The sequence below is a fragment of the Pseudomonas promysalinigenes genome (genome assembly GCF_014269025.2).
GTDB lineage: Bacteria > Pseudomonadota > Gammaproteobacteria > Pseudomonadales > Pseudomonadaceae > Aquipseudomonas > Aquipseudomonas promysalinigenes.
In genome coordinates this window covers 3,825,776-3,883,130 of sequence record NZ_CP077094.1, presented here as the reverse complement: position 1 = coordinate 3,883,130, position 57,355 = coordinate 3,825,776, and the positions used below count along the sequence as shown (strand labels likewise).

The window sequence follows — 57,355 nt, the reverse complement described above, 5'->3', positions numbered from 1 at the left end:
GGCGGCGCCGTGGCCATAGTAATGGCTCAGGGCATCGAGCAGCGCTTGGGGCTTCTGAGTAGTGGCGGCGCTGTCCAGGTAGGTCTGGTGCTGGCGCTGCAGGGCGGCAATGGCGGGGAAATCGGCGCGCCAGGGGGAGGGCTGGAACATGTTCGCGGGGCCTGCAATGAAAATCGGGTCTGGCGCATCGACGCCAGACCCGATCTTAACACTTAAGCCCTGTGAGGTCCGCAGTTGCGGGCAGCCCGCGCTTGCAGTGGGCGAGTGGCGTTAGTTGTGCGCGTGCAGCGCCTCGTTCAGCTCGATCGCCGACTTGTGGGTTTTGCATTCCACGGCGCCGTTGAGCGAGTTGCGGCGGAACAGCAGGTCGGTCTGGCCGGCCAGGTCGCGAGCCTTGACGACTTTTACCAGCTCGTTGTTCTCATCGAGCAGGTTCACCTTGGTGCCTGCGGTGATGTACAGGCCGGCCTCGACGGTGTTGCGGTCACCCAGGGGGATGCCGATACCGGCGTTGGCGCCGATCAGGCAACCTTCGCCGACCTTGATGACAATGTTGCCGCCGCCGGACAAAGTACCCATGGTCGAGCAGCCGCCGCCCAGGTCGGAGCCCTTGCCGACGAACACGCCTGCAGAAACCCGGCCCTCGATCATGCCCGGGCCTTCGGTGCCAGCGTTAAAGTTGACGAAGCCTTCGTGCATGATGGTGGTGCCTTCGCCGATGTAAGCGCCCAGGCGCACACGGGCGGTGTCGGCGATGCGCACGCCGGCCGGAACCACGTAGTCGGTCATTTTCGGGAACTTGTCGACCGAGAACACTTCCAGCAGCTCGCCCTTGAGGCGGGCTTCAAGTTGCAGTTCTGCCAGCTCGTTCAGGTCGACCGCACCTTGGTTGGTCCAGGCGACATTGGGGAGCAGTGGGAAGATACCGGCCAGGCTCAGGCCATGGGGTTTGACCAGGCGGTGCGACAGCAGGTGCAACTTGAGGTAGGCCTCTGGGGTCGAGGTCAGTGCGGCGTCTTCGGCCAGCAGCGTGGCGACCAGTGGCTTGTGGCTTTCGGCCAGACGGGTCAGCAGTGCCGCTTGAGCCGCGTCGACGCCCTTGAGCGCTTCGGCCAGTTGTGCCGCCTGGGCGTTGCTGAAGGCGATCGCCTGGTTGCCACCGGTGTAGCCAAGGATTGGCGCGACTGCGGCCACAAGCTCGGCGCTGGGGTTGAGCATGGGTTGTGCGTAGAACACTTCCAGCCAGGTGCCCTGGCGGTTCTGGGAGCCGACACCGAAGGCCAGGCTGAACAGGGTATTGGACATGTGATTACCTCGTGCGAAATAGGGTGGGGGCTCAGGCCAGAGCGGCGGCGTAGAGGTCAGGCTTGAAGCCGACCAAGGTGCGCTCGCCAAGAGCTAGCACCGGGCGCTTGATCATCGACGGCTGGGCCAGCATCAACTCGACGGCCTTGGCCTGGTCGAGGTCGGCCTTGCTGGCGTCGTCGAGCTTGCGGAAGGTTGTACCGGCACGGTTGAGGATGGCTTCCCAACCGTGTTCGTCACACCAACGGTTCAGGCTGTCGCGGTCGATGCCTTGGCTTTTGTAGTCGTGGAATTCGTAGGCGATGGCATTTTCGTCGAGCCAGGTCCGCGCTTTTTTCATGGTGTCACAGGCTTTGATGCCGTAGAGCGTGTAGGTCATTGTGTGCATTGAGGCCACAGTCTGCCCCAATTTCTCCATTTCCGAATGTCAGTCGCGGGATTATGCGGGAACGATCCAGTGAGCGCCACGGGGTGTGTAGGTCTTGAGTTTTTAGACTCATATGAATCATCGTGTTACAAATCCAGCGGCTGCTTGCGACCATCGTGCAAGGGCTTGGACAGACCTGGCCCCGCTAACATGTGTTGCAGTGACGGTCATTGCCCCGCTGTCGTTTCTGGTTGAAAAGGAAGCTTTGAAGGATGCAGTCCGCTTATACCGTCCTCATCCTGCTGACACTGGTCAGCGTGTCGAAACTGGTCGGGCGCTTGATCCCGCTACCGCTGCCTTTGTTGCAGATTGCCGCCGGTGCGCTGCTGGCCTGGCCCACGCTCGGGTTACACGTGGCACTGGACCCTGAGTTGTTCCTTTTTCTGTTTCTGCCGCCGCTGTTGTTCGCCGACGGTTGGCGCATCCCTAAACGCGAGTTGTGGCGCATCCGCGGGCCGGTCGTTGCGCTGGCCGTTGGCTTGGTGCTGTTCACGGTGGTAGGCGCTGGTTACTTCATCCACTGGCTGCTGCCGAGCATCCCGCTACCGGCTGCATTTGCACTGGCAGCGGTGTTGTCGCCTACCGACGCCGTGGCGGTATCGGCCATCAGCCAGGACCGCCTGCCGACGCCGCTGATGCACATGCTTCAAGGTGAAGCGTTGCTCAACGATGCTTCGGGCCTGGTCACCTTCAAGTTCGCCTTGGCGGCGGCCATTACCGGGGCCTTTTCGCTGGCCGATGCCAGCTTCAGCTTCGTTGTGGTCGCCCTTGGCGGCCTGGCGGTGGGTGTCGCGCTGAGCTGGTTGCTCGGCCGGCTGCGTGCCTGGATGATCGCCCGCGGTTGGGATGACCCCGCCACCCACGTGGTATTCATGCTGCTGTTGCCCTTCGCCGCCTATGTTCTGGCCGAGCGGCTGGGTGTGTCGGGCATTCTCTCGGCAGTGGCTGCCGGCATGATGCAAAGCTGGCTCGACCTGTTGCCACGTCAGACCAGTACACGCCTGCTCAATCGCAGCGTCTGGTCGCTGCTGGAGTTCGCTTTCAACGGCCTGATCTTCCTTCTGCTGGGCTTGCAGCTGCCGGATATCATCAAGGCTGTGGTCAGCCACGAGTCTACGCTCTGGCCGGCGCTGGCCTGGCGCTGCTTGGAGGTGCTGGCGATCTTTGCCACGCTGGTCCTGCTGCGGTTTGTCTGGGTCCAAAGCATCTGGCGGTCGATCGGCGTGTTGCGTCGTTGGCGGGGCAAGCCTGCGCTGGTGCTGGTGCCTACAGCGCGGTCCTGCTGGCTGTTGACCCTGGGAGGGGTGCGTGGGGCGGTGACCTTGGCCGGTGTGATGTCGATACCGCTACTGATGGGGGCGGGTCAGGCGTTTCCCGAGCGTGACCTGCTGATCTTCATTGCTGCCGGGGTGATTCTTCTTTCGCTTATCAGTGCTGTGATCGCTCTGCCGCTGCTGTTGCGCGGGGTGGCCAAGAGCCCCGACGAGCGCTTGCATCAGGAGGTTCAGGAAGCCTGGCGGTTGACCGCAGAGGCGGCGATCCATGCGCTGGAAGCCGAGGAGCTGATAGACGCCAGTGCGCCGCAGGACGCCGCGCAGGCAACCCTGGCCGCCGAACTCAAGGCGCGGCTGATGGCTGAATACCGGGATACGCTGGACAAGTACAACGATACCGCCGAAGCCCGGGCGCTGGCCGAGCAGATGGATTTGCTCGAACGGCGCTTGCGCCTTCGCGCTCTCAGGGCGCAACGCCTGGCGTTATACAGCCTGCACCGCCAGCATCGGGTTGGCGATGAGGTTGTGCGGCAGGTGCTGGGCGAGCTGGACTTGAGTGAGGCCAACCTCGGGCAGGTCAGGTAAACCGTAGGGGGCGTCAAGCGCCCCCTGATCGTTTCAGCGGGCCTGAAGGAACGCGCGAATCCGCTCGGCAGCCTCGATGCACTCGGCCAATGGCGCAACCAGCGCCATGCGCACCCGTCCGGCACCTGGGTTGACACCGTCAACCTCACGGGACAGGTACGACCCTGGAACGACGGTCACATGCTCGGCTTCGAACAGGTCGCGGGTGAACTGCGCATCGCAACCTGGGACTTTCGCCCAAAGGTAGAAGCTGCCATCCGGGCGCTGCACGTCCAGCACCGGTTGCAGGATGTCGAGCACGGCATCGTACTTGGCGCGGTACTGATCACGGTTGTCGCGCACATGCGCTTCATCCTGCCAGGCAGCGATGCTGGCCAACTGGGTTTGCACCGGCATGGCGCAGCCGTGGTAGGTGCGGTACAGCAGGAACGGTTTGATGATCGACGCGTCACCGGCGACGAAGCCCGAGCGCAGGCCCGGCAGGTTGGAGCGCTTGGACAGGCTGTGGAACACCACGCAGCGGGCGAAGTCGCTACGGCCAAGCTCGGCACAGGCGCTCAGCAGGCCCGGTGGTGGAGCGTCTTCGTCGAAATACAGCTCGCTGTAGCACTCGTCGGCAGCAATCACGAAATCGTGCTCGTCAGCCAAGGCAATCAGCTTTTTCAGGGTCGCCATCGGCACCAACGCCCCAGTGGGGTTGCCTGGCGAGCACAGGAAGAGGATCTGGCAGCGCCGCCAGACGTCGGCTGGTACCGCGTCGAAGTCGGGGTTGAAGCCGTTGTCTTCCAGGCACGGCAGGTAGTGTGGGGTCGCGCCGGCCAGCAACGCTGCGCCTTCGTAGATCTGGTAGAACGGATTGGGGCTGACCACCAGGCCGTCATCGGCGCGGTTGACCACGGCTTGGGTGAAGGCGAACAGCGCCTCACGGGTGCCGTTGACCGGCAGGATGTGGCGCTCGGCATCCAGCCAGCCCGATGGCACGCCGAAGCGGCGCTCACACCATTGGCCAATGGCCTGGCGCAGCCCCAGCAAGCCCAGCGTGCTCGGGTACACGGCCAGCTTGTCGAGGTTGTCGGCCATGGCCTTGGCGACGAATGCCGGCGATTCGTGTTTCGGCTCACCGATCGACAGGGCAATGGCGCGTTTGTCTGCCGCAGGCTTCACGGTGCCCAGCAGGGCGCGCAGTTTCTCGAACGGGTAGGGCTGGAGCTGGGTCAAGGCATGGTTCATCGGCGCAAGGTCTCGTCAATCATCTAATCGTTAAAAAGTCACACGGCTCGGGCTGGCTTCACTGGCTTGGCCGGCCTGCAGTTGCTGCACGATCGCTTCTTGCAGGCGGCTGCACAGCTGCGGGTCGGATAGCGGCTGGTTGTCGGCATCGGTAATGAAGAACACGTCCTCCACCCGCTCGCCGAGGGTGGCGATCTTGGCATTCTGCAGCGACAGGTCGAACTCCAGGAAAATCCGCCCCAGCCGCGCCAGCAGGCCAGGGCGGTCGGGGGCGGTGATCTCGAGTATGGTCACCGGGCGCTGGGCATCGTTGAGAATGGTTACCTGCGGCGGGAAATTGAAATGCTTGAGCTGGCGTGGCACCCGGCGCTGGATGATGGTTGGGTAATCCTCGGGGTTGCGCAGCGCTTCGGTCAGGCCGTCGCGGATCTGCTTGACCCGCTGCGGATTGTCGCCGATCGAGCCACCATCGTTGTCGAGCACGATGTAGGTATCGAGGGTGAACTGGCTGCTGGAGGTGATGATCCGCGCATCGTGGATGTTCAGGTTCAGCTGTGACATGGCGGCCACGGTCACGGCAAAGAAATCGTGCTGGTCGGGCGCGTAGATGAAGATCTGCGTGCCGCCTTCGAATTCGCGTTGCGTGGTTTCTTTGATGAGTACCAGCGGGCCACCGTCGGCCGGTTGCTGGAGGATGGCATCGCTGTGCCAGGCCACATCCGCGGCGGTGTGCTTGAGGAAATAGTCGTCGCCCAATTGCGACCATAGTTGCTCGACGTCGTCCGGGTCAGTGCCCTCGCGCACCAGAATATCGAGCGCCGCCGACTGGGTCTGTCGGATCTGTTCCTCGCGGTCCAGCGGATTTTCCAGGCCGCGGCGCAGGGCACGCTTGGTTTCGGTGTAGAGCTGGCGCAGCAGGCTGGCGCGCCAGGAGTTCCACAGGCTAGGGTTGGTGGCGTTGATATCGGCCACGGTCAGCACGTAGAGATAGTCAAGACGCGTCTCGTCACCGACGTGCAGGGCAAAGTCATTGATCACCTGCGGGTCGGAAAGGTCCTTGCGCTGAGCGGTGGTCGACATCACCAGGTGGTTCTGCACCAACCAGACGATCAGCCGGCTGTCCCAGGCAGGAAGTTGGTGGCGTTCGCAGAACTTCTGCGCATCCACCGCACCGATTTCGGAATGGTCGCCCTGGCGGCCCTTGCCGATGTCGTGATAAAGGCCTGCCAGGTAGATCAGCTCGGGCTTGGGCAAACGCCCCATGAGTTTGCTGGCCAGCGGGAATTTCTCGGACACCGGCGTGTACTGCAACTTGCGCAGGTGCTTGATGAGGTTGAGGGTATGCGCATCGACCGTATAAATGTGGAACAGGTCGTGCTGCATCTGCCCAACGATCAGCCCGAATTCCGGCAGATAGCGGCCGAGGATGCCGTATCGGTTCATCCGCCTCAGGTTGCGGTGGATGCCGATTTCGCACTTGAACAGCTCGATGAACAGGCTGGTGTTGCGGATATCGTTGCGGAAGGTTTCGTCGATCAGGTGCCGGTGCTCGCGCAGCAGGCGCACGGTGTCGGCACGCACCCCTTTGATCTCCGGGTGCTGGGCCATCAGCACGAAGATCTCCAGCATGGCGAATGGAGTACGCTTGAACACGTTTGGCTTGGTCGCTTCGATATACCCGTCGTGCAAGCGAAAGCGTGCGTTCAGTGGTTGGGTGGTGCCGCTGTCGTCATCGGCGAGGATGACTTCCTCGAAATGCTGGATGATCAAGTCGCACAACTGGCTGATGCTCATCACCACCCGGTAGTACTGCTGCATGAACTGCTCGATGGCGCGCTTGGGGTTGTCGTCGCTGTAACCGAGCAGCGCGGCGATGCTGCGCTGGTGGTCGAACAACAGGCGGTCCTCGGCGCGCCCGGCAAGCATGTGCAGGGCGTAACGCACCCTCCACAGGAAGTCCTGAGACGAGGCCAGCAGTTCGTTCTCGCTCTCCAACAAAAAACCTTCGCCGGCGAGGGCGTGCAGGTTCAACGTGCCGTACTGGCGGCGGGCGACCCAGAGCACTGTCTGGATATCGCGCAAGCCACCCGGTGAGCCTTTGACGTTCGGTTCGAGGTTGTACTCGGTGTCGTTGTACTTGTGGTGGCGAGCCTTGAGTTCGGCGCGCTTGGCCAGGAAGAACTCCTTGCTCGGCCACATGTAGGCGGTGCTGGTGACATCCAGCATGCGTTGGCGCAGGCCCTCGGGGCCGGCAATGGTGCGGCTTTCCATCAGGTTGGTGATCACTGTCAGGTCGGCACGGGCCTGCTCGGCGCATTCGTCGACGGTGCGCACGCTCTGGCCGACTTCAAGGCCGATGTCCCAGAGCAGCGTGAGGAAGCGTTCGATGGCCTCGCGGTACTGCTCATGTTCGGCGGCGCCAAGCAGGATCAGCAGGTCGATGTCCGAGTGCGGGTGCAGCTCGCCGCGACCATAGCCGCCAACCGCTACCAGGGCGATGCCGCTGGTGTCGCCCCAGTCGAACTGGTTCCAGGCTTGTTGCAGGATATTGTCGACCAGCCAGGCGCGAGCCTCGATCAGGGGGCGGATTTCGCACCCTGCGCGAAAACGCCGATCGAGCACCTCGCCGGCCTGGCGGATGGCTTTCTTGAAGGCGGCGATGGGGCTCGCCTTGAGTGCCAGTTCCGCCTGGAACTGGCCGCGGTCGAACAGTTCGGGATCCACCTGGGGCATTGCGTCGCGTTCCTGTCTAAAGGTTGCCTTGAGTGCAATCAGGCCGAGGTGCGGGGGATGGTGTCGTCCTTGCGCAAGGTGAAGATCTCGTAACCGGTCGCGGTCACCACCAGGGTGTGTTCCCACTGGGCCGAGAGCTTGCGATCCTTGGTAATGGCGGTCCAGCCGTCGCCCAGCACTTTGGTGTCAGCCTTGCCCTGGTTGATCATCGGCTCGATGGTGAAGGTCATGCCTTCCTTGAGCTCCATGCCGGTGCCGGCGCGGCCGTAGTGGAGGATCTGCGGCTCTTCATGGAACACCTTGCCGATGCCGTGGCCACAGAATTCACGAACGACCGAGAAGCCATTCTTCTCGGCATGCTTCTGGATCACTTCGCCGATATCGCCCAGGCGGCAACCGGGCTTGACCAGTTCGATGGCCTTGTACATGCATTCCTGGGTGACCTTGGACAGGCGCTCGGCCCAGACTGGCACGTTGCCGACATGGAACATGCGGCTGGTATCGCCGTGATAGCCATCCTTGATCACGGTGACGTCGATGTTAAGCGTGTCACCGTCCTTGAGTGGCTTGTCGTTGGGGATCCCGTGGCAGACCACGTGGTTGATCGAGGTGCAGATCGATTTCGGGTAGCCCTTGTAGTTCAGGGGCGCCGGAATGGCCTGTTGGACGTTGACGATGTAGTCGTGGCACAGGCGGTCGAGCTCTTCGGTGGTGACGCCGGGCTTGACGTGTTCTTCGATCATTTCCAGCACCTCGGCGGCCAGGCGGCCGGCGATGCGCATCTTCTCGATGTCTTCAGCAGTCTTGATGGTGACGGTCATTACAGGCTCTCTACGGCGCCGCAGGCGGCGCGAAAAAACGGGAAAGGCCGGATTCTAGCAGAGCAGGGCGGCATTCTGCCGGATAAACGCGGGAACGCTGCGGTCTACAGGAGGCATTCTGGCCTGTTTGCCAGGGTGCTGCAAAAACGGCTGACGGACGCAACCTGATCTGGGTTTCGTTCGCTGGCAGTCTGTGGTATAAAGTGCGCCGCTTTCGGGGCCGACCCCGTCAGCTCAAACCCACACACGTGTCGACACGATGGCCTGGGTGCCCCGGATTCAAGGATTCGTGGGTTGGTCATTGGGATACGTGGAGGCCCAACCCGACTTATCAAGGAACTATCATGTCCCAAGTCAACATGCGCGATATGCTGAAGGCCGGTGTGCACTTCGGTCACCAGACCCGTTACTGGAACCCGAAAATGGGCAAGTACATTTTCGGTGCGCGCAACAAGATCCACATCATCAACCTGGAAAAAACCCTGCCGATGTTCAACGACGCTCTGTCGTTCGTAGAGCGCCTGGCCCAGGGCAAGAACAAGATCCTGTTCGTCGGCACCAAGCGTTCCGCTGGCAAGATCGTCGCCGAGCAAGCAGCTCGCGCAGGTTCGCCATACGTTGACCACCGTTGGTTGGGCGGCATGCTGACCAACTACAAGACCATCCGTGCTTCGATCAAGCGTCTGCGCGACCTGGAAACCCAGGCCGAAGATGGCACCTTCGCCAAGCTGACCAAGAAAGAAGCTCTGATGCGTTCGCGCGACCTGGAAAAACTGGATCGCAGCCTGGGCGGTATCAAGGACATGGGCGGCCTGCCTGATGCCCTGTTCGTGATCGACGTTGACCACGAGCGCATTGCTATCACCGAAGCCAACAAGCTGGGCATCCCGGTCATCGGCGTTGTCGATACCAACAGCAGCCCAGAAGGTGTTGACTTCGTTATCCCAGGTAACGATGACGCCATTCGCGCTATCGAGCTGTACATGACTTCGATGGCTGACGCCGTCATCCGCGGCCGCAACAACGTTGCCGGTGGCACTGAAGTCTACGCTGAAGAAGCGGCTGCACCTGCTGCTGAGTAATAGGCGCTAGCGTCTACTTGGCACGCAAAAAGGGGGCTTTGCCCCCTTTTTGCCACCTTGAAATCCTGCTGTCAGCTTCGGCCCTGCATGATGGGCGAGCTGATATAAAAGGCAGCGATTTGCAGAATTTAACGCCCGTGACGAGCGGGTGGAATGGTTGAAAAACTTTCCAAGAGGATTTTGAAATGGCAGCAATTACTGCGGCGCTGGTCAAAGAACTGCGCGAGCGTACCGGCGAAGGCATGATGGATTGCAAGAAGGCCCTGGAAAAGGCCGGCGGCGACATCGAGAAAGCCATTGACGACATGCGTGCTTCGGGCGCCATCAAGGCCGCCAAAAAGGCTGGCAACGTGGCTGCTGAAGGCGCCATCGCCGTCAAGACCGACGGCAAAGCCGCCGTTCTGCTGGAAGTGAACTCGCAGACCGACTTCCTGGCCCTGCAAGACGACTTCAAGAACTTCGTGGCCGAAAGCCTGGAAGAAGCCTTCGCTCAGAAACTGACCGACGCTGCCCCGCTGATCGCCTCCCGCGAAGCTGCTCGTGAAGCCCTGGTCGCCAAGTGCGGCGAAAACGTCAACATCCGCCGCCTGGTGCGTGTTGAAGGCGACGTTGTCGGTGCCTACCTGCACGGCAACAAGATCGGTGCTGCCGTTGTTCTGAAAGGCGGCGACATCGAGCTGGCCAAGAACATCGCCATGCACGTTGCAGCTTCGAACCCAGAGTTCCTGGATTCGTCGGAAATTTCCGCCGAGGCCATCGAGCGCGAGAAGAACGTCTTCCTGCAGCTGAACGCTGACAAGATCGCTGGCAAGCCAGAAAACATCGTTGAGAACATGATCAACGGTCGTATCACCAAGTTCAAAGCCGAAGCTTCGCTCAAAGAGCAGGCCTTCGTCATGAACCCAGAAGTCAAAGTCGGCGAGCTGGCCAAGAAAGCTGGCGCTGAAATCGTTTCCTTCACCTACTTCAAAGTTGGCGAAGGCATCGAGAAGCCAGTCGACGACTTCGCTGCTGAAGTTGCCGCTCAGGTAGCTGCTGCCAAGCAGTAAGACAGCCCCGTCTGTCGCCCCAAAGAGGCTGCCCGCTCACGCGCGCAGCCTCTTTGTCAAACGGAGAAGGGGTTTATCGAGCCTCGTCTTCGCTGGCGCCACATCGGTGCCACGCTACAGTTAGCAGGCTGCAAACAGCCCGCACGAATTTTCTAAAAGTACGCCGCAGGAGAGACTCGCAATGGCTCAGCAGGTGAGTGGTCGCCAACCTCGCTATAAACGCATTTTGCTCAAACTTAGCGGCGAGGCCCTGATGGGCTCGGAAGACTTCGGGATCGACCCGAAGGTGCTGGACCGCATGGCCCTGGAAGTTGGCCAGTTGGTAGGGATCGGCGTTCAGGTCGGCCTGGTGATCGGTGGTGGCAACCTGTTCCGCGGCGCAGCGCTCAGCGCAGCCGGCATGGACCGTGTCACAGGCGATCACATGGGCATGCTCGCCACCGTGATGAACGCATTGGCCATGCGCGATGCGCTGGAGCGTTCGAACATCCCGGCCCTGGTCATGTCGGCTATTTCCATGGTCGGTGTGACCGATCATTACGACCGTCGCAAAGCTATTCGCCACCTCAACTCCGGGGATGTGGTAATTTTCTCTGCTGGTACCGGCAACCCGTTCTTCACCACCGACTCTGCAGCCTGCCTGCGCGCCATCGAAATCGATGCCGACGTGGTGTTGAAGGCGACCAAGGTCGATGGCGTGTACACTGCCGATCCATTCAAGGATCCGCATGCCGAGAAGTTCGATCACCTGACCTACGACGAGGTCCTGGATCGCAAGCTTGGCGTGATGGACCTGACCGCAATCTGCCTGTGCCGTGACCACAAGATGCCATTGCGGGTATTCAACATGAACAAGCCTGGCGCCCTGCTGAACATCGTAGTCGGTGGCGCCGAAGGTACTCTGATCGAGGAAGGCCAAGCATGATCAACGACATCAAGAAAGACGCGCAGGAGCGCATGGGCAAGTCCATCGAAGCCCTGACTCGTAACCTGGCGGCGATCCGCACCGGTCGCGCCCACCCAAGCATCCTGGATAGCGTCAGGGTCACTGCCTGGGGTAGCGAGATGCCGCTGAACCAAGTGGCCGCGATTACCGTCGAAGACGCCCGCACCCTGAAGATTGTCGCCCACGACAAGAACCTCAGCGCTGCCATCGAAAAGGCCATCCTGACTTCCGACCTGGGCCTGAATCCGTCCAGCGCCGGTACCACCATCCGTGTGCCGATGCCGGCTCTGACCGAAGAAACCCGCAAGGGCTACACCAAGCAGGCCAGTGGCGTTGCCGAAGATGCCAAAGTGGCTGTGCGCAACGTGCGCCGCGATGCGCTTGCCGACCTGAAAAAGCTGACCAAGGACAAGGCCATCAGCGAAGACGAAGAACGTCGCGCCGCAGATGAAATCCAGAAGCTGACCGACAAATTCGTCGCCGAAGTCGATGCTGCTTTCAAAGCCAAGGAAAAGGACCTGATGGCCGTCTAAGGCCGAGGTTTTTTAATGGAAAAGTCCAAGTTGGCGGCACCACTTTCGGTGCCGCGTCACGTCGCGATCATCATGGATGGCAACAACCGCTGGGCGAAGAAGCGCCTGTTGCCCGGCGTCGCCGGGCACAAGGCTGGCGTCGACGCGGTGCGCGCAGTCATCGAAGTGTGCGCCGAGTCTGGGGTCGAAGTGCTGACCCTGTTCGCATTCTCCAGTGAAAACTGGCAACGTCCGGCCGACGAGGTCGGTGCGTTGATGGAGCTGTTTTTCACGGCTTTGCGCCGGGAGGCACGGCGCCTCAACGAGAACAACATCAGCCTGCGCATCATCGGCGATCGCTCACGCTTTCACCCCGAGTTGCAGGCCGCCATGCGCGAAGCCGAAGCGCTGACTGCTGGCAACAACCGCTTCATCCTGCAGATCGCCGCGAACTACGGTGGCCAGTGGGATATCGCGCAAGCTGCCCAGCGCCTGGCGCGTGAGGTTCAGGCAGGCCATTTGCGGCCTGACGACATCACCCCGGGGTTGCTGCAGACTTGCCTGGCCACCGGCGAGCTGCCTTTACCTGACCTGTGCATCCGTACCGGTGGTGAGCACCGCATCAGCAACTTCCTGCTATGGCAGCTGGCGTATGCCGAGCTGTATTTCTCCGACCTGTACTGGCCGGATTTCAAACACGAGGCCATGCGCAAAGCACTGGCCGAATTCGCATCGCGCCAGCGCCGCTTCGGTAAGACCAGCGAGCAGGTCGAGGCTGGAGCTCGTGCTTAATGCTTAAACAACGCATCATTACAGCGCTGATCCTGCTGCCGGTCGCGCTGGGCGGTTTCTTTCTGCTCAACGGCGGGGATTTCGCCCTGTTCATCGGCTTCGTGGTGACCCTGGGTGCCTGGGAATGGGCGCGTCTGGCCGGACTTGTGGCTCAGCCTCTGCGTATCGCCTATGCCGCGGTGGTCGCTGGCGCGCTGATGCTGCTGCACCTGATGCCGGACCTGGCCCCGTGGGTGCTCGGGGCTTCGGTCATCTGGTGGGGGTTGGCCACCTGGCTGGTACTGACCTACCCACGCAGCAGCGAACTATGGGCCAGCGCCGCTTGCAAGCTGTTGATCGGCCTGTTGATCCTGCTGCCTGCCTGGCAAGGCCTGATGCTGCTCAAGCACTGGCAGCTAGGTAATTGGCTGATTTTGTCGGTGATGGTGCTGGTCTGGTCTGCCGACATCGGCGCCTACTTCTCCGGTCGCGCCTTTGGCAAACGCAAGCTCGCCCCACAGGTAAGCCCCGGCAAGAGCTGGGAAGGGGTATACGGTGGCCTGGCGGTCAGCCTGGCGATCACCCTTGTGGTCGGTATCAACCGTGGCTGGGGCTTCGGCCAATTGCTGCTGGGGTTGATGGGCGCGGCCCTGGTGGTCATGTCTTCGGTGATCGGTGATTTGACCGAGAGCATGTTCAAGCGCCGCGCCGGTATCAAGGACAGCAGCAACCTGCTGCCTGGACACGGCGGTGTGCTCGATCGCATCGATAGCCTGACCGCAGCCATCCCGGTCTTTGCCGTGCTGCTGTGGGCCGCTGAATGGGGTGTTATGTGAGCACCGTGCAGCGGATTACCGTGCTGGGCGCTACAGGCTCGATTGGCCTGAGCACCCTGGATGTGATTGCGCGCCACCCTGAGCGCTACCAGGTCTATGCGTTGAGCGGCTACACCCGTATCGATGACCTGCTGGCTCTGTGCGTTCAGCATCGCCCGGCTTATGCCGTGGTACCCAACCCTGAGGCTGCGGTGCGCCTGCGCCTGGGGCTGGCCGATGCTGGCTGCGCTACCCAAGTGCTGGAAGGGGAGGCCGGGCTGTGCGAGGTTGCAGCCGCACCGCAGGTGGATGCAGTAATGGCGGCCATCGTCGGTGCCGCCGGCCTGCGCCCGACCTTGGCTGCGGTCGAGGCGGGCAAGAAGGTGCTGCTGGCCAACAAAGAGGCGCTGGTGATGTCCGGCGCTTTGTTCATGGAGGCGGTGCGCCGCAGTGGTGCGGTACTGTTGCCGATCGACAGTGAACACAACGCCATTTTCCAGTGCCTGCCGGGCGATTACGCCCGTGGCCTGAGCCAGATCGGTGTGCGCCGCATCTTGCTGACCGCCTCGGGTGGTCCGTTTCGCGAAACACCGCTGCCGGCCTTGGTCGACGTCACCCCTGAGCAAGCTTGCGCCCACCCCAACTGGTCAATGGGCCGGAAGATTTCGGTGGACTCGGCCAGCATGATGAACAAAGGCCTGGAACTGATCGAAGCCTGCTGGCTATTCGATGCAGCGCCGGCCAAGGTCGAAGTAGTGGTGCATCCGCAAAGCGTGATCCACTCGCTGGTCGACTACGTCGATGGTTCGGTGCTGGCTCAGTTGGGCAACCCGGATATGCGCACGCCCATCGCCAACGCGCTGGCTTGGCCTGAGCGTATCGAGTCGGGTGTTGCCCCGCTGGATTTATTCGCCATCGCCCGCCTGGACTTCCAGGCGCCTGACGAGCTGCGCTTCCCGTGCCTGCGCCTGGCGCGACAGGCAGCTGAAGCTGGTAACAGTGCACCTGCGGTGCTCAACGCGGCCAATGAGGTCGCGGTCGAGGCATTTCTTCAGCGGCGTATCCGCTTCCCGGAGATCGCGAGTATGATCGAGCAGGTGCTTGAGCAAGAACCTGTCGTGCCTTTGCTGTCGCTGGAGGCTGTATTTGCCGCCGACCAACGTGCGCGCGAATTGGCGCGCGAGTGGCTGAGGCGACATGGCCGTTGAGGCCGGTGGCGCTGCCAGGGTTTTGCTGAACGTCATTCGGAGATAGATATGACTGCGCTCTACATGATTGTCGGCACCCTGGTGGCCCTGGGTGTATTGGTCACATTCCACGAGTTTGGCCACTTCTGGGTAGCCCGGCGCTGCGGTGTCAAAGTACTGCGGTTCTCCGTGGGCTTCGGTACACCACTGCTGCGCTGGCATGATCGCCAGGGCACCGAGTTCGTGGTGGCCGCCATCCCGCTGGGTGGCTACGTGAAGATGCTCGATGAGCGAGAAGGCGATGTACCGACGGCACTGGCCGACCAGGCGTTCAATCGCAAGTCGGTGCGCCAGCGCATTGCGATCGTGGCCGCAGGCCCGATTGCCAACTTCCTGTTGGCCATCGTGTTCTTCTGGCTGCTGGCCATGCTCGGCACGCAGCAGATCCGTCCGGTGATCGGTGGCGTCGAGCCGGGAAGCTTGGCCGCTTCTGCTGGCCTGGCCGCCGGTCAGGAAATTGTCTCGGTCGATGGCAAGGCGACCAGCGGTTGGTCAGCCATCAATCTGCAGCTGGTCAGGCGCCTGGGCGAGAGCGGCACTTTGCAGCTCGGTGTGCGTGACGAAGGCAGCAGTGCCGAGCGCCAACTGCCAATCAAACTGGATCATTGGCTCAAAGGTGCCGACGAGCCTGACCCTATCCAGTCCTTGGGCCTGCGCCCGTGGCGGCCTATGGTGTCTCCGGTGCTTGCCGAGATCGACCCGAAGGGCCCAGCGGCATCTGCTGGCCTGAAGGTCGGCGACAAACTTCTTGCCCTCGACGGGGCGGCGTTGAACGATTGGCAGCAAGTGGTGGACAGCGTCCGCGCCCGGCCGGATGCCGCTGTGGTGTTGCGCGTCGAGCGCGATGGCGCGGCCCTGGATGTGCCGGTCACCCTGGCTCACAAAGGGGAAGGCAAGGCTGTCGGTGGCTACCTGGGGGCAGGCGTGAAGGGCGGCGAATGGCCGGCCAACATGCTACGAGAAGTCAGCTATGGGCCGCTGGATGCCGTTGGCGAAGGCCTATCGCGTACCTGGAACATGAGTGTGCTGACCCTCGAGTCGCTCAAGAAAATGCTGTTCGGGGAGCTCTCGGTAAAAAACTTGAGTGGACCGATAACCATTGCTAAAGTGGCGGGCGCTTCAGCCCAGTCCGGCGTGGGGGATTTCCTGAATTTCCTGGCCTACCTGAGCATAAGCCTGGGGGTTCTTAACCTGCTGCCCATTCCAGTACTGGATGGGGGGCATTTGCTGTTTTACCTGGTCGAGTGGGCGCGCGGTCGTCCGCTGTCGGAACGGGTGCAAGGTTGGGGGATTCAGATCGGTATCAGTTTGGTCGTAGGGGTGATGTTGCTCGCCCTGATCAACGATCTGGGTCGACTATAAAAGCTTCGCACAATTGCGAGCCTGCCGTTTCCATACGGCGGTTGTTTATTGCCAGTTGGAATAAAAGGACTTCATGAAACGTCTGCTGCTAACTGCGGTCATGTCCGCACTGATGATCGCTGAAGTTCACGCCGAGTCCTTCACCATCTCCGATATTCGTGTCAACGGCCTGCAGCGGGTATCCGCTGGCAGCGTGTTCGGCGCTTTGCCGCTGAACGTTGGCGACCAGGCCGACGACAAGCGTCTGGTGGACTCCACCCGCTCGCTGTTCAAGACTGGCTTCTTCCAGGACATTCAGCTCAACCGCGACGGTAATGTACTGATCATCAACGTGGTCGAGCGCCCGTCGGTGTCGAGCATCGAGATCGAAGGCAACAAGGCGATCAGCACCGACGACCTGATGAAGGGCCTGAAGCAGTCGGGCCTGGCTGAGGGCGAGATCTTCCAGCGTGCCACCCTCGAAGGCGTGCGCAACGAGCTGCAGCGCCAGTACGTTGCCCAGGGCCGCTACTCGGCCGAGGTGGACGCCGAAGTGGTCCCCCAGCCGCGCAACCGCGTAGCCCTGAAGATCAAGATCAACGAAGGCACCGTCGCTGCCATCCAGCACATCAACATTGTTGGCAACACGGTGTTCAGCGACGAAGAGCTGCAGCAGCTGTTCGAGCTGAAGACTACCAACTGGTTGTCGTTCTTCAAGAACGACGACAAGTACGCCCGCGAAAAACTGTCCGGTGACCTGGAGCGCCTGCGTTCCTACTACCTGGACCGCGGCTACATCAACATGGACATCGCCTCTACCCAGGTGTCGATCACCCCGGACAAGAAGCACGTCTACATCACCGTCAACGTCAACGAAGGCGAAAAGTACACCGTTCGCGACGTGAAGCTGTCGGGTGACCTCAAGGTGCCGGAAGACCAGGTCAAGTCGTTGCTGCTGGTGCAGCCTGGCCAGGTGTTCTCGCGCAAGGTGATGACCACCACCTCCGAGCTGATCACCCGTCGCCTGGGCAACGAAGGCTATACCTTCGCCAACGTCAACGGCGTGCCGCAGCCCAACGATCAGGACCATACCGTCGACATCATGTTCGTGGTGGACCCTGGCAAGCGCGCGTACGTCAACCGTATCAACTACCGCGGCAACACCAAGACCGAAGACGAAGTGCTGCGCCGCGAGATGCGCCAGATGGAAGGTGGCTGGGCGTCGACCTACCTGATCGACCAGTCCAAGACTCGTCTGGAGCGCCTGGGCTTCTTCAAGGAAGTCAACGTCGAAACCCCGGCCGTGCCAGGCACCGACGACCAGGTCGACGTCAACTACAGTGTCGAAGAGCAAGCTTCCGGCTCGATCACCGCCAGTGTCGGTTTCGCCCAGAGCGCTGGCCTGATCCTGGGTGGCTCGATCAGCCAGACCAACTTCCTCGGCACCGGTAACAAGGTATCCATCGGCCTGACCCGTTCGGAATACCAGACCCGCTACAACTTCGGCTTCGTTGACCCCTACTTCACTGCCGACGGCGTGAGCCTGGGCTACAACGCCTTCTACCGCAGCACCGACTACAGCGACCTCGACGTCGACGTGGCCAGCTATGCCGTGGATAGCCTGGGTGCCGGTGTGAGCCTCGGCTACCCGATCAGCGAAACCTCGCGCCTGACCTATGGCCTGAGCGTTCAGCAGGACAAGATCAAGACTGGTAAGTACACCGTCGACGAGATCTTCGACTTCCTCGAGAAGGAAGGTAAAAGCTTCACCAACTTCAAGGCCTCGATCGGCTGGTCCGAGTCGACCCTGAACAAAGGTGTCCTGGCAACCCGCGGTCACTCCCAGAGCCTGACCCTGGAGAGCACCATTCCGGGTAGTGATCTGTCGTTCTACAAGCTCGACTACCGCGGCCAGTTGTTCAAGCCGATTACCAGCGACTACACCCTGCGCCTGCACACGGAACTGGGCTATGGTGATGGTTTCGGTGGCACCTCGGGCTTGCCGTTCTACGAGAACTACTATGCTGGTGGCTTCAACTCTGTGCGTGGCTTCAAAGATAGCAGCCTGGGACCACGTAGCACACCGAGTACCGGCAAGAATGGAACAGAGTTTGACCCGGACCAAGACCCACTGCCGTTCGGTGGCAACGTGCTGGTCCAGGGTGGTGTGGAGCTGCTGTTCCCGCTTCCGTTCGTCAAGGATCAGCGCTCGCTGCGGACCTCGGTGTTTTGGGACGTGGGTAACGTGTTCGACACCAACTGCGGCAGCAAGCCTGATTGCGAGAAGGTCGGTTTCTCGGGCATGGCCAGCTCCGTCGGTTTGGGTGTGACCTGGATCACTGCACTGGGCCCGTTGAGCTTCAGCCTGGCGATGCCGGTCAAGAAGCCGGACGATGCTGACACCCAGGTGTTCCAATTCTCTCTGGGCCAGACCTTCTAAGGTCGGCCCTTGCTTAACGACAACGGTTTTTCCAGGAGTGCATCGTGCGTAAATTGGCTCAACTGGCCGTAGTGGCCGCGGCGCTGGTCGCCACCCCGGCTTTCGCCGAAATGAAAGTCGCTGTGCTGAACTATCAGATGGCCCTGCTCGAATCCGATGCCGCCAAGAAGTACGCGGTCGACGCCGAGAAAAAGTTCGGCCCGCAGCTGACCAAACTGAAAAGCCTGGAAAGCAGCGCCAAGGGCATTCAGGACCGTCTGATCAAGGGCGGCGACAAGATGCAACAGCAAGAGCGCGAGCGCCTGGAGCTGGAATTCAAGCAAAAAGCCCGTGACTTCCAGTTCCAGTCCAAGGAGCTGAACGAGGCCAAGGCCGTTGCTGACCGCGACATGCTCAAGCAGCTCAAGCCGAAGCTGGACGGTGCTGTCGAGGAAGTGATCAAGAAGGGCGGCTACGACCTGGTTCTCGAGCGCGGTGCGGTCATCGATGTCAAACCTCAGTACGACATCACCCGCCAAGTTATCGAGCGTATGAACCAAGCGCGTTGATATGACCGTGACCATGACGCTCGGCCAGCTGGCCGAGGCCCTCGGGGCCACACTGAAAGGCCCTGAGGCGCTGCAGATCACTGGGCTGGCCACCTTGCAGGAGGCTGGCCCGGGTCAGTTGAGCTTTCTGGCCAACCCGCAGTACCGCAAGTACCTGGACGACTGCCAGGCTGCGGCCGTCCTGCTCAAGGCGGCTGATGCCGAAGGTTTTGCCGGCCATGCGCTGATCGTGGCCGACCCGTACCTGGCCTATGCGCGTGTTTCTCATCTGTTCGACCCCAAACCCAAGGCTGTGGCGGGTATTCATCCCAGCGCCGTGGTGGCTGAGGACGCGCAGGTGGACGCCAGTGCAAGTGTCGGGCCGTTCGCGGTCATCGAAAGCGGTGCGCGCATCGGTGCTGGTGTCTGCATCGGCGCTCACTGCTTCATTGGCGCACGCTGTGTGATCGGTGAGGGTGGCTGGCTGGCACCGCGGGTCACGCTGTATCACGACGTGACCATCGGCAAGCGTGTAGTCATTCAGTCGGGTGCCGTTATCGGCGGCGAAGGCTTCGGGTTTGCCAACGAGAAAGGTATCTGGCGCAAGATTGCCCAGATCGGCGGCGTCACCATCGGTGACGACGTGGAAATTGGCGTCAACACCGCCGTTGACCGTGGTGCACTGTCGGATACCCGGATCGGCGATGGGGTCAAGCTCGACAACCAGATCCAGATCGCTCACAACGTGCAGATCGGTGATCACACGGCCATGGCTGCCTGCGTGGGTATCTCGGGCAGTGCGCGCATCGGCAAGCATTGCATGCTGGCAGGTGGTGTAGGGCTGGTGGGCCACATCGATATCTGCGACAACGTATTCATTTCCGGAATGACCATGGTGACCCGTTCGATCACCGAACCAGGTTCCTATTCATCCGGTACCGCCATGCAGCCATTGGCTGACTGGCGCAAGAGCGCGGCGCGTATTCGTCAGCTCGATGACATGGCCAAGCGCCTCCAGCAGGTGGAAAAACGTGTCGATACCGTGACCTCAGGTGGCCAGCCGGCATCAGAAGGCTGATACCATTTCCTGAGCAAGAGTGAACAGTCGCTAGCTGGCTCCTCTTTGGATTGCAAAAGGAGCGTGTGGTCAGCACCTGCGCTCCCTATTCTTATTACAGGCTTCCCCCCGAAATGATGGACATCAACGAGATTCGCGAATACCTGCCTCACCGCTACCCGTTCCTGCTGGTAGATCGCGTGACGGATCTGGACTTCGAGGCCCAGAGCATTCGTGCCTACAAGAATGTCAGCATCAACGAGCCGTTCTTCAACGGCCATTTCCCAGCGCACCCGATCATGCCGGGTGTTCTGATCATCGAAGCCATGGCCCAGGCGGCCGGCATCCTGGGCTTCAAGATGCTCGATGCCAAGCCCGCCGACGGCACCCTGTACTACTTCGTTGGGTCCGACAAGCTGCGTTTCCGCCAGCCTGTGCTGCCAGGCGACCAGCTGGTACTGGAAGCCAAGTTCCTCAGCCGCAAAAGCATGATCTGGAAGTTCGAGTGCCGTGCTCTGGTTGACGGCAAGGCAGTATGCTCGGCCGAGATCACCTGTGCGGAACGCTCCCTATGACTTCGATTGATCCACGGGCGATCATCGACCCGTCGGCCAGGCTGGCCGACGGCGTCGAGGTTGGCCCGTGGTCTATCGTTGGCCCCGATGTCGAAATCGGTGAAGGCACGGTCATCGGCCCGCACGTGGTGCTCAAAGGCCCGACCCGGATTGGCAAGCACAACCGCATCTACCAGTTTTCCTCGATTGGCGAAGACACCCCTGACCTCAAGTACAAGGGTGAGCCGACGCGGCTGGTCATCGGCGACCACAACGTGATCCGCGAAGGTGTGACCATTCACCGTGGTACGGTCCAGGACCGTTCGGAAACCACCCTGGGTGATCACAACCTGATCATGGCCTATGCCCACATAGGCCATGACAGTGTCATTGGCAACCACTGCATCCTGGTCAACAACACCGCGTTGGCCGGGCATGTGCATGTTGGTGACTGGGCGATCCTCTCCGGCTTCACCCTGGTGCATCAGTACTGCCACATCGGCGCCCATGCGTTCTCTGGCATGGGCACGGCGATCGGCAAGGATGTGCCGGCTTTCGTCACAGTGTTCGGCAGCCCTGCCGAAGCCCGCAGCATGAACTTCGAAGGCATGCGCCGGCGTGGCTTCAGCGATGAGGTCATCCACGCCTTGCGCCGCTCCTATAAGATCGTCTACCGCCAAGGCCTGACTGTCGAAGAGGCGGTCAAGGAGCTGGAAGAGCTCGCGGCCAAGCACGATCAGGTCGAACTGTTCCGCCAGTCGATCGTGAACTCTGCCCGCGGCATCACCCGCTGAAATGGGGCAGCTTTGCGTAGCCCTGGTCGCAGGTGAGGCCAGCGGCGATATTCTCGGGTCCGGGCTGATGCGCGCCCTCAAGGCGCGCCATCCCGATATCCGTTTCATCGGCGTGGGCGGCCCGCTGATGGAGGCCGAAGGCCTGCAGTCGTACTTCCCGATGGAGCGCCTGGCAGTCATGGGCCTGGTCGAGGTACTGGGGCGTCTGCGCGAGCTGCTAAAGCGCCGCAAAGCGCTGATCCAGACCCTGATCGGCGAGCGGCCCGATGTGTTCATCGGTATCGACGCGCCAGACTTCACCCTCAACATCGAACTGAAACTGCGCCAGGCTGGAATCAAGACAGTGCACTATGTCAGCCCGTCAGTCTGGGCGTGGCGGCAAAAACGTGTGCTGAAGATCCGCGAGGGTTGCGACCTGATGCTCACGCTGTTGCCGTTCGAGGCACGTTTCTACGAAGAACAGGGCGTACCGGTGCGCTTCGTGGGCCACCCCTTGGCCGATACCATCCCGTTGACGGCAGACCGGCACGCTGCTCGCAGCGCGCTGGGGCTGGCCGACGGGCCAGTGGTGGCGTTGATGCCGGGAAGCCGGGGCGGTGAGGTGGGGCGCCTGGGCGCGCTGTTCCTCGATGCCGCTCAGCGCCTGCGTGAGCTGGTGCCTGGGGTGCAGTTCGTGCTGCCCTGCGCAAACTTTGCGCGGCGTGCTCAGGTGGAGCAGATGCTGGCAGGTCGCGACCTGCCGTTGACCTTGCTCGATGGTCAGTCGCACCAGGCGTTGGCTGCCTGCGACGCGGTGCTGATTGCCTCTGGTACCGCCACACTCGAGGCGCTTTTGTACAAACGCCCGATGGTCGTTGCCTATCGCCTGGCACCCTTGACCTACTGGATACTCAAGCGCCTGGTGAAAAGCCCTTACGTCTCGTTGCCCAATCTGCTGGCCCAGCGTGAGCTGGTGCCGGAGCTGCTGCAGGATGCCGCGACCAGTGAAGCCTTGGCGCAGACCTTGGCGCCGCTGATCGCCGGGGGTGCCCAGCAGACCGAACGCTTCGATGAGATTCACCGCACCCTGCGCCGCGACGCCTCCAACCAGGCGGCCGACGCAGTGCTGGCCTTGCTCAAGGACCGCTGATATGCAGATTGGATTGGACTTCAACCTGGTCGAAGACCTGGTGGCCGGCGTTGACGAGGTCGGGCGCGGCCCGCTGTGTGGTGCAGTGGTCACGGCGGCGGTCATTCTCGATCCGGCTCGGCCGATCCTGGGCTTGAACGATTCGAAGAAACTCACCGAAGCCAGGCGTGAGGCATTGTTCGACGAAATCTGTGAAAAAGCGTTGAGCTTTTGCATCGCCCGCGCTGAAGTCGATGAAATCGACCGGCTCAACATCTTGCATGCCACCATGCTGGCCATGCAGCGTGCGGTTGAAGGGCTGCACATCACACCGAAACTGGCCTTGATCGACGGCAATCGTTGCCCGCAACTGGCCGTTCCGGCTGCACCGGTGGTCAAGGGCGACAGCCAGGTGCCGGCCATCGCCGCCGCATCGATTCTGGCCAAGGTGACCCGTGATCGGGAGATGAGCGCATTCGAGCTGATCTACCCTGGCTACGGCATCGGCGGGCACAAAGGCTACCCTACTGCAGTGCACCTGGAGGCCTTGGCGCGGCTGGGCCCCACTCCCATCCATCGGCGCTCATTCGGCCCGGTGCGCGCCGCGTGGGAAGCCCGAGAAAGCTTCACTCACGCACTGATCTGATCCAATGGGGCCGCTATGCGGCCCCAAATGCTTCGAGCATTTACGCTACAATCGCGCCCTTGTCGTTCAGCACTGCTACAGGACTTTCCATGTCGGTTCCCTTCGTTCACCTGCGCGTCCATTCCGAATTCTCGCTGGTAGACGGCCTGGTGCGGATCAAGCCGCTGGCCAAGGCGCTGGCGGGGATGAACATGCCTGCGGTGGCGATCACCGACCAGAGCAACATGTGCTCGCTGGTGAAGTTCTACAAAACCGCCATGGGCGCCGGGATCAAACCGATCTGTGGCGCCGACCTTTGGCTGGCCGGCGCCGATCCGGAAGCACCGCTGTCGCGCATCTGCTTCCTGGCCATGAACCCCAAAGGCTACCGCAACCTCACCGAGCTGATTTCCCGTGGCTGGACCGACGGTCAACGCAACGGGCTGGTGATTGTCCAACGCGAGTGGATTGCCCCTGCCAGTGATGGGCTGATTGCCCTGTCTGCGGGCAAGGAAGGCGACATCGGCATGGCGCTGGCGAGCGGCCGTCAGGCTGAAGCCCAGGCCCTGCTGCGCGACTGGATGGGCATGTTCCCAGACCGCTTCTACGTCGAGGTGCAGCGCACCAATCGTGCGGGTGACGAAGACTACGTACACGCCGCCGTGGCCCTGGCCGACCAGCTCGGCGCGCCGTTGGTGGCCACCAACGACGTACGTTTCATCAAGCAATCGGACTTCGATGCTCACGAAACCCGGGTTTGCATCGGCGAAGGCTGGACCCTCGACGACCCGCGCCGGCCGCGCAACTACAGCGACCAGCAGTACCTGAAGTCGGCCGAAGAAATGGCCGAGCTGTTCAGCGACCTGCCCGATGCAATCGCCAACACTGTGGAAATCGCCAAGCGCTGCAACATCCAGGTGCAGCTCGGCAAGTACTTCCTGCCCGACTTCCCGACGCCCAATGGCATGGGTATCGACGATTATCTGCGCCATGTCTCGCACGAAGGCCTGGAGGAGCGCCTGGCGGTGCTCTGGCCGAAAGAGACCACGCCCAACTACGAAGAAAAACGCCAGGTCTACCTGGACCGGCTGAAGTTCGAACTGGACATCATCATCCAGATGGGTTTCCCCGGTTACTTCCTCATCGTTATGGACTTCATCAAGTGGGCCAAGAACAACGATGTGCCGGTAGGCCCGGGCCGGGGTTCGGGTGCCGGTTCCCTGGTGGCCTACGTGCTGAAGATCACCGACCTCGATCCGCTGGCCTACGACCTGCTGTTCGAGCGCTTCCTCAACCCTGAACGTATTTCCATGCCCGACTTCGACGTCGACTTCTGCATGGATGGCCGCGACCGGGTGATCGATTACGTGGCCGAAGCTTATGGCCGTAATGCCGTGAGCCAGATCATCACCTTCGGCACCATGGCCGCCAAGGCGGTGGTGCGCGATGTGGCGCGGGTGCAGGGCAAGTCCTACGGCCTGGCCGACCGGCTGTCGAAGATGATCCCGTTCGAAGTGGGCATGACCCTGGAGAAGGCCTACGAGCAGGAAGAGATCCTGCGCGACTTCCTCAAGGGCGACGAAGATGCCCGCGAAATCTGGGACATGGCGCTCAAGCTCGAAGGGGTGACCCGAGGCACCGGCAAGCATGCCGGTGGCGTGGTCATCGCGCCAACCAAGCTCACCGATTTTTCGCCGATTGCCTGTGACGAGGAGGGCGGCGGCCTGGTCACCCAGTTCGACAAGGATGACGTCGAGGCTGCGGGCCTGGTGAAGTTCGACTTCCTTGGCCTGCGCACCTTGACCATCATCAAGTGGGCGATGGAAATCATCAACCGCGAGCAGGCCAAGCAGAACCTGCCTGACGTCAACATCGATTTCATCCCACTGGATGACCGCAAGACCTACGAGTTGCTGCAGAAAGCCGAAACCACGGCGGTGTTCCAGCTCGAATCCCGCGGCATGAAAGAGCTGATCAAGAAGCTCAAGCCCGACTGCCTGGAAGACCTGATCGCACTGGTGGCGTTGTTCCGCCCCGGCCCGCTGCAATCGGGCATGGTGGACGACTTCATCAACCGTAAGCACGGCCGTGCCGAACTGGCCTACCCGCACTCCGACTACCAGTACGAAGGCCTCAAGCCGGTGCTGGCGCCCACCTACGGCATCATTCTGTACCAGGAACAGGTGATGCAGATTGCCCAGGTGATGGCAGGCTACACCCTGGGCGGTGCAGACATGCTGCGCCGGGCAATGGGTAAGAAAAAGCCTGAAGAAATGGCCAAGCAGCGGGGCGGCTTCATCGAAGGTTGCGTTGCCAACAACATCGATGCTGATCTGGCCGGTAACATCTTCGACCTGGTGGAAAAGTTCGCAGGTTACGGCTTCAACAAATCCCACTCGGCCGCCTATGGGTTGGTTTCTTATCAGACTGCATGGCTGAAAACCCACTATCCTGCGCCTTTCATGGCAGCGGTACTCTCAGCGGACATGCACAACACCGACAAGGTGGTGGTGCTGGTCGAGGAAGTGCGCAGCATGAAGCTGCGCCTCGATGCGCCGGATGTGAACTTCTCCGACTTCAAGTTCACCGTCAACAACGATGGCCGCATCGTCTATGGCCTGGGTGCGATCAAAGGCGTCGGTGAGGGCCCGGTGGAGGCCATCGTAGAAGCGCGTGCCCAAGGCGGGCCGTTCAAGGACCTGTTCGACTTCTGCGAGCGCATCGACCTCAAGCGGGTCAACAAGCGCACCCTCGATGCCTTGATCCGCAGTGGTGCCCTGGACCGGTTGGGTCCGCATTTCCATGATGAGATCAAGGCGTATCACGCCAGTATCGACATCAACCGCGCCACCTTGCTGGCGGCGCTGGGCGAGGCCATCAAGGCCGCCGAACAGGCTGCGCATACCGCCGACAGTGGCCATGTCGACCTGTTCGGCGGCATGTTCGACGCCGCAGACGTGGACGTCTATGCCAACCACCGCAAGGTGCGTGAGCTGACCCTCAAGGAGCGCCTTAAAGGCGAGAAGGACACCTTGGGCTTGTACCTCACCGGCCATCCGATCGACGAATACGAAACCGAGATCCGCCGTTTCGCCCGCCAGCGCATCATCGATCTCAAGCCCTCGCGCGAGACTCAGACCATCGCCGGGATGATCATTGCCATGCGGGTGATGAAGAACAAGAAAGGCGACAAGATGGGCTTCGTCACCCTCGATGACCGCTCCGGGCGCATCGAGGCTTCGCTGTTCGCCGACGCCTACGTGGCGGCCCAGTCTTTGCTGCAGACCGATGCCATGGTGGTGGTCGAAGGCGAGGTCAGCAACGACGACTTCTCAGGCGGCCTGCGCCTGCGCGTCAAGCAGGTGATGACCATGGAGGATGCACGCACCAAGCTGGCCGAGAGCCTGCGCTTGAAGGTGGCCCATGAGGCACTCAAGGGCGACCGCCTGAAATGGCTGGGCGAGTTGATCACCCGGCATCGCGGCGCCTGCCCGATCACCCTCGAGTACACCGGCAGCGATGCCAAGGCCATGCTGCAGTTCGGTGACCAGTGGTCGATAGACCCGGCCGACGGCCTGATTCAGGCACTGCGTGACCAGTTCGGACGTGAGAACGTCTTCCTGCAATATCGTTGAATCGACGAAATTTAATCTCGACCTATATGCGCCTGATCCCTTAAGGTATGGCGCCAAACGGATCAACCGGCCGGCCGCCTGGCCGTAGACCCAAGACGGATGACTATGAACCCGAATTTTCTCGATTTCGAACAGCCGATTGCCGACCTGCAAGCCAAGATCGAAGGCCTGCGCCTGGTAGGCAACGACAACTCGCTGAACATCAGCGATGAAATTGCCCGTCTGCAAGACAAGAGCAACACCCTGACCGAAAGCATCTTCGGCAACCTGACCAGCTGGCAGATCGCCCGCCTGGCGCGCCACCCACGTCGTCCTTACACCCTGGACTACCTGGAGCACATCTTCACCGAGTTCGAAGAGCTGCACGGCGACCGCCACTTCTCCGATGACGCTGCCATCGTTGGTGGTACCGCGCGTCTGGATGGCAAGCCGGTGATGGTCATCGGGCACCAGAAGGGCCGTGAAGTGCGTGAAAAGGTACGTCGCAACTTCGGCATGCCGCGCCCTGAGGGCTATCGCAAGGCTTGCCGCCTGATGGAAATGGCCGAGCGCTTCAAGATGCCGATCCTGACCTTCATCGACACCCCGGGCGCCTACCCTGGCATCGACGCCGAAGAGCGTAACCAGAGCGAGGCCATCGCCTGGAACCTGCGGGTCATGGCTCGTCTGAAAACCCCAATCATCGCTACCGTGATCGGTGAGGGTGGTTCTGGCGGTGCACTGGCCATTGGCGTGTGCGATCAGCTGAACATGCTGCAGTACTCCACCTACTCGGTCATCTCGCCCGAAGGCTGCGCGTCGATCCTGTGGAAGACCGCCGACAAGGCTGCCGACGCCGCCGAAGCCATGGGCATCACTGCCGATCGCCTGAAAAGCCTGAACATCGTCGACAAGGTCATCGAGGAGCCGCTGGGCGGCGCCCACCGTGATCCGGCCAAGATGTCCGAGAGCATTCGTGCCGACTTGGTACAGCAGCTGGACATGCTCGGCAAGCTCGACCACGACACCCTGCTGGCCCGTCGTTACGACCGCTTGATGAGCTACGGTCTCTGATTCATCCCAGGGCCGCGCTGCGGCCCATATGGGCGCGGCTTCACCCGCGAAACAGGCGATGCGGTGCACGGCACTGGCTTCGCGTGGGTTCGCGGGCAAGCTCACATGGATCCGGTTATCAAGCCAAGTGAGGCGCACATGATCAACCTCACCCCTTGGCGCAACGCCCCCACCTGGTACATCGCTTTCTCTGGCGGCCTGGACTCAACCGTGCTTCTGCATCTGTTGGCCGAACACGCCCGCCAACCTTCAGCTCCTGCGCTGCGTGCCTTGCACATCCATCACGGCCTGCAATCGGCCGCCGACGCCTGGCCGGCCCACTGCCAAGCCATCTGCGACAAGCTCGGCATCGAGCTCCAGGTCATCTACGTCCAGGTTTCCTCCAGCGCCAGCCTCGAACAGGCCGCCCGCGACGCGCGATATGCAGCCTTCGAGCAGATCCTCGCGCCCGGTGAAATCCTGTTCACCGCTCATCACCGCGACGACCAGGCCGAAACCTTGCTCCTGCGCTTGCTGCGCGGCGCCGGGTTGCGTGGCCTGGCGGCAATGCCTGCGCAGCGACGATTAGGGCAGGGCAGCCTGGTTCGGCCATTGCTGGGAACCTCGCGTCAGCAGTTGCATGACTACGCCCACGCCAATGAGTTGGTGTGGATCGAAGACCCGACGAACGTGGATACCACCTTCGACCGCAACTACCTGCGCGCAGAGATGTTTGCGCCATTGCAGCAGCGTTGGCCCCAAGCCCGCCAGAACATCGCCCGCTGTGCAGAACACCTGGGGGAGGCTCTGGGCTTGCTCGATGAATTGGCTGCAGGCGACCTGGCGCAAGCCGTGCAGGGCGCAGCACCTGCCTGGGCAACGTTGCCCTCGCTCGACTTGGCGACGCTTGTCCGATTGTCGCCTGCGCGCCAGCGCAATGCCTTGCAATACTGGCTCAGCAAGCGAACCCGGTTACCCGACACGCGGCATTGGGCGGGCTGGGCAAATCTGCGGGACGCGGCGGCGGATGCGCAGCCGGTCTGGCGGCTCGCTGACGGGTGCCTGCTGCGTAGCCAGGGGCGCATCTGGTGGTTGAGCGGGGACTGGCTGCAAACACCCAAAGGTGAGTACCCATGGGCAGACCCCGGCGCCAGCCTGGCGCTGCCTGGCAACGGCTACGTGCGTCTTGATGTCGCTGGGCCGCAGAGCGATCTGCACATCGCCTACCGCCAGGGCGGTGAGATGCTGGATGTCGCCGGGCGCGGGCGACGCGACCTCAAGCGCCTGCTCAACGAGTTGCAGGTCCCGCACTTTGTGCGCCCGCGCCTGCCGTTGCTGTTTTGCGGCGAACGCTTGCTGGCGGTGGCCAATCTGCCATCCTTGGCCCAAGCCGATTGCCAGCTTCATTGGGCGCTGCCGACGAACGCGCAAGGTTTGAGCTGAAGGGTACATTCCGGTAGACTACCCTCCCTTCTTGATACAACTTCTGTGGCTTCCCCGGAAACACAGCAGTTGCCGATTACCAAGCAGTTTTTTGCTGGGCTGATTCTGAAAATGACGAGCGAGCTCCATGCCGGGAATACTCCTGGTCTGTACAGACGCGGCAGTTTTTCGAGATGCACTGTGATTGACGCAGGTGATCGGGGGCTTCGGCCTTCCTTCGCTTTCTCCGGCGGCGCTGGCCGCCTTAACGCAGACTTCTAGGGTTTTTCATGACGCGCTACATATTCGTCACGGGCGGTGTTGTTTCTTCATTGGGGAAAGGCATTGCCTCGGCTTCCCTGGCGGCCATCCTGGAAGCGCGGGGCCTGAAGGTCACCATGCTCAAGCTGGATCCGTACATCAACGTCGATCCGGGCACCATGAGCCCGTTCCAGCATGGTGAGGTGTTCGTCACCCACGATGGCGCCGAGACCGACCTGGACCTGGGCCACTACGAGCGGTTCATCCGCACCACCATGACCCAGAACAACAACTTCACCACCGGCCGCATCTACGAGCACGTGCTGCGTAAAGAGCGCCGTGGTGACTACCTGGGCGCGACCATCCAGGTCATTCCGCACATCACCGACGAAATCAAGCGCCGCATCATCAAGGGTGCAGGCGATGCCGACGTGGCCCTGGTGGAGATCGGCGGTACGGTGGGCGACATCGAATCGCAACCGTTCCTCGAGGCGATCCGCCAGCTGCGGGTGGAAGTAGGCTCCAAGCGCGCCATGCTGATGCACCTGACATTGGTACCCTACATCGCCACTGCTGGCGAGACCAAGACCAAGCCGACTCAGCACTCGGTCAAGGAACTGCGTTCCATCGGCCTGCAGCCTGACGTATTGATCTGCCGTTCCGACCACCCGGTCGATGCCTCGTCGCGCCGCAAGATCGCGCTGTTCACCAACGTCGAAGAGCGTGCGGTGATTTCGCTGGAAGACGTCGACACCATTTACAAGATCCCAGGTGTGCTGCACGCCCAGGGCCTGGACGACTTCGTCGTCGAGCGTTTCGGCCTGCAGTGCAACAGCGCCGACCTGTCCGAGTGGGACAAGGTCGTCGATGCCAAGCTCAACCCTGAGCAGGAAGTGACCATCGCCATGGTCGGCAAGTACATGGAGCTGCTGGATGCGTACAAGTCGCTGATCGAAGCGATGAGCCACGCCGGCATCACCAACCGAACCAAGGTCAACCTGCGTTACATCGACTCCGAAGACATCGAGAACCAGGGCACCAGCCTGCTCGAAGGCGCCGATGCCATTCTGGTGCCAGGCGGTTTCGGCCTGCGTGGCGTGGAAGGCAAGATCACGGCCGTGCAGTACGCCCGTGAGAACAAGGTGCCGTATCTGGGCATCTGCCTGGGTATGCAGGTGGCCGTGATCGAGTTCGCCCGCAACGTAATGGGCTGGAAAGACGCCAACTCCACCGAGTTCGACCGCAACAGCGGCCATCCGGTGGTCGGCCTGATCACTGAGTGGGCCGATGCCACAGGTGCCGTCGAAACCCGTACCGAAGCGTCCGATCTGGGCGGTACCATGCGCCTGGGCGCGCAGGACTGCCAACTGGCTGCCGGCTCCAAGGTCCACGACTGCTATGGCAAGGACGTGATTACCGAGCGTCACCGTCACCGCTACGAAGTCAACAATAACCTGCTGCCTCAGCTGGTTGATGCTGGCCTGGTGGTATCTGGTCGTTCCGAGGACGGCGCGCTGGTCGAAGTGGTCGAATCCAAAGATCACCCATGGTTCGTGGCTTGCCAGTTCCACCCGGAGTTCACCTCCACCCCGCGTGACGGCCACCCGCTGTTCAGCGGCTTCGTCAAAGCGGCCCTGGCCCAGAAGAACAAAGCCTGATTTTTTCAGGTCTTTGATGAGTTTTCCGACGGTTAAAGCCGCGCAAGGCTCATTTCTCGGGTAAAGTACGCCGCGATCTTCCCCTGACCGTTCGGTCAGGGGTCGCTTCTGCCAGGCCTGCCTGCTGCGTCCCCGCCTGGTGCAAGGCAAGAATTTCCTAAAGTTGCGTTGTTTTCGTCAATTCTGGAGTGCTTACAACAATGGCAAAAATCGTCGACATCAAAGGTCGTGAAGTTCTCGATTCGCGTGGCAACCCCACTGTGGAAGCCGATGTACTGCTCGACAACGGCATCATCGGCAGCGCTTGCGCGCCGTCCGGTGCTTCCACCGGCTCGCGCGAAGCGCTGGAGCTGCGTGATGGCGACAAGAGCCGTTACCTGGGCAAGGGCGTGTTGAAGGCCGTCGCCAACATCAACGGCCCGATTCGTGACCTGCTGCTGGGCAAGGATCCTTCCGACCAGAAGGCCCTGGACCGCGCCATGATCGAGCTGGACGGTACCGAGAACAAGGCCAAGCTGGGCGCCAACGCCATCCTGGCCGTGTCCCTGGCTGCCGCCAAGGCCGCTGCACAGGACCAGGATCTGCCACTGTACGCGCACATCGCCAACCTCAATGGCACCCCAGGCCAGTACTCCATGCCGGTTCCGATGATGAACATCATCAACGGCGGCGAGCACGCCGACAACAACGTCGACATCCAGGAGTTCATGGTTCAGCCCGTTGGCGCCAAGACCTTCTCCGACGGCCTGCGCATGGGCACCGAAATCTTCCACCACCTCAAAGCCGTGCTCAAGGCCCGTGGCCTGAACACTGCCGTGGGTGACGAGGGTGGTTTCGCCCCGAACCTGGCTTCCAACGAAGACGCCCTGGGCGCCATCGCCGAAGCTGTGGAAAAGGCCGGCTACAAGCTGGGCACCGACGTGACTCTGGCATTGGACTGCGCGGCTTCGGAGTTCTACGAAGACGGCAAGTACAACCTGTCCGGTGAAGGCAAGTCGTTCGACGCCGAAGGGTTTGCCGAGTACCTCAAAGGCCTGACCGAGCGCTTCCCGATCATCTCGATCGAAGACGGCCTGGACGAGTCCGACTGGGCTGGCTGGAAAATCCTCACCGACAAGATCGGTACCAAAGTACAGCTGGTGGGTGACGATCTGTTCGTGACCAACACCAAGATCCTCAAGGAAGGCATCGAGAAGGGTATCGGTAACTCGATCCTGATCAAGTTCAACCAGATCGGCTCGCTGACCGAAACCCTGGAAGCCATCCAGATGGCCAAGGCTGCCGGCTATACCGCAGTGATCTCGCACCGCTCCGGTGAAACCGAAGACTCGACCATCGCCGACCTGGCTGTGGGTACCGCTGCTGGCCAGATCAAGACTGGTTCGCTGTGCCGTTCCGACCGTGTCTCGAAGTACAACCAACTGCTGCGCATCGAAGAGCAACTGGGCGCCAAAGCGGTTTACCGTGGTCGTGCCGAGTTTCGCGGCTAAGCAAGAGATGGTAAAAAGACAGCAACCGAGGCTGTCGGGGCTTGGGTACTGAATTTCGGTACCCAGCCATCCGGCGCTTCATGCGGGTTTCTGTCCACGAAGCCTGGCCTCGGCCAGGCTTCGTGCTATATGACGTCCGTGTGCGGCGGTCTTTAATCTGGATACCTTGATGCGCAGTCCCTATTGGTTGTTCCTTGTCCTGCTTGTGCTGCTCGGTGGCCTGCAATACCGCCTTTGGGTGGGTAACGGCAGCCTGGCGCAAGTGGCCGAGCTCAAGCAGCAGATCGAAGAACAGCATGCCGAGAATGAACGGCTGCTGGAGCGTAACCGTGTGCTCTATGCCGAGGTGCTGGAGCTCAAAAAAGGTATGGAGACCGTTGAAGAACGGGCTCGTCATGAACTTGGAATGGTCAAAGAGGGCGAAACCCTCTACCAGCTGCCGCAAAAATGATTGAACCCTTACCGGCTTTCTGGGCCGTGATCCCTGCAGCGGGCGTGGGTGCCCGCATGGCTGCCGATCGCCCCAAGCAATACCTGGAGCTGGCTGGGCAGACGCTGCTCGAGCATAGCCTCGATTGTTTCCTTGGCCACCCCTCGCTCAAAGGCGTGGTGGTCAGCATCGCCGAAGACGACCCTTACTGGCCTCGGCTTGGCTGCGCCAGTGATCCGAGTATTCAGCGTGCACCGGGCGGTCGTGAACGTGCCGATTCGGTGCTCAATGCCTTGTTGTTGTTGCATGCCCAAGGGGCATCGGAGCACGACTGGGTGCTAGTGCACGATGCGGCGCGGCCGAACCTGGCCCGTAGTGACCTGGACAAGCTGCTGTCGGAGTTGGCCGGTGACGCCGTCGGTGGGCTGCTGGCGGTGCCGGCTCGGGATACGCTCAAGCGTGCCGATGCCAGTGGGCGGGTCGCCGCGACGGTGGACCGCAGCACCATCTGGCAAGCGTATACGCCGCAGATGTTTCGCTTGGGCATGTTGCATCGGGCATTGGCCGAGAGTCTGGTTTCCGATGTGGTAGTGACCGATGAGGCTTCTGCCATCGAGTGGTCTGGGCAGGCGCCGCGCCTGGTCGAGGGGCGCAGTGACAACATCAAAGTCACCCGACCGGAAGACCTGGAGTGGTTGCGTCAGCGCTGGGCGGGCAGGCGCTGATCAACCGTTACTGCTCCGGTCTGGTCGCGTGCGAACCCGCCCGTAAGGGTGGCGCTAATCTGAAAACCTGCGCAGCCCCGGCAGGTTTATCCGCGAAAACGCCGGCCCGGGCAGATGCGTCAATCCTCCCGCACCCTAGACATGCCGATACTCCGGCAGGCCGCCTAGGCCCTCTTTCAGATAATCAACCAGCCGCCTGACCTTCGGCGACAGATGCCGCTGCTGCGGATACAACGCCCATACCGCCGTATTCGGCGGCTGGTGCCCCTCAAGCAACGACACCAGTGCGCCAGAGTTCAGGTGTTCGAGCACGTAGTAGTCAGGTAACTGGCACAACCCCATGCCCAACAACGCGGCATCCAGCACCGCCTGGCCACTGTTGCAACGCCAGTTGCCCTGTACCCGCTGACTGATCTCACGGCCATCGTATTGCAGTGCCCACAGATCGGAGCTGCCGATCAGGCAGTTGTGCCTGGCCAGTTCGGAAAGGCTGTGCGGCCGCCCGTAGCGCTCCAGGTACGCCGGCGACGCGCACAAGTACATGCGCCGCGGTGCAAGGCGCGTGGCGATCAGCCGCGAGTCGGCCAGCCGGCCGAGGCGAATGGCCAGGTCCATGCCCTCGTGCAGCAGGTCCAGGGTGCGGTTGCTCAGCTCCACCTCGACCCGCAATTGCGGGTACAGCGCCATGAAGCGGGTCACCAGCGGCACGATGAAGCGCTCGCCGTAGGCCACCGCACAGGTCATGCGCAGCAGGCCCTTGGGCTCGCTGGCAAGGTCACCCATGGCGCGCAAGGCTTCTTCACGGCCGTCCTGCAGGCGCTGGCAGTGTTGCAAGAAAGTCTGCCCAGCTTCGCTCAACGCTACCCGGCGGGTACTGCGGTAGAGCAAGCGGGTTTGCAGGCGCTCCTCCAAGCGAGCGATCTGCCGGCTGATATGGGACGACGATACGCCCAAGCGCTCGGCGGCCGCCGTGAACTGACCGGACTCGGCCACGGCGACAAATTCGTCAATGCCTTCCCAACGGCTGCTCATGAATTATCCCTGTATGGCAATAATGTTTTGGCTTGGCTCGGATTATTTATCAAAAGTGGCTGGATTACACTGCTGGATTGAATCGATCCTCTGTCTGGAAACCCTGTGATGATCAAGTCCCGTGCTGCCGTAGCCTTCGAGGCCAAGAAACCCCTGGAAATCGTCGAAGTCGACGTGGCCATGCCCAAGGCCGGCGAGGTGCTGCTGCGCGTGGTCGCCAGTGGTGTTTGCCACACCGACGCCTACACCTTGTCCGGTGCCGACCCTGAAGGCATCTTCCCGTCGATCCTCGGTCATGAAGGTGGGGCGATCGTCGAAGCCGTGGGCGAAGGCGTGACTTCGCTGGCGGTGGGCGATCACGTGATCCCGCTTTACACTCCCGAATGCGGCAAGTGCAAATTCTGCCTCTCCGGCAAGACCAACCTATGCCAAGCCATCCGCGCTACCCAAGGCAAAGGCTTGATGCCCGACGGCACCACGCGCTTCTCGTACAAGGGCCAGCAGTTGTTCCATTACATGGGCACCTCGACCTTCTCCGAGTACACCGTACTGCCTGAAATCTCCGTGGCCAAAATTCAGAAAGAAGCGCCGCTGGAGAAGGTCTGCCTGCTCGGTTGCGGGGTCACCACCGGCATCGGCGCGGTGCTCAATACCGCCAAAGTGAAAGCCGGTGACACCGTGGCCATCTTCGGCCTGGGCGGTATCGGGCTGTCGGCGGTAATCGGTGCGGTCAAGGCCAAGGCTTCGCGCATCATCGCCATCGACATCAACCCAGCCAAGTTCGAAATCGCTCGTCAACTGGGCGCCACCGACTGCATCAACCCCAAAGACTACGACCGCCCGATCCAGGAGGTGATCGTGGACCTCACCGACGGTGGCGTGGACTTTTCGTTCGAGTGCATCGGCAATGTGCAGCTGATGCGCGCGGCGCTGGAATGCTGCCACAAAGGCTGGGGCGAGTCGGTGATCATTGGTGTCGCCGGGGCCGGCCAGGAAATCGCTACCCGCCCGTTCCAGCTGGTGACTGGCCGCGTCTGGCGTGGTTCGGCATTCGGCGGGGTGCGTGGCCGCAGCGAGCTGCCAAGCTATGTGGAAATGTCCGAGAAGGGTGAGATTCCGCTCGATACCTTCATCACCCATACCATGGGCCTGGAGGACATCAACAAAGCCTTCGACCTGATGCATGAAGGCAAGAGCATCCGTAGTGTGATCCACTTCTGAGGTCAGCCATGAGCCTGGATAACATCTCCTGCCAGAAAAGCTTCGGCGGCTGGCACAAGCGTTACCGGCATCACTCCAAGGTGCTGGGCTGTGACATGGTGTTCGCTGTATATCTGCCACCACAGGCCGAGCAGGGCGAGAAACTGCCGGTTCTGTACTGGCTCAGCGGCCTCACCTGCACCGATGAGAACTTCATGCAGAAGGCGGGTGCCCAGCGCCTTGCCGCAGAACTGGGGCTGATCATCGTCGCACCCGACACCAGCCCGCGGGGCGAGCAGGTGCCGGGCGACCCTGAGGGTGCTTGGGATTTTGGCCATGGCGCCGGGTTCTATCTCAACGCCACCCAGCAACCTTGGGCGCAGCACTACCGCATGCATGACTACGTGGTGCAGGAACTGCCAGCACTGATCGAGGCGCACTTCCCAGCGTCCGACCAGCGCAGCATCAGCGGCCATTCCATGGGTGGGCACGGCGCGCTGGTCTGCGCATTGCGCAATCCAGGGCGCTATCGCTCGGTGTCGGCATTTTCGCCGATCAGCAATCCGATCGATTGCCCGTGGGGTGAAAAAGCCTTCAGCCGCTACCTGGGTGAAGACCGTGCGCGCTGGCGCGAATGGGACGCCAGCGTGTTGCTGGCCGAAACCCCGGCAGGCCAGTGCCCGCCGGTGCTGGTGGATCAGGGCGACCGCGACGATTTCCTCGAGAAGCAACTCAAGCCCGAGGCATTGGAGCTGGCCGCACGCAAAGGCGGGCATGAGCTCGTTCTGCGCCTGCAGCCTGGCTACGATCACAGTTACTACTTCATCGCCAGCTTCATCGATGAGCACTTGCGCCATCACGCGGTGGCCCTTGGGCGCGTGTAGGCGTCTTGGCGGGCCGCCCAGATGGCAACCCAATAGCGGCTAAAGCAGGTAGAATCACGCCCTGACTCAATCAGGGCGTTCTTCTATGCGTATTGGCCACGGCTACGATGTGCACCGTTTCTGCGACGGTGATTTCATTACCCTGGGTGGGGTGCGTATCCCTCACAAATACGGCCTCCTGGCCCATTCCGACGGTGACGTGCTGCTGCACGCACTGAGCGACGCTTTGCTCGGTGCCGCGGCGCTGGGCGACATCGGCAAGCATTTCCCCGATACCGACCCGCAATTCAAAGGCGCCGACAGCCGTGTGCTGCTGCGTCACGTGGTCGCGATCGTCAACGCCAAGGGCTGGCAGGTCGGTAATGTCGACGCCACCATCGTTGCTCAGGCTCCGAAAATGGCCCCGCACATCGAAACCATGCGTCAGCTGATCGCCCAAGACCTGCAGGTTGAACTCGACCAGGTCAATGTCAAGGCCACCACCACCGAGAAGCTTGGCTTCACCGGGCGTGAGGAGGGTATTGCCGTGCATGCGGTCGCCCTGTTGCTGCCAGCATGACCGAACTGGACTTGCTGGGCCCGCGGGCCACGGGCCAATCGTTGGGCAGCGCCGTGCTCAAGGCCGTGGCTGAAGACTTCCAGGTCGACGAGGTACTGGACATCCCGCTGTCAGGTCAGGGCGAGCACCTGTGGTTGTGGGTCGAGAAGCGTGATCTCAATACCGAAGAGGCTGCCCGCCGGCTGGCCCGCGCTGCCGGTGTGCCAGTGCGCTCTATCAGCTATGCCGGGCTCAAGGACCGCCAGGCCTTGACCCGGCAGTGGTTCAGCCTGCACCTGCCGGGCAAGGCCGACCCGGATCTGGCACGGGCTCAAGACGATACCCTGCGCATCCTCAAGCAGGTGCGCCACCAGCGCAAACTGCAGCGAGGTGCCCATTCGGCCAATGGCTTCACCCTGCGCCTGACCGCGCTGGCGGCTGATCGTCAGGCCCTCGATGCTCGGTTGGAACAACTCAAGCGACAAGGGGTGCCCAACTACTTTGGTACCCAGCGATTCGGCCATGGCGGTGGCAATGTCCACGATGCTCAGGGCTGGGCCGCCCGCCGGGCTTTGCCGGAGCAACGCAACGTGCGCTCGCGCCTGCTGTCGGCAGCGCGCAGCTATGTGTTCAACCAGGTACTGGCGGCACGTGTAGCCGATGGCAGCTGGCAGCGCGCACAAGTTGGAGACCTGCTGGCGTTTACCGATAGCCGTAGCTTTTTCCAAGCAGGCGAGCAGGAATGTTGCGATCCTCGTTTGAGCATTCTTGATCTGCACCCCACCGGCCCCTTGTGGGGGCAGGGGCCGTCGCCTGCGGCTGAGGCGACTTGCGCGCTGGAGACAGCGATAGGCGAGCGTCACGCGGCGCTGTGCCAATGGCTCGCCGATGCGGGCATGGATCACGAACGGCGAATACTGCGGCTCCCTATTGGCGGCCTGACGTGGCATTATCCCGAGCCTGATATCCTGCAACTGGAATTCGTCCTTCCGGCCGGATGCTTCGCCACCGTGGTGGTGCGCGAGCTTGTTGATCTGGTGCCGGCAGGGCAGACGGACAGCCCATGCGTATTCTGATTTCGAACGACGACGGTGTTACCGCACCGGGCCTCGCCGCGCTACATGATGCGCTCGCGGATTATGCCCAGTGCGTGGTGATCGCCCCGGACCAAGACAAAAGCGGCGCCGGCAGCTCGCTGACACTGGACCGGCCGCTGCATCCTCAGACGTTGGCCAATGGTTTCATCAGCCTCAATGGCACGCCGACCGATTGCGTGCACCTGGGCCTCAATGGCTTGTTGCCTGAGCCGGTGGACCTGGTCGTCTCGGGCATCAACCTGGGGGCGAACCTGGGGGATGATGTGATTTACTCCGGTACGGTCGCTGCCGCGCTGGAGGGCCGCTTCCTGGGCGGCACTTCGCTGGCCTTCTCGTTGTTGTCGCGACAGCCTGACAATCTGCCGACCGCCGCCCACTTCGCCCGCCGCCTGGTGGAGGCGCTGCCGCGCCTGCAACTACCACCGCGCACTGTGCTCAACGTGAACATTCCCAACCTGCCGTTGGAGCACATCCGCGGCATTCAGCTGACCCGCCTTGGTCACAGGGCACGGGCGGCGGCGCCGACCAAAGTGGTCAACCCGCGTGGCAAGGAAGGTTACTGGATCGCCGTGGCGGGCGACGCCGAGGACGGCGGGCCGGGCACCGATTTCCATGCGGTCATGCAAGGCTACATTTCGATCACTCCATTACAGCTGGATCGAACGTTCAACGATGCCTTCGAACAGCTCGACGGCTGGCTGGAGGGCCTGCTCTGATGCGTGATCAGGACGATCTGCAGCGCCGTGGCGGTATTGGCATGACCTCGCAGCGTACTCGCGAGCGGCTGATCCAGCGCCTCTACGAGGAAGGGGTGTCCAACGCCAAGGTGCTGGAGGTGATTCGCCGCACCCCGCGCCACCTATTCGTCGACGAGGCCCTGGCGCACCGGGCTTACGAAGACACGGCGCTGCCGATCGGGCACAACCAGACCATCTCTCAGCCCTTCATGGTGGCGCACATGAGCGAGCTGCTGCTGGAGGCGGGGCCGCTGGACAAGGTACTGGAGATCGGCACGGGTTCGGGCTACCAGACGGCGATCCTGGCGCAGTTGGTCGAACGGGTGTTCTCTGTGGAGCGCATCAAGGTGCTGCAAGACCGGGCTAAGGAACGCTTGGTAGAGCTCAATCTGCGCAATGTGGTGTTCCGTTGGGGCGATGGCTGTGATGGCTGGCAGGCGCTGGCCCCCTACAATGGCATCATCGTCACTGCTGTGGCTGCTCAGGTGCCGCAGGCGCTTCTCGACCAACTGGCGCCCGGTGGACGCATGGTCATCCCAGTCGGCCCGGCTGGCGAGGTGCAACAGCTGATGCTGATCGTTCGCGAAGAGCATGGGTTCACCCGTCGCGTGCTTGGCCAGGTGCGGTTCGTACCGCTGCTCAACGGCCCATTGGCCTGATCCGGCACGAATATTTGCACCCGCAACGAATTCCTGCGCTGCGGGCCTGTCTATCAGGCGGGGCCTAAGCCCTGCCATTGCGGCTTGGCTCGGTTATAATTGCAACAATATTGCATTTCACATCGTCTTATCGGTTTATCGGTTTTTGGCACCATGAGGGGAGCGCGGGTGGGGCACACAGGCATCGGGCAGCGCAAGGATGGGTCGGTTTTCAAGCTTCTGGCGATTGCACTGGCCGTGGGCGCCCTGCTCACGGGTTGCTCCAGCACAGGCTCCAGCGGTGCCCGCGTGGTCGACCGCAACGCAGCTGCGGCCAAGCGGCCCGCTGTGACGACGGGGCAATACATCGTCAAGCCTGGCGACACGTTGTTCTCCATCGCATTTCGTTATGGGTGGGACTACAAGGAGCTCGCTGCACGCAACGGCATCGGCGCCCCGTATACCATTCGTCCCGGCCAGGCGATCCGTTTCAGCAGTGGGTCCTCCAGTAGCACCACGGTGGTTTCCAACCCCTCATCCTCCAGCAAGACTACGGTCATTCGTCGCCCTGCCGGCGGGCCTATCAACCCTCCCCAAAGCGGCGGAAAGTCGACGCCAACAACGCCTGTTGCGCCTACGCCGGTGGTTGCCACGGTGCCCGCCGCAGAGCGCGCGGTGGGTAAATGGGCATGGCCGGCCAATGGCGTGCTGATTGGAAAATTCGCTTCAAACGGTAGTTTGAATAAAGGCATTGATATCGCCGGTGATTTGGGACAGCCTGTTTTTGCTGCGTCTGATGGTGCGGTGGTCTACGCCGGGAGTGGTTTGAGGGGCTACGGCGAGCTGATCATCATCAAGCACAGCGATACCTACGTCAGTGCCTACGGTCACAACCGCAGGCTGTTGGTTCGGGAGGGGCAGCAGGTCAAGGCGGGGCAGTCGATTGCTGAAATGGGGTCAACGGGCACTGATAGGGTGAAGCTGCATTTCGAGATTCGCCGTCAGGGCAAACCCGTCGATCCGCTCCAGTTCCTGCCACGTCGTTGATCGTTGTACCTGGCCTGTTCCTCTGAAGTAGAGGGGACGGGCTCCTGCGTTGCCAGGGAGACAGGCGTCGCATGAGTCTGAGTTCGAACTCAGCAAAGGACTATAACAATGGCTCTGAGTAAAGAAGTGCCGGAGTTTGACATCGACGATGACGTCCTCCTGATGGAGACGGGCATCGTTTTGGAAACGGATGTGGTGTCAGACGAACCTGCTGTACCTTCGGTTCGGACCAGAGCCAAAACAGGCTCTTCGCTCAAGCAGCACAAGTACATCGACTACACCCGAGCGCTCGATGCCACTCAGCTGTATCTCAACGAGATCGGCTTCTCGCCGCTGCTCTCGCCGGAAGAGGAAGTGCACTTTGCGCGCTTGTCGCAAAAGGGTGACCCCGCCGGCCGTAAACGCATGATCGAAAGCAACCTGCGCTTGGTGGTGAAAATCGCCCGGCGTTATGTCAACCGTGGCTTGTCTCTGCTCGATTTGATCGAAGAGGGCAACCTGGGCTTGATTCGGGCAGTGGAGAAGTTCGACCCGGAACGCGGCTTCCGCTTCTCGACCTACGCGACATGGTGGATTCGCCAGACCATCGAGCGGGCGATCATGAATCAGACCCGCACCATCCGCTTGCCTATCCATGTGGTTAAAGAGCTCAATGTCTACCTGCGTGCCGCGCGGGAGCTGACGCAAAAGCTCGACCACGAACCGTCGCCGGAAGAAATCGCCACACTGCTGGAAAAACCGGTTGCAGAGGTCAAGCGCATGCTTGGCCTCAACGAGCGGGTATCCTCGGTGGATGTTTCGCTCGGGCCGGACTCGGACAAGACGCTGCTCGACACCCTGACTGACGATCGCCCGACCGACCCGTGCGACCTGCTGCAGGACGACGATCTGTCGCAGAGTATCGACCAGTGGCTGGGTGAGTTGACCGACAAGCAACGCGAAGTGGTGGTGCGTCGCTTTGGCCTGCGGGGGCACGAAAGCAGCACATTGGAAGATGTGGGCTTGGAGATTGGCCTTACCCGTGAGCGCGTGCGACAGATCCAAGTGGAAGGGCTCAAGCGCCTACGCGAAATACTTGAGAAAAACGGCCTGTCCAGCGAGTCACTGTTCCAGTAAGCCTGGCATCACCGTCCCGAAAACGCCTCGATGACCTCGGGGCGTTTTTGTTTGTGTTGCCTGGCGCTGCAGGCGACACATGCATGGAGGGCTAGCTCGGTTTTTGAGGTGCAAACATGTGAATGGCGCTACCACTGATTCATCGCGTGTAAGCTTTTGCTTACTCTTTATGTAAGCCATCGGTGTAACTGCCAGTAAATCAAAGGCGTTTTCAGCTAAAGATTTTTCGTATCTATTTGATTTTCATTGATTTTTTAGCTGTGTGGAAGTGTGTCCCCAGTAATATTCAGAGAGAAGCTGCAGTTGCCTGCTTTGGGGAACTCGCTAGTATTCGAACTGTGCACACGGACATGCACAGGTTCTCAGGGAGAGAGCCAAGGACATCGCAAGAAGCGATTTCATCAGGACGATGTTTGGGACAAGCAGGGACTACGGAAAAAATGTGGGCGGGTCAAACCGCCCCTTTTTTTTGCCCGTAATAAACGAAAAAAGGCCCTTTGCGGGCCTTTTTTGCTCTGGGCGTTTAGCGCTCCAGGTCGGCGATCTTGCCAGGCTTGCCATCCCACTCTTCGGCGTCCGGCAAGGCCTCTTTACGCTCGGTGATGTTCGGCCAGACCTCAGCCAGTTCGGCATTGAGCTCGATGAAATTCTCCATGCCAGCGGGGATCTCGTCTTCCGAGAAGATCGCCTGGGCCGGGCACTCAGGCTCGCACAGTGCACAGTCGATGCACTCGTCCGGGTGAATCACCAGGAAGTTCGGGCCTTCGTAGAAGCAGTCCACCGGACAGACTTCCACGCAGTCGGTGTATTTGCATTTGATGCAGTTGTCGGTGACGACGAAGGTCATTTCTAGTTCTCTCCTCAGGCGACGGCGGCGGCCCTTCCTCTCGGGGCCGCGCGGTTTGCGGGCATATGGCTGCAGGCCAGGCTAATAACCTGCAGCACCAGCAAACCGCGGCGGATTCTACCAGCTTGTAGTGGGCGCCGTTATAACAGGTTCTTTAGTTGATATAGCGTTTCGATAGCTTGACGCGGGGTCATGTCATCCAAGTCCAGCTTGCCCAGCTTCTCGATGGCCGGGTGTGGCAGGCTGGCGAACAGGTCGCTCTGGTGCGGAACGTGCGGCTCGTCCTTGGCCTTTTTCGTGACCGGTGTTTCATGGGGCAGGCTGGTGGTTTCCAGCCGGCCCAGGTGCTCACGTGCGCGCAGGATCACTGGCGCAGGCACCCCAGCCAGCTGCGCCACGGCCAGGCCGTAGCTCTGGCTGGCCGGGCCAGGCAGCACATGGTGCAGGAAAACGATACGCTCGTTGTGCTCGGTAGCGTTCAGGTGCACGTTGGCCACCAGCGGTTCACTCTCCGGCAGCACGGTCAGCTCGAAGTAGTGGGTGGCGAACAAGGTATAAGCTCGCAGTTGGGCCAGGCGCTCGGCGGCGGCCCAGGCCAACGATAGGCCGTCGAAGGTGCTGGTGCCGCGGCCGACTTCGTCCATCAGTACCAGGCTACGGTCGGTGGCGTTATGCAGGATGTTGGCGGTTTCGCTCATCTCGACCATGAAGGTTGAGCGCCCTCCGGCCAGGTCGTCGCTGGAGCCGATGCGGGTGAAGATGCGATCGACCAGCGACAGCTCGCAGCTGGCTGCTGGCACGAAGCTGCCGATGTGCGCCATCAGTACGATCAGTGCGGTCTGGCGCATGTAAGTGGACTTACCGCCCATGTTGGGGCCGGTGATGATCAGCATGCGCGTACTGTCGTCCAGCCCCAGGTCGTTGGCCACGAACGGTGTGGTCAGCACCTGCTCGACCACCGGGTGGCGGCCCTGCTCGATGCGCAGGCAGGGCTCGTCGGTGAAGCGTGGGCAGTTCAGGTCGAGGTTCAGCGCACGTTCGGCAAGGTTGCTCAGCACGTCGATCTCGGCCAGCGCAGCGGCGCTGTCCTGCAGCGGCGCCAGGTGACTGATGAGGGTTTCCAGCAGCGCGTCATAGAGCATCTTCTCGCGCGCCAGGGCGCGGCTCTTTGCCGACAGCGCCTTGTCCTCGAAGGCCTTGAGCTCGGGTGTGATGAACCGCTCGGCGCCTTTGAGGGTCTGGCGGCGGATGTAGTCGCCAGGTGCCTGCTCGGCCTGCTTGGTCGGCAGCTCGATGAAGTAGCCATGCACGCGGTTGTAGCCGACCTTGAGGTTGGCAAGGCCGGTGCGGGCCTTTTCACGGGCCTCGAGGTCGATCAGGAACTGGCCGGCGTTCTCGCTGATTGCCAGCAGCTCGTCCAGCTCGCTGTCGTAGCCGGCTTTGAGTACACCGCCATCGCGAATCACCGCTGGCGGGTTGTCGATGATCGCCCGCTCCAGCAGGCTGGCCAGTTCCGGATAGGTCCCGGTGATCGCGGCCAGACGCGCCAGGTGCGGTGCCTCCAGCTCGCTCATGGCATTTTGCAATTCGGGCAGCGCGCCAAGTGCATCGCGCAGGCGCGCCAAGTCGCGCGGGCGGGCATTGCGCAGGCCGATACGAGCGAGGATCCGCTCGATATCGCCGATTTCCTTAAGCTGAGGTTGCAGCTTTTCGAAGCGGTAACCGTCGAGCAGGCAACGGATCGAATCCTGGCGTGCCTGCAGCACCTTGAGGTCACGCAGGGGGCGGTTCAGCCAGCGGGTCAGCAGGCGGCTGGCCATGGCTGTCTGGCAACGGTCGATCACCGACTGCAGGGTGTTGTCCCGTCCACCTGCCAGGTTCACATCCAGCTCCAGGTTGCGGCGGCTGGCACCGTCCAGAATGACCGTATCGTCCAGGCGCTCGTGGCGCAGGCTGCGCAGGTGCGGCAGGGCGGTACGCTGGGTTTCCTTGGCGTAGGTCAGCAAACAGCCGGCAGCGCCAATGGCCAGGGTCAGCTTGTCACAGCCAAAACCTTTCAGGTCTTTGGTTGCGAATTGCTGGCACAGGGCCTTGCGTGCCGAATCCCGATCAAAGTCCCACGGCGCGCGACGACGGGCCCCGGGGCGCTTTTCGGCGGGCAGGTCGCGTGGCCAGTCGTCCGGGATCAGCAACTCGACCGGGTTCAGGCGTTCGAGTTCGGCCAGCAGGTTTTCCCAGCCCTTGATCTCCTGCACGCTGAAGTTGCCACTGGTGATGTCCAGCACCGCCAGGCCGAACAGGCGTTCGTCACCGAGCAGGGCGGCGATCAGGTTGTCGCGGCGCTCGTCGAGCAAGGCCTCGTCACTGACCGTGCCGGGGGTGATGATGCGCACCACCTGGCGTTCCACCGGGCCCTTGCTGGTGGCTGGGTCGCCGATCTGCTCGCAGATCACCACCGACTCGCCAAGCTTGACCAGCTTGGCCAGGTAGCCTTCCAGCGAGTGGAACGGGATGCCGCACATGGGGATCGACTGGCCGGCCGATTGGCCGCGCGCGGTCAGGGTGATGTCCAGCAGTTTCGCGGCTTTCTTTGCATCTTCGTAGAAGATTTCGTAGAAGTCGCCCATGCGGTAGAACATCAGCTGGTCCGGGTGCTGATTTTTCAGCTTCCAGTACTGCTGCATCATTGGGGTGTGTGCGGAAAGATCAGACATTCAGGGCCTTACAGCGGGTGATCTGGTTGGCGATTTTCAAACCGGCAATGGTACAGGCTTTTTCAAGCAGATGCAGGCGGGCCAGGTGCATTGCATTTATGCGCGCGCGGCTGCATTATGCACGCTATGCAAATACGCAATGTAGCCACTGTACTCAGACAATTGCTCGACCGCCACGGCCTGTCCCCTACAGAGCTGTACCGGCGCACGGGCGTCCCGCAATCGACCCTGTCGCGTATCCTGGCTGGCAAAATAGTCGATCCTTCAGACAAGCACGTGTCGAAAATTGCCGACTACTTCGGCGTGACCACCGAACAACTGCGCGGTCGCGCCGAGCTGGGCGAAACCCGCGAGGCGACCTTGCCCGCCCACGGCCATGCGGACCTCAGCGATATCAGCCTGTGGGATGATGAAACCCCCGTCGAGGACGACGAGGTGTCTGTACCTTTCCTACGTGAGGTCGAATTGGCAGCTGGATCAGGAAGATTCGTCATCGAAGAAAGCGAGCGAGCGCGGCTGCGGTTCGGGAAACGCAGCTTGCGCCACAACGGCGTGCAATTTGACCATGCCAAATGCGTGACGGTGCGGGGTAATAGCATGCTGCCGGTGTTGCGCGATGGCGCGACAGTTGGAGTCAATACAGGGAAATGCTCTATCGGCGATATCATCGATGGCGATCTTTATGCCATCAACCATAACGGCCAACTGCGAGTGAAACAGGTCTACCGGTTACCTACCGGCATCCGCCTGCGTAGTTTCAACCGCGACGAACACCCCGACGAGGACTACAGCTTCCAGCAAATGCAGGATGAGCAGATCAGCCTGCTCGGCCATGTGTTCTGGTGGGGCATGTACGCCCGCTAACAGTCTTTCTCCATGAAAACCCGCTACGGCGGGTTTTTTTTCGTCCGCAGAAAAGCCCTACAAGGCAGGCGGCGCATAGCCTGCATGCACATGAGCAAAATCTAATGCATAAAAATAGTGAGAAATGCATTGACTGCATATGCACTAATGCATAGCCTGTGTCTCAAGCCGGACAGAAACCGGTTGTTACACAGGCAGCGATGGACAGGCCTCAACTGTCCAGAGGGTTGGCAACTGGCCCGGGTGTGCAGCGTAAAGCACCACGAACAGTTATCCGGCGGGCAGGCGGCCGCGGTCGGAGACACCAATTTGAAGCGCAACCGCATGGCGTCACCAGTCGTGGCCTGCGGTTAAACCAACGCATTACTCAAAGGCCTGGCGAGCCGGGCCTTTTGGAATGCCGAGTGTTTGAACAATACCCAACAAACCCGCCAGCTGGCCCTGCCAGCGGGCATCCATACAGGAGACAGGACAGTGACGAACGAGCAACAAGCGTTGCTGGAGATGCCGCTCTGGCTGGTGATCGTCCTGGCATTGCTGGGCGGCCTGAGCGGTGAAATGTGGCGGGCAGACAAGGCCGGCGCCACCGGTTGGTCGCTGCTGCGACGCCTGGCGCTGCGCTCCGGGGCCTGCATGGTCTGCGGCGTATCGACGGTAATGCTGCTGTATGCCGGCGGCTTGTCGATCTGGGCGGCCAGTGCATTTGGCTGCATGACTGCGGTCGGCGGCGCCGATGTCGCCATGCGGCTGTATGAACGCTGGGCGATCCGGCGCCTGGGCTTGCGCGACAGCACGCAAGCCGACGAGCGATAAGGAGAATATGCATGAGTGAACTGACCACTTTGCACGCGGCAGTGACAGCAACTATTCGTGAGGCGATGCCGGAGCTGGCGTCGGTAGATGCCTATACCGCTGTAGGAAATGCCCCGGAGAGACCGGCGCTGCGCCACGGCATCGTGCAAATGACGGCAGATGCAGCGCCGCGCGATGGCCGCTCGGTGCTGATCGCCACCTTCGAGGCGGACATCACCGCCGACAGCGCCAACCCCGAGGCGCGGCTTCAGGGCAGCCTGCTGGCCGCACAGTTGATGGATCTGCTGCGCCAGCAGCATTGGGCACTGGATTTCGTCGAAGCCAGCCGCAATGTCCAGGCGCAGTTCGAGGGCAGCGCCTGGACCGTGCGCTGGGACCAGCCGGTGCTGCTGGGTGAGCCTCGCTGGAGTTGGCCGGACCAGCCCCCGGGCAGCCTCGTGGTGGGTTTAGCGCCTGAGATCGGCCTGGGTAATGAAGCGCATTACATCGCACCCGAGGACCTTTCATGAGCTACGTCAGCGCCATGCACGACCGCATGCTGGCATGCCTGATCATTCCCTGTCGGGTAGTGGCGCTAGACCTTGCCGCTGCCCGGGTGCGGGTGTCGGACGGCAGCGGCTGGACCAGCGCTTGGTTGCGCTGGCATGCCCAGGCGGCCGGCCAGGCGCGGCACTGGCGGGCGCCCAGCCTGGGGGAGCAGGGCGTGCTGCTCAGCCCCAGTGGTGAGCCTGCCCAAGGCACTTTTCTACCCGGCCTGTATGGCAATGGCGGCAATGCGCCGGACAACCGCGAACAGGTCGAGGTCTGGCGCTTTGCCGATGGCGCATCCCTCAGCTACGACTGGCAGGCGAGCCACTATGACGTTCAGCTGCCTGGCGGCAGCGTGAGTATCAAGGTTGGCTCCAATAGCGTGCTGGTCACCGACGCGGCGATCAGCCTACAGGCCCCAACGATCAATCTCACAGGCAAGGTCACGGTCGACGGCCCTCTGCAGGTCAGCGGCGACATCAACGGCGGTGGGCGGATCATCGATACCGCCGGCAACACAGCCAACCACAAACATTGAATAGAGCCCGCCCATGCGGGCTTTTTTCATCTCAGGAGAATGCCATGCATAGCCATGAACAGGGCGGTGCACCGTGATCGGCATGGACCGTCGCACCGGCCAGCCACTGAGCGGCATCGATCATCTGCGCCAGTCCATTGAGGACATCCTCAGCACGCCGCAGGGCAGCCGGCGTATGCGTCCGGAGTACGGCAGCCAGTTGCGGCGTTTCGTCGACCTGCCGGTCAACGAGGGCTGGAAAAGCGCCGTGCAAGCGGAAGTGGCCCGCGCCTTGGGCCGGTGGGAGCCGCGCTTGCAGTTGCAGCGGGTCAAGGTGGTGGCGGTGCTCGATGGTCAGGTGAGTCTGGCCTTGAGCGGCCGCTATCTGGGTGATGAAGCTTTGGTAGAGGTGAGCGTATGAGTCAGGTGGATCTGTCCAAGCTGCCAGCGCCGCAGCTGCTTGAAGACCTTGATTACGAGGCACTGTACCAGGCTGACCTCGAGACCTTTCGCGATTACCTGGGCGAGGCCTGGAACGCCAATCTGGAGAGTGATCCAGTCACCAAGCTGCTGGAGGTGGGCGCCTATCGCAAGCTGCTCAACCGGGCGCGTATCAACGATGCTGCAAAGTCGCTGTTGTTGGCTTACGCCCAGGGTGGCGACCTAGACCAGTTGGCTGCGAACGTCAGCCTGCAGCGCCTGGTGATCCAAGCGCAGGATCTGACCAGCGTCCCGCCCGTGGAGGCGGTACTTGAGGCCGACGATGCCCTGCGTGAGCGAATCCAATTGGTCTATGAAGGCCTGACCACCGCCGGGCCACGTAACAGTTACATCCTGCATGCCCGCAACGCATCGGGGCAGGTGGCTGACGCCACCGCCGAAAGCCCGTCGCCGGCCGTGGTGGAGGTAACCGTACTGAGCCTGGAGGGCAACGGCCAGGCCAGCGCCGAGTTGCTGGCACAGGTGGCGGCCTACCTCAACGACGACGACATCCGCCCGGTTGCCGACCGGGTCAACGTGCGCAGCGCTCAAGTGCTGCCCTATCGCATAGACGCCGTGCTCTACCTGGCGGACAACGGCCCGGAGTACGAGGCGATTCTGGCCGAGTGCCAGCGCCGGCTGGCCGCCTGGATCAACCCGCGCCGGCGGCTGGGCGTACAAGTGGCACGCTCAGGTATCGATGCACAGCTGCATATCGACGGGGTGAGCCGGGTCGAGCTCAATGGCTGGGCCGACATACTGCCCAGCAAGGCCCAGGCAGCCTGGTGCAGCGGCTTTACGTTGAAGCGAGGTGGCTGACATGCAGAGCCTATTGCCGCTCAACCGCACAGCGTTGGAGGGTGCCATTGAGAGAGCAGGCGATGAAGACCTCAAGGTCAGCCTGCGCCAGCTCTATAACCCAGACACCTGCCCATCGGCCTTGCTGTATCAGCTGGCGTGGGCGTGGTCGGTAGATCGCTGGGATGAAGGATGGACTGATGACGTCAAGCGGTCAGTCATCAAATCGTCGTTCTATATCCATAAGCACAAAGGAACGATTGGCGCTCTGCGGCGGGTGGTTGAGCCGTTCGGCTATCTGATCGAGGTGGTCGAGTGGTGGCGGACGTCGCCTCAAGGGGCCGCCGGAACCTTCGCGCTCAAGGTCGGCGTATCGGACTCCGGCATCAGCGACGCCACCTACCGCGAGCTGACGGCATTGCTCGACGACGCACGGCCGGTGAGCCGGCATATGGTCGGCCTGGAAATCAGCCTGGAAACCATCGCAAAGGTGTACCTGGGTATGAACATCAGCGACGGCGACATCTGCGAGGTGTATCCGCCCATGCAGCGAGACATCGAGGTCATTGGCGTGATTGGGCGCGGTGGCCGTGAGACAACAATCGACACACTGGAAATTGCACATGGTTGACCAGAACTCCCAGTTCTACGCGATCCTCACGAATGTGGGCGCGGCCAAGCAAGCCAATGCTGATGCCTTAGGCATTGCTTGGAAAATCACACACATGGGCGTGGGTGACGCCAACGGCGCCGACCCTACCCCTGATGCCACACAAACCCGATTGATCAACGAGTGGCGCCGGGCGCCGCTCAATCAGCTCAAGGTCGATGATAAAGACGCTTCGATCATCATTGCCGAGCAGGTAATTCCAGCCGATATCGGCGGTAAATGGATTCGCGAGATCGGTCTGTACGACGAAGCTGGCGACCTGGTGGCGGTGGCCAACTGCGCGCCGACCTACAAGCCCGTGCTCTCGCAGGGTTCAGGGCGCACTCAAGTGCTGCGCATGAGCCTGGTGGTCAGCAGCGCCGCTAATGTGCAGTTGAAGATTGATCCCAGCGTGGTGCTGGCTACCCGCGAATGGGTTACCGAGGAATTGGCGCGCCAGGACTTCAAGCACTCAGTATTGGCGGCCACTACGGCCAACATCGCCCTTAGCGGCCTACAGACCATCGACGGCGTGCCGTTGACGGCCGGTGCTCGAGTGCTGGTGAAAAATCAGACCACAGCCAGGGATAACGGCCTTTATACGGTAGTGCCGGGCGCTGCCTGGAGCCGTTGCGACGATGCCAACAGCAGTGCCAAGGTCACCCCCGGCCTGCTGGTCTTGGTGGAGAAGGGTACGGTCAACAGCGACAGTGCATGGCAGTTGGTCACCGACGCGCCGATTACCCTGGGGGTTACGGCGCTGTCGTTCGAAATGGCGTTTGGTAGGAGCGGCGTGGCGGCCGGCACTTACCGCAGCGTGCAGGTCGACAAGTACGGCCGCGTGGTGGCGGCGACCAACCCGACTACGGTAGCTGGCTACGGTTTGACTGACGTCTTCACTAAAAGTGAAACCTACAGCCGCAACGAAATCACCCAGGCGATTGCCGGTGCAGTGGCAACTGCAGTTTCAGGGTTGGTTGATGCGGCGCCTGGTGCGCTCGATACGTTAAATGAACTGGCCGCCGCCATCGGTAATGATCCCAACTTCGCTACGACCATGGTCAACGAGCTAGCCAAAAAAGCGCCGCTTGCCTCGCCAAAGCTCACAGGGTCGCCCGAAACACCGACCGCCCCAGTGGGTAGCACGGGCTTGCAGATTGCCAACATGAGCGCCTTAGCCGCGGCTATGACGGCTGCAGCGAGACAGTTCAAGTCGGCGATCATTGGTGTCAACAGCAGCTTGACCCTCACAGCTGAGCAAATGGGTAATGCTGTGCAGTTCAATACGGGACCTGTGACGTTGACCTTACCCGCACTGGCTGAGGTGGGCAATGGTGCTTCAGTGATGCTGCGTAACCCGTCTTCTTCGGCAGCACAAACTATCACTGTGGCGTCTGCTGGCTCCATCGTGGACGCGGGTAGCACCGTGAAAAGCACTACCATCAAGCCCTTCGAGTGGATGGAGTTGGCGTCTTCTGGATCGGCCTGGTTTGTGGTAGGACGCGGGAAGCTGAAAGAGACGGCTGAGCTGGAATCTCCCAGCTTCACTGGAATCCCAACGGCGCCAACCGCACCGGTGGGCTCCAACAGTTCGCAACTGGCGACTATGGCAGCTGTTCTGCAGGGGATGATGGCTTTTGGCCTAGGCTCAACAATCGGTATTACTATCACTGATTTTGACGCGGTTACTCAGACAGGCATGTATCGCGGAGAAGGGAGCGCGGTCAAATCGCCATTTCCTGAAGCGGCGATGGCGTTGCTGCACATCCAATACAATCAAACCGGCTGCTTCCAGCTGGCGGCGAGCTGCAGCAGCAACATCGGGAATGCCCGATTGTTCTGGCGCACCAAGGCAGCTAACGTTTGGGCGGACTGGCAACAGGTAGGCCGCTTAGATTCGCCGGCTTTCACAGGTACGCCTACCGCGCCCACGGCGCCATTAGGTACGAACAGCCTGCAGCTTGCCACCATGGCGGCGCTGCAGCAGGGCATCAACGCTTACAAACGCAACTACGGCGGTAACGTGGTCGGTGTTGGTGCGGATATCACGCTGCTAGGGTCGCAGACAGGATACGCTTTCAATGTGACTGCACCGGTTACAGTCTCACTGCCAGCGGCTGCAGATGCGGGATCGGGCGGAACCTACGTCATCCGTAATGTAAGTTCTGGCGTCGTGAACATCAGTGCTCCCGCAAATGGGAAAATTTTCGAGAAAAACAACACCGTAAACTCGGCGCCTCTGCAAGTTGGCGAATGGGTGGAGCTGCAAGCGTCTACCACGAACTATTTCATCAATAAGCGCGGCACGCTGAGCGAGATCGGTAAGGTGGTCGGTGACGCTATGGCGTCGTTTGGTATCGGCGGCTACAACGTTAAGTCGGGCGTTGATATCAATACGCTGACCCAAGGCGGGCTTTCGTATTGCATCAATCCGACTAACAGCCCGGTCGGCACGCAAGGCCAGTCATCGGCGAACGGCTATTTGCTGTCGTTCCAGTACATGGATGGAAGCGCATACTGTGCGCAAGTTTTCATTCCGTCATTGGTTGGCGCTTCGCTGGATACGGTGCACTTTCGGCGCATGACTGCAGGCAATTGGAGTGATTGGCGAGAGTTGGCAAAAACGAACTCTCCTACCTTCATGGGGGAAGCCGTATTCAAGGGCGATAACGTACAGCGCTTTATCCATAGCCTTGGAAACTATGGCGTCATTCAGCGAGTCGATAATTCCAACTTCTACTACCTGGTAACTGACGCCGGAAACGCATCGGGGAACTTCAACTCACTGCGGCCATTCCAGTTCAACTTGGCTACCGGGGCGGTGACCATGAGCTGCGGCTTGTCAGTGCTATCTCCAGCTGACGACGACAACAGCAGTCGGGCGCCTACAACTTTGTGGGTCAACAAAAAGGTCGACATGGCCGCCCCAGTTGGTCAGTTGGCCCACTTCGCTCGTAGCACGCCACCGCCCGGATGGCTCAAACGCAATGGCGCAGCGATATCGCGCACTTCCTATGCATCACTGTTCGCCGTCATCGGCACGAATTTCGGAGCAGGCGATGGTTCGACCACCTTTAACCTGCCGGATGACCGGGAATTGGTTGATCGTGCATGGACAGACGGCCTTAACGTTTTAGACCCTGGCCGCAAGCTGTTCTCGTCCCAAGCTGGTCAAATCGAGTCTCACACTCATTCCGGAACAGCTAACACTGCCGGGGCGCACTCTCACACCATGACATTCCCTCGCGATTTGGTCGATGGCTCAGAGTCAAATGACGCAGTGCTGGGTGACCAGGTAGAAGAGGGCACTCAAACGCTCACAACCAGTACATCCGGTGCCCATACACACACGCTGTCTATCAACGCCACGGGCGGAGATGAAACCCGCATGGCCAACCGGGCTTACCTAGCCTGCATCAAGTTTTGAGGACAATCATGACCGACGTTACTGACAACCTTGTCGTGGCTGCGGCGCGGCTTAACTCGGTAGAGCTGCAGCCTTGGTGGCTTCAACGGGGCGTAGAGCCGCTATTGCTCTGCAATGTGCATCGCGGTACCGGCGAATTTCTGTGTGTTTCCGAAGCCGATCCCAGCCCGCTTGAACCTGGCATCTGGCTAATCCCCGCCCACAGCTACCAAATCGACCCCCCCGTGCTTAAAGCTGGCGTTGCCGCCTTGATCAACCGTGATAACAACGGCTGGGAAATCGTCCCTGACCACCGCGGCGCCACGGTTTACACCACCGACACCGGTGAGCCCCGACAGTGGCTTGCGCTGGGCGACTTGCCAGAGGGCTACACCCTCCAAGCCCCGTCGACAGAATTCGACACCTGGGAAGGCGAACAGTGGGTGCCAGACGAGGCCGCCATTGCCGAGGCGGCGCGGGTTGTGGCGTACCGCAAACAGGCGCTGGCCACCCAGTACTCAACAGAACGCATCGGCACGCTGCAAGATGCCGTCGACCTCGAAATGGCCAGCGAAGCAGAGGTGGCAGCGCTCACGGCCTGGAAGGTCTACCGCGTTGAGCTCAGCCGTATGGACATTACCGCCAAGGTTCCAACCGCTGATGACTGGCCAATCAGCCCCAACGACGAAGCGCTGGCCGCCTGGCTCACTTCGCAACTTACCTGAGCGCCCCGCACCCGCGGGGCGTTTTCTTTTCCGCTGTAACACAAGGCCCCGCATGCGGGGCTTTCTCATATCTGGAGCATGAATCTATGAGTGTCTTTTTTCACGGCGTGACCGTAACCAACGTCGACACCGGCGCGCGCAACATCGCGCTGCCTTCTTCCTCGATCATCGGTCTGGTCGATACCTTTACCGAAGGTGCCGATGCCAAAGCCAAGGCCAACGAACTGCAGCTGATCACCAGCGAGCGTGAAGCCGTCGCCGCCTTCGGCGAAAACGCCGCCATCACCAAGGCCTGCCGGGCCATCTACAACCGCGCCAAGGCAGTCATCGTCGCCTGTGGCGTAGCCAAGTTGGACGATGCTGCCGAGCAGACCGCAGCGATCATCGGCAGCGTACAGGCCGATGGCAAGCGCACCGGCCTGCAAGCGCTGCTCGACGGCAAGAGCCGTTTCAATGCCCAGCCGCGTCTGCTTACCGCACCCCGCCATAGCGCCACCCAAGCAGTTGGCACCGCACTGGTCGCGCTGGCTGACAAACTGCGCGGCATCGCCATCATCGACGGCCCGAACACCACCGACGAAGCGGCCATCGACTATGCCGAGAACTTCGGTGCCAAGCGCGCCTTCATGGTAGACCCCGGGGTGCAGTACTGGGACAACGGCGCGCAGGCCAGCGTCGATGCCCCAGGCTCGGCCTGGGTCGCCGGGCTGTTCGCCTGGACCGACAGCGAGTACGGCTTCTGGGCCTCGCCATCGAACAAAGAGTTCGTTGGCATCACCGGTACCACCCGCCCGGTGGAGTTCCTCGATGGCGACGACAGCTGCCGCGCCAACCTGCTGAACAACGCCAACATCGCCACCATCATTCGCGATGATGGCTTCCGTCTGTGGGGCAACCGCACCTTGTCCAGCGACCCGAAATGGGCCTTCGTCACCCGCGTGCGGACCATGGACATCGTCATGGACGCAATTCTCTACGGCCATAAATGGGCGGTCGACCGCGCCATCACCGCCACCTACGTCAAGGACGTGACCGAAGGCCTGCAGGCCTTCATGCGCGACCTGAAGAACCAGGGCGCGATCATCAACTTCGAGGTCTTCGCCGACCCGGAGCTGAACACTGCCAGCCAGCTCGAACAGGGCAAGGTGTACTGGAACATCCGCTTCACCGACGTGCCACCTGCCGAAAACCCCAATTTCCGCGTTGAAGTCACTAACCAGTGGCTGACCGAAGTTCTCGATTCCGCCGCTTAAGGAGCGCATTTACATGGCAATGATTCCCGAAACCCTGGCCAACCTGAACCTGTTCGTCGATGGCGTCAGCTTCCAGGGCGATGTACCCAGCCTGACCCTGCCCAAACTCACCCTGAAAATGGAAGAACATCGCCCCGGCGGTATGGACATGCCGGTCGAGATGGACCTGGGCATGGAGAAGCAGGAAGCTGCCTTCACCACCACCGGCGTGCGCCGTGAGGCCTTGAAGTTCTTCGGCCTGGCCGACGGCAGCGGCTTCAATGGCACCTTCCGCGGTGCCTTCAAAGGTCTCAAGGGCAAGATCAACCCAGTGGTGGTCACCCTGCGTGGCACCTTGAAGGAAATCGACATGGGCGACTGGAAGTCCGGCGACAAAGCCGAGATCAAGCACAGCGTCGGCCTGACCTACTACAAGCTCGAAGTCGATGGGCGCCTGGTCTACGAGATCGACGCCCTGGGCATGAAACGCGTCATCGATGGCGTCGACCAACTGGCTAGCCAGCGCGCTGCGCTGGGCTTGTAAGGAGGCGACCATGGCTCAAACGAAACCGCAGCCGAAGTGGCTTACCCTCAGCCCCGACCGTGTCACCGTGCGCCTTTCGCGACCCAGTGAGGCCAATGGGATTCAGGTCGATAGCCTGTCCCTGCGCGCGCCGACCGTACGCGATATCCGCAACGCCCAGGCCGGCGGTGGGGGCGATGATGAACAGCGTGAACTGAACCTGTTCGCATCCCTGGCCGAGGTCGGTATCAAAGACCTCGAAAGCCTTGCCTTGAAAGATTATGGCCGCCTGCAAAGCGGCTATTTTCGCCTGGTGCAGGACGACGAACTTTGATCCAGCCCGGCAGAAGGCCGCTGCCAAGCGGCTGACCAAGGAGCTGAACTTTTCCGCCAGCGAGCTCATGACCATGTCGTACAGCGACATGGTCTGGTGGCTCGCGCCCTGAACAGGAGGACTTCATGGCGAACACACAGCTGTTCACCCTTGGGTTCGGTGTGACCGTCAGCAAACCATTGGGCCAGGTCATCGATCTGCGGCAGCAGGAAGTTGGACGTCTGAGTAGGCAGGTCGATGGCATCCGCCTGGGACGGTTTGTCGGCGAGGTTATCCGGCTGGGGCTGGAGCTTGAAAAGCTGCGCGAAATCGAGCAGCAAACGGCCCAGGCCCCGCAGCACGTACAACAAGGCCGAGCATCGCATCTGCAGGATGAAACCGTGGCAATCGCCAGGTTGCGCCAGCATTACCAGATGCTTGGCAATGTCATCGCAGGGCTGTCCCGATTGCGCCCGGCGTCCGGCTCGATGACCGTCAATGTCTTTCAGCAATGGCACACGATGGTGCAACACCCTCAGCGCGCGGTCGTGCCGCGCAACGAGGCACCCATTGCTGAGTCGAGCACCCTGCCCGAATTGGGCTCAGCCCCCGTATCTGGCCCACAGCCGATGCCGCCGCCGGCGCAGGCATCGAGTCAGCCTTTCATTCGGCCGCAGCCGCCAAACATGGCGCCACCAGCCCCTGCGCAGCCACGCGAGCCAGCGGCCAGGTCTGAGGCGGGGACAGCTTCCGCCACACTG

General features: G+C 61.4%; 53 protein-coding genes and 1 pseudogene (2 of these 54 cut by a window edge). 45 read left to right on the top strand and 9 right to left on the bottom strand.

Annotation, left to right across the window (positions count from 1 at the left end; all coding sequences use genetic code 11):
• The 3 genes from HU725_RS17635 to HU725_RS17625 form a co-directional block, all read right to left on the bottom strand.
• On the bottom strand, positions 1-150 hold the beginning of the coding sequence (locus tag HU725_RS17635; RefSeq protein ID WP_186477786.1) for an aminotransferase class V-fold PLP-dependent enzyme. 1,056 nt of this gene lie to the left of the window's left edge; only the first 150 of its 1,206 coding nucleotides appear in the window; the start codon lies at positions 148-150; the stop codon falls past the left edge of the window.
• 120 nt (positions 151-270) lie between these two features.
• Positions 271-1,305 (bottom strand): 2,3,4,5-tetrahydropyridine-2,6-dicarboxylate N-succinyltransferase, encoded by a 1,035-nt coding sequence (gene dapD / locus HU725_RS17630; protein WP_060478355.1) that lies wholly within the window; start codon positions 1,303-1,305, stop codon positions 271-273.
• Positions 1,306-1,336: 31 nt separating this feature from the next.
• The gene (locus tag HU725_RS17625; RefSeq protein WP_060478354.1) at positions 1,337-1,684 is read right to left on the bottom strand and encodes an ArsC family reductase; all 348 of its coding nucleotides are present in this window, start codon (positions 1,682-1,684) and stop codon (positions 1,337-1,339) included.
• A 260-nt stretch (positions 1,685-1,944) separates the two neighbouring features.
• Between HU725_RS17625 and HU725_RS17620 the strand changes: the two genes are divergently transcribed.
• Positions 1,945-3,591: a Na+/H+ antiporter gene (locus HU725_RS17620; protein WP_186477787.1), complete on the top strand. Its 1,647-nt coding sequence runs from the start codon at positions 1,945-1,947 to the stop codon at positions 3,589-3,591.
• A 33-nt stretch (positions 3,592-3,624) separates the two neighbouring features.
• Here HU725_RS17620 and dapC read toward each other — a convergent pair whose 3' ends face one another.
• From dapC to map, 3 genes are read right to left on the bottom strand one after another with little or no spacing between them, the layout of a single operon-like run.
• Positions 3,625-4,821 carry a succinyldiaminopimelate transaminase gene (gene dapC / locus HU725_RS17615; protein ID WP_186477788.1) on the bottom strand — a complete coding sequence of 399 codons (1,197 nt, stop codon included), beginning with the start codon at positions 4,819-4,821 and terminating at the stop codon, positions 3,625-3,627.
• A 30-nt stretch (positions 4,822-4,851) separates the two neighbouring features.
• The gene (locus HU725_RS17610) at positions 4,852-7,554 is read right to left on the bottom strand and encodes a [protein-PII] uridylyltransferase (protein WP_186477789.1); all 2,703 of its coding nucleotides are present in this window, start codon (positions 7,552-7,554) and stop codon (positions 4,852-4,854) included.
• A gap of 38 nt (positions 7,555-7,592) precedes the next feature.
• Positions 7,593-8,375: a type I methionyl aminopeptidase gene (map, locus tag HU725_RS17605; protein ID WP_003252286.1), complete on the bottom strand. Its 783-nt coding sequence runs from the start codon at positions 8,373-8,375 to the stop codon at positions 7,593-7,595.
• A 344-nt stretch (positions 8,376-8,719) separates the two neighbouring features.
• Between map and rpsB the strand changes: the two genes are divergently transcribed.
• From rpsB to ispD, 22 genes are all read left to right on the top strand, one after another.
• Positions 8,720-9,457, top strand: coding sequence for a 30S ribosomal protein S2 (rpsB, locus tag HU725_RS17600; RefSeq protein WP_027920037.1), 738 nt, complete (start codon positions 8,720-8,722; stop codon positions 9,455-9,457).
• 185 nt (positions 9,458-9,642) lie between these two features.
• Positions 9,643-10,506, top strand: a complete 864-nt coding sequence (gene tsf, locus HU725_RS17595; protein WP_060478350.1) for a translation elongation factor Ts — start codon at positions 9,643-9,645, stop codon at positions 10,504-10,506.
• A gap of 181 nt (positions 10,507-10,687) precedes the next feature.
• A complete protein-coding gene (gene pyrH / locus HU725_RS17590; protein WP_056796398.1) occupies positions 10,688-11,431 on the top strand; it encodes a UMP kinase in 744 nt (247 codons plus the stop codon).
• Positions 11,428-11,985 (top strand): ribosome recycling factor, encoded by a 558-nt coding sequence (frr, locus tag HU725_RS17585; RefSeq protein ID WP_186477790.1) that lies wholly within the window; start codon positions 11,428-11,430, stop codon positions 11,983-11,985. Before pyrH ends, frr begins: the two co-directional genes overlap by 4 nt.
• Positions 11,986-12,000: 15 nt before the next feature.
• On the top strand, positions 12,001-12,756 hold the full coding sequence (gene uppS, locus HU725_RS17580; protein WP_060478347.1) for a polyprenyl diphosphate synthase: 756 nt from the start codon (positions 12,001-12,003) through the stop codon (positions 12,754-12,756).
• Positions 12,756-13,571, top strand: coding sequence for a phosphatidate cytidylyltransferase (locus tag HU725_RS17575; RefSeq protein ID WP_186477791.1), 816 nt, complete (start codon positions 12,756-12,758; stop codon positions 13,569-13,571). Before uppS ends, HU725_RS17575 begins: the two co-directional genes overlap by 1 nt.
• A complete protein-coding gene (ispC, locus tag HU725_RS17570; protein WP_186477792.1) occupies positions 13,568-14,758 on the top strand; it encodes a 1-deoxy-D-xylulose-5-phosphate reductoisomerase in 1,191 nt (396 codons plus the stop codon). Before HU725_RS17575 ends, ispC begins: the two co-directional genes overlap by 4 nt.
• A 48-nt stretch (positions 14,759-14,806) precedes the next feature.
• A complete protein-coding gene (rseP, locus tag HU725_RS17565) occupies positions 14,807-16,159 on the top strand; it encodes a sigma E protease regulator RseP (RefSeq protein ID WP_186477793.1) in 1,353 nt (450 codons plus the stop codon).
• Between the two features lie 73 nt (positions 16,160-16,232).
• Positions 16,233-18,578, top strand: a complete 2,346-nt coding sequence (bamA, locus tag HU725_RS17560) for an outer membrane protein assembly factor BamA (protein ID WP_217872360.1) — start codon at positions 16,233-16,235, stop codon at positions 18,576-18,578.
• 44 nt (positions 18,579-18,622) lie between these two features.
• Positions 18,623-19,126: an OmpH/Skp family outer membrane protein gene (locus HU725_RS17555; protein WP_003252311.1), complete on the top strand. Its 504-nt coding sequence runs from the start codon at positions 18,623-18,625 to the stop codon at positions 19,124-19,126.
• Position 19,127: 1 nt separating this feature from the next.
• Complete coding sequence (lpxD, locus tag HU725_RS17550) at positions 19,128-20,183, top strand: UDP-3-O-(3-hydroxymyristoyl)glucosamine N-acyltransferase (RefSeq protein ID WP_186478717.1); 1,056 nt, start codon at positions 19,128-19,130, stop codon at positions 20,181-20,183.
• 113 nt (positions 20,184-20,296) lie between these two features.
• Positions 20,297-20,737 carry a 3-hydroxyacyl-ACP dehydratase FabZ gene (gene fabZ / locus HU725_RS17545; protein WP_060480150.1) on the top strand — a complete coding sequence of 147 codons (441 nt, stop codon included), beginning with the start codon at positions 20,297-20,299 and terminating at the stop codon, positions 20,735-20,737.
• Entirely contained in the window at positions 20,734-21,510 is a 777-nt protein-coding gene (gene lpxA, locus HU725_RS17540) for an acyl-ACP--UDP-N-acetylglucosamine O-acyltransferase (protein ID WP_060480149.1), read from the top strand. The genes fabZ and lpxA overlap by 4 nt, the downstream gene beginning before the upstream one ends.
• A gap of 1 nt (position 21,511) precedes the next feature.
• Complete coding sequence (gene lpxB / locus HU725_RS17535) at positions 21,512-22,639, top strand: lipid-A-disaccharide synthase (protein ID WP_186478716.1); 1,128 nt, start codon at positions 21,512-21,514, stop codon at positions 22,637-22,639.
• Position 22,640: 1 nt separating this feature from the next.
• Positions 22,641-23,264, top strand: a complete 624-nt coding sequence (gene rnhB / locus HU725_RS17530; RefSeq protein WP_060480147.1) for a ribonuclease HII — start codon at positions 22,641-22,643, stop codon at positions 23,262-23,264.
• Positions 23,265-23,353: 89 nt separating this feature from the next.
• Positions 23,354-26,878, top strand: coding sequence for a DNA polymerase III subunit alpha (gene dnaE / locus HU725_RS17525; RefSeq protein ID WP_186478715.1), 3,525 nt, complete (start codon positions 23,354-23,356; stop codon positions 26,876-26,878).
• 105 nt (positions 26,879-26,983) lie between these two features.
• Positions 26,984-27,931, top strand: a complete 948-nt coding sequence (gene accA / locus HU725_RS17520) for an acetyl-CoA carboxylase carboxyl transferase subunit alpha (RefSeq protein WP_186478714.1) — start codon at positions 26,984-26,986, stop codon at positions 27,929-27,931.
• Positions 27,932-28,069: 138 nt separating this feature from the next.
• Entirely contained in the window at positions 28,070-29,353 is a 1,284-nt protein-coding gene (tilS, locus tag HU725_RS17515; RefSeq protein ID WP_186478713.1) for a tRNA lysidine(34) synthetase TilS, read from the top strand.
• Positions 29,354-29,622: 269 nt separating this feature from the next.
• The gene (gene pyrG, locus HU725_RS17510; protein ID WP_050704421.1) at positions 29,623-31,251 is read left to right on the top strand and encodes a CTP synthase; all 1,629 of its coding nucleotides are present in this window, start codon (positions 29,623-29,625) and stop codon (positions 31,249-31,251) included.
• Positions 31,252-31,451: 200 nt separating this feature from the next.
• Positions 31,452-32,741: a phosphopyruvate hydratase gene (gene eno, locus HU725_RS17505; RefSeq protein ID WP_060480143.1), complete on the top strand. Its 1,290-nt coding sequence runs from the start codon at positions 31,452-31,454 to the stop codon at positions 32,739-32,741.
• 169 nt (positions 32,742-32,910) lie between these two features.
• Entirely contained in the window at positions 32,911-33,192 is a 282-nt protein-coding gene (gene ftsB / locus HU725_RS17500; protein WP_060480142.1) for a cell division protein FtsB, read from the top strand.
• Complete coding sequence (ispD, locus tag HU725_RS17495; RefSeq protein ID WP_186478712.1) at positions 33,189-33,896, top strand: 2-C-methyl-D-erythritol 4-phosphate cytidylyltransferase; 708 nt, start codon at positions 33,189-33,191, stop codon at positions 33,894-33,896. The genes ftsB and ispD overlap by 4 nt, the downstream gene beginning before the upstream one ends.
• Before the next feature lie 135 nt (positions 33,897-34,031).
• Here the strand turns inward: ispD and HU725_RS17490 are convergent, their stop codons facing one another.
• Positions 34,032-34,928, bottom strand: coding sequence for a LysR substrate-binding domain-containing protein (locus HU725_RS17490; protein ID WP_186478711.1), 897 nt, complete (start codon positions 34,926-34,928; stop codon positions 34,032-34,034).
• 108 nt (positions 34,929-35,036) lie between these two features.
• Between HU725_RS17490 and HU725_RS17485 the strand changes: the two genes are divergently transcribed.
• The 8 genes from HU725_RS17485 (at position 35,037) to rpoS (ending at position 42,185) form a co-directional block, all read left to right on the top strand.
• Entirely contained in the window at positions 35,037-36,149 is a 1,113-nt protein-coding gene (locus HU725_RS17485) for an S-(hydroxymethyl)glutathione dehydrogenase/class III alcohol dehydrogenase (protein ID WP_060480139.1), read from the top strand.
• A gap of 8 nt (positions 36,150-36,157) precedes the next feature.
• Positions 36,158-37,012 carry an S-formylglutathione hydrolase gene (gene fghA, locus HU725_RS17480; protein ID WP_186478710.1) on the top strand — a complete coding sequence of 285 codons (855 nt, stop codon included), beginning with the start codon at positions 36,158-36,160 and terminating at the stop codon, positions 37,010-37,012.
• An 85-nt stretch (positions 37,013-37,097) separates the two neighbouring features.
• The gene (gene ispF, locus HU725_RS17475; protein WP_060480137.1) at positions 37,098-37,571 is read left to right on the top strand and encodes a 2-C-methyl-D-erythritol 2,4-cyclodiphosphate synthase; all 474 of its coding nucleotides are present in this window, start codon (positions 37,098-37,100) and stop codon (positions 37,569-37,571) included.
• Positions 37,568-38,626, top strand: a complete 1,059-nt coding sequence (gene truD / locus HU725_RS17470) for a tRNA pseudouridine(13) synthase TruD (RefSeq protein ID WP_186478709.1) — start codon at positions 37,568-37,570, stop codon at positions 38,624-38,626. Before ispF ends, truD begins: the two co-directional genes overlap by 4 nt.
• On the top strand, positions 38,614-39,363 hold the full coding sequence (gene surE / locus HU725_RS17465) for a 5'/3'-nucleotidase SurE (RefSeq protein WP_186478708.1): 750 nt from the start codon (positions 38,614-38,616) through the stop codon (positions 39,361-39,363). Before truD ends, surE begins: the two co-directional genes overlap by 13 nt.
• A 41-nt stretch (positions 39,364-39,404) precedes the next feature.
• A complete protein-coding gene (locus HU725_RS17460; RefSeq protein ID WP_186478724.1) occupies positions 39,405-40,043 on the top strand; it encodes a protein-L-isoaspartate(D-aspartate) O-methyltransferase in 639 nt (212 codons plus the stop codon).
• A 168-nt stretch (positions 40,044-40,211) separates the two neighbouring features.
• Positions 40,212-41,069 carry a peptidoglycan DD-metalloendopeptidase family protein gene (locus HU725_RS17455; RefSeq protein WP_186478723.1) on the top strand — a complete coding sequence of 286 codons (858 nt, stop codon included), beginning with the start codon at positions 40,212-40,214 and terminating at the stop codon, positions 41,067-41,069.
• Between the two features lie 108 nt (positions 41,070-41,177).
• Positions 41,178-42,185, top strand: coding sequence for an RNA polymerase sigma factor RpoS (rpoS, locus tag HU725_RS17450; protein WP_060479506.1), 1,008 nt, complete (start codon positions 41,178-41,180; stop codon positions 42,183-42,185).
• Positions 42,186-42,708: 523 nt separating this feature from the next.
• Here rpoS and fdxA read toward each other — a convergent pair.
• Positions 42,709-43,032: a ferredoxin FdxA gene (fdxA, locus tag HU725_RS17445; RefSeq protein ID WP_060479505.1), complete on the bottom strand. Its 324-nt coding sequence runs from the start codon at positions 43,030-43,032 to the stop codon at positions 42,709-42,711.
• Between the two features lie 140 nt (positions 43,033-43,172).
• The gene (gene mutS / locus HU725_RS17440; protein ID WP_060479504.1) at positions 43,173-45,746 is read right to left on the bottom strand and encodes a DNA mismatch repair protein MutS; all 2,574 of its coding nucleotides are present in this window, start codon (positions 45,744-45,746) and stop codon (positions 43,173-43,175) included.
• A gap of 126 nt (positions 45,747-45,872) precedes the next feature.
• Here mutS and HU725_RS17435 point away from each other — a divergent pair, with 126 nt between their 5' ends.
• The 14 genes and pseudogenes from HU725_RS17435 to HU725_RS17370 all read left to right on the top strand — a co-directional run.
• Positions 45,873-46,610 carry a LexA family transcriptional regulator gene (locus HU725_RS17435; protein ID WP_060479509.1) on the top strand — a complete coding sequence of 246 codons (738 nt, stop codon included), beginning with the start codon at positions 45,873-45,875 and terminating at the stop codon, positions 46,608-46,610.
• A 474-nt stretch (positions 46,611-47,084) separates the two neighbouring features.
• Positions 47,085-47,423: a phage holin family protein gene (locus HU725_RS17430; RefSeq protein ID WP_060479503.1), complete on the top strand. Its 339-nt coding sequence runs from the start codon at positions 47,085-47,087 to the stop codon at positions 47,421-47,423.
• A gap of 11 nt (positions 47,424-47,434) precedes the next feature.
• A complete protein-coding gene (locus HU725_RS17425) occupies positions 47,435-47,932 on the top strand; it encodes a hypothetical protein (RefSeq protein WP_186478707.1) in 498 nt (165 codons plus the stop codon).
• The gene (locus HU725_RS17420) at positions 47,929-48,489 is read left to right on the top strand and encodes a phage baseplate assembly protein V (protein ID WP_186478706.1); all 561 of its coding nucleotides are present in this window, start codon (positions 47,929-47,931) and stop codon (positions 48,487-48,489) included. Before HU725_RS17425 ends, HU725_RS17420 begins: the two co-directional genes overlap by 4 nt.
• 73 nt (positions 48,490-48,562) lie before the next feature.
• Positions 48,563-48,889: a GPW/gp25 family protein gene (locus HU725_RS17415; protein WP_060479500.1), complete on the top strand. Its 327-nt coding sequence runs from the start codon at positions 48,563-48,565 to the stop codon at positions 48,887-48,889.
• Complete coding sequence (locus tag HU725_RS17410; protein ID WP_186478705.1) at positions 48,886-49,767, top strand: baseplate assembly protein; 882 nt, start codon at positions 48,886-48,888, stop codon at positions 49,765-49,767. The genes HU725_RS17415 and HU725_RS17410 overlap by 4 nt, the downstream gene beginning before the upstream one ends.
• Position 49,768: 1 nt before the next feature.
• On the top strand, positions 49,769-50,377 hold the full coding sequence (locus tag HU725_RS17405; RefSeq protein ID WP_060479498.1) for a phage tail protein I: 609 nt from the start codon (positions 49,769-49,771) through the stop codon (positions 50,375-50,377).
• A pseudogene (locus HU725_RS17400) lies at positions 50,370-51,167 on the top strand (phage tail protein); the annotation flags it as partial. The gene HU725_RS17405 and the pseudogene HU725_RS17400, both read left to right, overlap by 8 nt.
• Entirely contained in the window at positions 51,168-53,822 is a 2,655-nt protein-coding gene (locus HU725_RS23055) for a tail fiber protein (protein WP_367615752.1), read from the top strand.
• 8 nt (positions 53,823-53,830) lie between these two features.
• Complete coding sequence (locus HU725_RS17390; protein ID WP_186478704.1) at positions 53,831-54,526, top strand: tail fiber assembly protein; 696 nt, start codon at positions 53,831-53,833, stop codon at positions 54,524-54,526.
• An 86-nt stretch (positions 54,527-54,612) separates the two neighbouring features.
• A complete protein-coding gene (locus tag HU725_RS17385; RefSeq protein ID WP_186478703.1) occupies positions 54,613-55,779 on the top strand; it encodes a phage tail sheath subtilisin-like domain-containing protein in 1,167 nt (388 codons plus the stop codon).
• A 13-nt stretch (positions 55,780-55,792) separates the two neighbouring features.
• Positions 55,793-56,302: a phage major tail tube protein gene (locus HU725_RS17380; RefSeq protein ID WP_186478702.1), complete on the top strand. Its 510-nt coding sequence runs from the start codon at positions 55,793-55,795 to the stop codon at positions 56,300-56,302.
• Positions 56,303-56,312: 10 nt separating this feature from the next.
• Entirely contained in the window at positions 56,313-56,615 is a 303-nt protein-coding gene (locus HU725_RS17375; protein WP_186478701.1) for a phage tail assembly protein, read from the top strand.
• Positions 56,616-56,740: 125 nt separating this feature from the next.
• Positions 56,741-57,355 carry the 5' end (the start) of a hypothetical protein gene (locus HU725_RS17370; RefSeq protein ID WP_186478700.1) on the top strand. The gene runs 1,605 nt beyond the window's last position, so the window shows 615 of its 2,220 coding nt (coding positions 1-615); the start codon lies at positions 56,741-56,743; the stop codon falls past the right edge of the window.

Excerpts from the sequence above, each read along its gene's own strand:
- dapD (WP_060478355.1), bottom strand. The coding sequence starts at position 1,305 with ATGTCCAATACCCTGTTCAGCCTGGCCTTCGGTGTCGGCTCCCAGAAC.
- HU725_RS17625 (WP_060478354.1), bottom strand. The coding sequence starts at position 1,684 with ATGACCTACACGCTCTACGGCATCAAAGCCTGTGACACCATGAAAAAA.
- HU725_RS17620 (WP_186477787.1), top strand. The coding sequence starts at position 1,945 with ATGCAGTCCGCTTATACCGTCCTCATCCTGCTGACACTGGTCAGCGTG.
- dapC (WP_186477788.1), bottom strand. The coding sequence starts at position 4,821 with ATGAACCATGCCTTGACCCAGCTCCAGCCCTACCCGTTCGAGAAACTG.
- HU725_RS17610 (WP_186477789.1), bottom strand. The coding sequence starts at position 7,554 with ATGCCCCAGGTGGATCCCGAACTGTTCGACCGCGGCCAGTTCCAGGCG.
- map (WP_003252286.1), bottom strand. The coding sequence starts at position 8,375 with ATGACCGTCACCATCAAGACTGCTGAAGACATCGAGAAGATGCGCATC.
- rpsB (WP_027920037.1), top strand. The coding sequence starts at position 8,720 with ATGTCCCAAGTCAACATGCGCGATATGCTGAAGGCCGGTGTGCACTTC.
- tsf (WP_060478350.1), top strand. The coding sequence starts at position 9,643 with ATGGCAGCAATTACTGCGGCGCTGGTCAAAGAACTGCGCGAGCGTACC.
- pyrH (WP_056796398.1), top strand. The coding sequence starts at position 10,688 with ATGGCTCAGCAGGTGAGTGGTCGCCAACCTCGCTATAAACGCATTTTG.
- frr (WP_186477790.1), top strand. The coding sequence starts at position 11,428 with ATGATCAACGACATCAAGAAAGACGCGCAGGAGCGCATGGGCAAGTCC.
- uppS (WP_060478347.1), top strand. The coding sequence starts at position 12,001 with ATGGAAAAGTCCAAGTTGGCGGCACCACTTTCGGTGCCGCGTCACGTC.
- HU725_RS17575 (WP_186477791.1), top strand. The coding sequence starts at position 12,756 with ATGCTTAAACAACGCATCATTACAGCGCTGATCCTGCTGCCGGTCGCG.
- rseP (WP_186477793.1), top strand. The coding sequence starts at position 14,807 with ATGACTGCGCTCTACATGATTGTCGGCACCCTGGTGGCCCTGGGTGTA.
- bamA (WP_217872360.1), top strand. The coding sequence starts at position 16,233 with ATGAAACGTCTGCTGCTAACTGCGGTCATGTCCGCACTGATGATCGCT.
- lpxD (WP_186478717.1), top strand. The coding sequence starts at position 19,128 with ATGACCGTGACCATGACGCTCGGCCAGCTGGCCGAGGCCCTCGGGGCC.
- fabZ (WP_060480150.1), top strand. The coding sequence starts at position 20,297 with ATGATGGACATCAACGAGATTCGCGAATACCTGCCTCACCGCTACCCG.
- lpxA (WP_060480149.1), top strand. The coding sequence starts at position 20,734 with ATGACTTCGATTGATCCACGGGCGATCATCGACCCGTCGGCCAGGCTG.
- lpxB (WP_186478716.1), top strand. The coding sequence starts at position 21,512 with ATGGGGCAGCTTTGCGTAGCCCTGGTCGCAGGTGAGGCCAGCGGCGAT.
- rnhB (WP_060480147.1), top strand. The coding sequence starts at position 22,641 with ATGCAGATTGGATTGGACTTCAACCTGGTCGAAGACCTGGTGGCCGGC.
- dnaE (WP_186478715.1), top strand. The coding sequence starts at position 23,354 with ATGTCGGTTCCCTTCGTTCACCTGCGCGTCCATTCCGAATTCTCGCTG.
- accA (WP_186478714.1), top strand. The coding sequence starts at position 26,984 with ATGAACCCGAATTTTCTCGATTTCGAACAGCCGATTGCCGACCTGCAA.
- tilS (WP_186478713.1), top strand. The coding sequence starts at position 28,070 with ATGATCAACCTCACCCCTTGGCGCAACGCCCCCACCTGGTACATCGCT.
- pyrG (WP_050704421.1), top strand. The coding sequence starts at position 29,623 with ATGACGCGCTACATATTCGTCACGGGCGGTGTTGTTTCTTCATTGGGG.
- eno (WP_060480143.1), top strand. The coding sequence starts at position 31,452 with ATGGCAAAAATCGTCGACATCAAAGGTCGTGAAGTTCTCGATTCGCGT.
- ftsB (WP_060480142.1), top strand. The coding sequence starts at position 32,911 with ATGCGCAGTCCCTATTGGTTGTTCCTTGTCCTGCTTGTGCTGCTCGGT.
- ispD (WP_186478712.1), top strand. The coding sequence starts at position 33,189 with ATGATTGAACCCTTACCGGCTTTCTGGGCCGTGATCCCTGCAGCGGGC.
- HU725_RS17490 (WP_186478711.1), bottom strand. The coding sequence starts at position 34,928 with ATGAGCAGCCGTTGGGAAGGCATTGACGAATTTGTCGCCGTGGCCGAG.
- HU725_RS17485 (WP_060480139.1), top strand. The coding sequence starts at position 35,037 with ATGATCAAGTCCCGTGCTGCCGTAGCCTTCGAGGCCAAGAAACCCCTG.
- fghA (WP_186478710.1), top strand. The coding sequence starts at position 36,158 with ATGAGCCTGGATAACATCTCCTGCCAGAAAAGCTTCGGCGGCTGGCAC.
- ispF (WP_060480137.1), top strand. The coding sequence starts at position 37,098 with ATGCGTATTGGCCACGGCTACGATGTGCACCGTTTCTGCGACGGTGAT.
- truD (WP_186478709.1), top strand. The coding sequence starts at position 37,568 with ATGACCGAACTGGACTTGCTGGGCCCGCGGGCCACGGGCCAATCGTTG.
- surE (WP_186478708.1), top strand. The coding sequence starts at position 38,614 with ATGCGTATTCTGATTTCGAACGACGACGGTGTTACCGCACCGGGCCTC.
- HU725_RS17460 (WP_186478724.1), top strand. The coding sequence starts at position 39,405 with ATGACCTCGCAGCGTACTCGCGAGCGGCTGATCCAGCGCCTCTACGAG.
- rpoS (WP_060479506.1), top strand. The coding sequence starts at position 41,178 with ATGGCTCTGAGTAAAGAAGTGCCGGAGTTTGACATCGACGATGACGTC.
- fdxA (WP_060479505.1), bottom strand. The coding sequence starts at position 43,032 with ATGACCTTCGTCGTCACCGACAACTGCATCAAATGCAAATACACCGAC.
- mutS (WP_060479504.1), bottom strand. The coding sequence starts at position 45,746 with ATGTCTGATCTTTCCGCACACACCCCAATGATGCAGCAGTACTGGAAG.
- HU725_RS17435 (WP_060479509.1), top strand. The coding sequence starts at position 45,873 with ATGCAAATACGCAATGTAGCCACTGTACTCAGACAATTGCTCGACCGC.
- HU725_RS17425 (WP_186478707.1), top strand. The coding sequence starts at position 47,435 with ATGAGTGAACTGACCACTTTGCACGCGGCAGTGACAGCAACTATTCGT.
- HU725_RS17420 (WP_186478706.1), top strand. The coding sequence starts at position 47,929 with ATGAGCTACGTCAGCGCCATGCACGACCGCATGCTGGCATGCCTGATC.
- HU725_RS17410 (WP_186478705.1), top strand. The coding sequence starts at position 48,886 with ATGAGTCAGGTGGATCTGTCCAAGCTGCCAGCGCCGCAGCTGCTTGAA.
- HU725_RS17405 (WP_060479498.1), top strand. The coding sequence starts at position 49,769 with ATGCAGAGCCTATTGCCGCTCAACCGCACAGCGTTGGAGGGTGCCATT.
- HU725_RS23055 (WP_367615752.1), top strand. The coding sequence starts at position 51,168 with ATGGCGTTTGGTAGGAGCGGCGTGGCGGCCGGCACTTACCGCAGCGTG.
- HU725_RS17390 (WP_186478704.1), top strand. The coding sequence starts at position 53,831 with ATGACCGACGTTACTGACAACCTTGTCGTGGCTGCGGCGCGGCTTAAC.
- HU725_RS17385 (WP_186478703.1), top strand. The coding sequence starts at position 54,613 with ATGAGTGTCTTTTTTCACGGCGTGACCGTAACCAACGTCGACACCGGC.
- HU725_RS17380 (WP_186478702.1), top strand. The coding sequence starts at position 55,793 with ATGGCAATGATTCCCGAAACCCTGGCCAACCTGAACCTGTTCGTCGAT.
- HU725_RS17375 (WP_186478701.1), top strand. The coding sequence starts at position 56,313 with ATGGCTCAAACGAAACCGCAGCCGAAGTGGCTTACCCTCAGCCCCGAC.